Below are 56,872 nucleotides of genomic sequence, written 5' to 3' on the forward strand. Positions count from 1 at the left end.
TGCCGATCGATAACTTCCAATATCCCAACCAGAGTGGCAGTTCACGGATCAGCATCTATCCGATAAACACTACTGGACAAGCCCCTTCAGTGGGGCAGTTCAATGCAACGGCGACCATTCAGGCAGAAATTCAATAAACGGATATTTCAACGGTAGCGGGCCGTGCCCGGCGTTTAACGAGAAGGAATAAAGTATGGGGAAAGCTATTAGCGGTATCAGCTGCAAATTGGCGCTGGCTGGCCTGCTGCTCTTGGCCATGCCGACAGCGCAAGCCACATCAAAACTAGTCATTACCGGCAACATCAAAGCGGCGCCCTGCGAAATCGACGGCGCGAACGGCACGATTTCGGTCAATCTGGGGGATGACATTTCCGCCGCCGTCCTGGCGACCTCCGGAGCCTCCAGCCCTTGGGTGGAGTTCCCTTTGACGCTAAAAAACTGCCCGAGCACCACCACGTCGGTTGTCGCGACCTTCAGCGGGACGGCCGCTGAGGAAAGCGCCAGCTTATACAAAAGCACTGGCAGTTCTCGCCGGGTACAAATTGAATTGCAAAACAATCAGGGAGCAAACCTGGGCAATGGCAAGAGCATGACCCAGTCAGTTAACCAAGCGACGCATGAAGCCAAATTCAATTTGCGGGCGCGGGCATACAGCACCAATGGTGGTTCTACACCTGGCTCGATAGACGGCGCTCTGCAGGTCACTTTTGTCTATCAGTAGACAAAAAGATCGTCCTAATTGGAATGCTAACGACAGATTTAAGGTGATGATATGAATAGTAATTATCCCTATGGAACGGCTTTGGCGGCCGGTAAGGCAACGACGGGGGCCGTGGCCATCATGGAGCCCTGCCTTATCACTGCGTTGGGGATGAGAAATCGCTTGATTGAGTCCTGCGGCCTGCAGCCCGACAACGTTCGGCAGGTGACGAACCTGGTGGCATTGAGAACCTTATTCACTCAGCATGTGCATCGCTTATTGGTGATGGATTTGTGCGGTAAATCAGAGTCGGTATTGGACGGTTTCCGGTTGATCGCTGAAGTACGCGAAAACTCGCCGGACACCGCGATAATTATTTGTACGGCACTGGATGAACCCAGGCTGCTACGGCAACTGATCGCCTCCGGCATCCGTGGCCTGATGTTGAAGCAGGAACCGGCCATTGCGTTGACTCACTGCGTCCAACAGGTTTTGACGGGCTGCAGCAGTTTCAGCCACCGGGTGCGTCAGCGTCAATTGCATGAGGCGGCGGCCGACAAGCCTCTGACGGCGAAGGAACTGGATGTGCTGACCCAGCTGTTTTCCGGTAAAAGCGTAACCAACGTGGCGTTAACGATGTGCCGTGATATACGCACCGTCAGCACGCATAAGCGCAATGCGATGTTGAAGTTGGGATTTCACAGCGATGGGGAATTGTACCTTCAGGGGAAATGGATGGCTGCGCAAGGTTCATCCTTTGTTCGCTAGGCAAGCGTGCGATGCCTCTCGGGTAAGCAAGCATAGGAGCAGATTATGCATTCATGGCGTCAGCAGCCGCTGAACATAGCGTTAATGGACAGATGTCCATTAACGCTGGAGGGGTTGGCGAGTTTTCTAAAAACGCTGCCAACCCAGGCAAAAGTTGTCGTAAAAGAAACCAGCGTTCGCGCGGTGGCGGATAGTGTGGTCTATCAGCAGGCTGACGTGCTGATTAGCGAGATGGACGGTGAAGATGAAACGGTGGCTCAGGGCAGAGAAACGTTGCTTGCCTTGTGCACGCAGCTACCCGAATTGCGGGTAATCGTCTATACCCGCTGCCAGAATGCAGAAGAGGTGGGGCGTCTGTTGAACCAGCCCAATATCAGCATCGTCGCCAGAGATGACGCTTTGCCGCTGGTGGCGGAGTTTTTTAATCGGGTCTTGCTTGGGGAGCGAGTGTTGAGCCCACAGATAGGGACTTTTCTGGCACCCTCGGTTAGCGGAGATGAGGTGTTCACCCGAAAGCTGACTCGCTGCGAGACTGATGTGTTGGCCTTTTTGTTCAACGGCATGAGCCTGCGGCAAATCGCCGAATTGCAACGCCGCAGCATCAAGACGATCAGCGCGCATAAATGCAGTGCCATGCGCAAACTGCAGGTGAAGAATGACAGTGAACTGTTTTCATTGCACGGCAATATTACGCGACAATTTGGCGGGAAGTGGTCAAAGGGGACTTAATCGTTAATGACAGGGTGTAAACCGGTAGCCTGGGCGTTGAAAAAACAATCAAACAAGTGTTCCCCTGGGCGGGTGGATGAAAGCAGCTCGGCGTTGGAATAGTGCTGAATTAGAGCGTTGTTGGCGTGCCGGGCTGCATTTTCCCATCCGATATTTTTTACCGTACTCGATGTGCACGTTAAAAGAAGATGAGTGCCTGCATCGTTATTTTCATCGTAAAATTAAATGCTGATCGTGCGGAATCGCTCTACATTGGTTGCGGTGTAGATCACCGTATTCTGGATATTTTTGTGCCCTAAATAATCCTGAATCAAGCGCGTATCGACCCCGTTATCTGCAAGCGCGTAGCCGCAGGAGTGTCGCAGCATGTGAGGATGAACCTGAACGCTAATACCGGCCATTTCACCGTACATTCTCATTAGGCGATACAGTTGCTGACGTGAAATTTGCCCGCCGTGGCGCGACAGAAATAACCATGGGGAATTGGCGTCAGGATAGTTTGCCCGCTGGGCCAGCCAGTTTAACAGCGCCTGGCGTTCTCGCGGCTGAATGGGGTGCTGCACGGAAAAACCGTTCTTTAGCCGAGATATATGGATCCGATGGGAGGTAAGATCAATATCTTGCAGGCGTAATGATCGCAGTTCGCTCACCCGCAAGCCGTGAATGAAGCACATTAATAGTAAACAACGATCTCGAATGCTATTTTTACCCTCATGCACGGCGGCAATCAGTTGTTCAATTTCAATCTGGCTAAGGAATTTCCTTTTTTTCATTTTCCTTTCCTGCGTATCTGGTACTGGCGATTTCCATTATGAAGTTTTATTAAAACATTGGAACATAATAGGCGGCAAAGGAAATAAATAATTTTATTTTCTAATGCATGGGTTTATTTTATCTTTTTCTTTTTGTTATTTTTTTAGTGAATGTATTTTGATTTTATAGATCTATTTTCTTTAGCAGCTTATTTAATTGGCGAATATTTAGCGCCCAGAGCGAACGATGCTGCGAATTGGCCGCCGGCAGGCGGCAACGGCGATAACGCCTTTCCCCGACCTGTGCTAAACTGTGATGAGAATTCGTCTTGATCTCATTCTCACGCCGCTTACAATGCCTGCCAGATCGCGACTTCAGAGGTTTTTCATGGAACTGCTACGGGTGGTTTATCACCAGTATCGTTGGCCATTTCTGGCGGTTATGGCATTGACCATGACCAGCGCCGGCTTAGGCATCGGTATCATTGCGTTTATCAATCAATATCTGATGGACGCCGGCGGCGATGCATTGGCTGTGCTGCCGATGTTTCTCGCCCTGCTGGCATTGCTAATGGCGGTCACGCTGGGATCGCAATTGGCGCTGACGACATTGGGCCATTACTTCGTCTACCGCCTGCGCGGGCAGTTAGTGAAGCGCATCCTGGATACCGATATTGAGCGCCTTGAACAGTTAGGCAGTGCCTCATTGTTGGCCAGTCTCTCCAGCGATGTCCGCAATATCACCGTCGCCTTCGTGCGCTTGCCCGAACTGGTGCAAGGGGTGATTTTAACCCTGGGGTCGGCGGCCTATCTGGGGTGGCTATCACCGAAAATGCTGGCGGTGACGGCGGTGTGGGTCGCGGTCACCGTGGTGGGCAGCGGTTGCCTGGTCTCGCGGGTTTATCGCCATATGGCCAGTTTGCGCGAGTCGGAAGAGCGTCTCTATCATCATTATGAATCGGTGATTGACGGTCGCAAGGAACTGACGTTAAACCGCAAGCGAGCGCAGGCGCTGTACGAACAGACCTATCAACCCGATGCGCAAGCTTACCGCCACCATATCATTCGCGCCGATACCTTCCATTTGAGTGCGCTCAACTGGTCAAATATCATGATGTTGGGGGCGATCGGACTGGTGTTCTTTATGGCTAACAGCCTGGGATGGGCGAACTCGGCGGTGGCCGCCACGTATTCCCTGACGCTGCTGTTCTTGCGCACGCCATTACTGCAGGCGGTCGGGGCGTTTCCGACGCTGGTCAGCGCCGAAGTTGCTTTCAACAAGCTGAAGACGCTACGCCTGGCCGAGTACCAACCGGCGTTCCCTGCCGCCGCCGGCCGTTCCTGGCAGACGCTGGAGCTGCGCGACGTGGTTTTTCACTATGCCGATACGGAGCAACAACCCGGTTTTGCCGTCGGGCCGCTTAATCTGATGCTGCGGCGTGGCGAGCTGATCTTTTTGATCGGCGGCAACGGCAGCGGCAAGTCAACGCTGGCGATGCTGTTGACCGGGTTGTACCGGCCGGTGAGCGGGCACATCGTTCTGGATGGCGTCGCGCAGACCGCGGCGGATATGCCGGACTATCGTCGGCTGTTTTCGGCGATTTTCACCGATTTTCATCCGTTCGATCGTTTGCAAGGGCCGGAAGGCGGCGAACCCGATGCGGAACTGGTCGCCGGCTGGCTCGAGCGGTTGAATATGAAAAGCAAGCTGCAGTTCGACGGCGCCAGGGTGACTAACCCGCAACTGTCGCAGGGGCAGCGCAAGCGCCTGGCTTTGCTGCTGGCCGTGGCGGAACAGCGCGATATCTTGCTGTTGGATGAATGGGCCGCGGATCAGGATCCGCAATTCCGGCGCATTTTCTATCGCGAGCTGTTGCCAGAACTGCGCGCGCTGGGCAAAACGGTGTTTGCCATCAGCCATGACGATCACTATTTCGAACATGCCGATCGGCTGCTTGAGATGCGCTCGGGTCATTTACGTGAGCTGACCGGCAGCGAGCGTGAACACGCCAGCCGGGATTCCGTCAGCAGAATTGGTTAACTCACGCCGGCCCGAGCGAGACCAAAGCGGGCCGGTGCTTCTCTCCGTATGATCCCAGTACGTCGCTTCATTTTATCCCCCGCCTTCAGCGCTGTCTGTTGCCGATTTGGCTTATGGCCAGTCAAATAATTGATAGTTGAATCATTTACCAGTGGTTTAATTTTGACCACTCAAGGTATGGCACACTGCACGTTCGGTCGCCTATCAATTCAAGTTATCGCCTGCCGATAACAGTGATATCCACGGTGCCGTTCTTACTGAGGCGGTGATGCAGGTCTATGGCTAGCAGCTGTTTTTTAAATTTCCATAGGAAAAAACGACTTTATCGATCGTTAAAACAGATCAATAATTATTATTTGAATGGTTTAATCTATTGGTTGAGGGCGCTGTGGTGAGCAAGGATGGATCGGATATCAAACGTAGAGCATGGCTGTGTGTGTTTATCGGTAGCGGGCTGTTCTGGCTGTTAACCGCCGCCGTGATTTACTGGTTACTGAGTTAGCAGGTTAAGCAGGAAGGCGATTCGTGAACAAAAAGCAGGCTAAAAACCGTGAGGGCGCTGAGCGTCGCGCACAGTCCAAAATTCCGCCGTCATGGGTGCTGAGCGATGAGCAGCGCGCCTTTATTGATGATTTATGGCAGGACACCGACTCTGAGCCCGTGCGGCCCCCATTGCGCCGCAGCGTTAGCTGATCACGCGGCTGCGGCCGGCCAGCGCGCCGAACAGCATTTGCAAGACGGTCAGGCCCAGCAGGGCGATCAACGGCAAGCGCCAGCCTTCCGTCAGATCGTGCAGCAGGCCGAACAGGGTGGGCCCCAGCGCCGCCAACAGATAACCGACGGATTGCGCCATACCCGACAGCAGCGTCGCCTGATGATGATGCTGACTGCGCAATCCAAAGAACGACAGCGCCAGCACCAGTGAACTCCCCGCCCCCAACCCGGCAAACGTCAGCCACACCAGTGAACTGGCGGGTTGCACCAATAATCCCCCGACGCCGATGAAGATCAGCAGCGAGCTGCCCAACGCTATCGCCCGCTGATCGCGCGCCCGCGGCAAAATCACCACCATGACAAAGTTGGCGACGATCGCTACCACCTGGTAAACGAACAGTTCGAAACCCGCCTGCTGAGCGGAGGTGCCGTGGCTGGCGGCAAAAGCGCTGAACCAGCCGATGATGGTGTAGAAGGCGATCGATTGCAGCCCCATGAACATCGCCACTTGCCAACCCAGCGCGCTGCCCCAGGGGGAGCGATAGCGTTGCGGCTCCGTCGGCTGCGGCTCTTTAGCGGCGGGTGTGGTGGAGCGCCGCAGCTGCGGCAACCACACCAGCAGCGCCAACAGCGCAGGCAAGCCCCAGCATAACAAGGAGAACCGCCAGCCAAGGTCGGCCAGCGAAGCCAGTGGCACGGCCAAACCGGAAGCGATGGCGGCAACCAGCGACATCACCGCCGCATAGGCGGCGATCATCGCGGCGGCGCGATGCGGGAAATCTCTTTTCACCAGCGTCGGCAGCACCACGTTGGCGAAGGCGATGGCGGCGCCGATCAGGATGCTGCCCGGCCATAGCATGGCGTCTTGCGGCAGGGAGCGCAGGGTGATGCCGCAGATCAGCAGCGCGAGGGCGAGGCCCAAGGTGCGCTCGATACCGATGCGTTTCGCCAGCGCCGGGGTCAATGGCGAGAGGATGGCGAACAGGATCAGCGGCAGCGAATTGATCAGGCCGGCGGCGGTGGCGGACAACGCCAGCTGTTGCTGGATCTGCTCCAGCAGCGGGCCGACGCTGGTCAGGGCGGCGCGCAAATTGGCCGCGATCAGCATAATGCCGACGATCAGCAGAATAGGGCGGTGTAACCGGCGACGCGGGGTCGCGGTGGACGCTGGGGGTGAAGCGGGTTGCGGCATGGGTTCCTCGCACCAGGGCATGCAGTCAATCAGTGCTGCATGGCGTGATGCGTTGATTGACGTTAACGCTTACGTACCGAAAATCGACGGTATCCGTTCGCCAGTGTAGGGAAGATGGCTCGTGCTGACAAGGGGACGGCCCGGCGGGATGGCGGCGGTTAATCCCCGCTGGCCGACGGATAATTGCCATTATGTGATCCTGGTCACTGAGTGAACTAAAAGTCATGGCGCGGGGCGCACCATGCGTCGCTTTCGCTTTCCGTGCAGCCCACGCCTCAGCGCTCCGGGGGGTATCGCCCGTCATGGCATTTCACTTTTCCCCCCTTCCGCTTTTAGGCTTTTCGATCCGTTTCGATTCGAAAGGTTTTTTGGCGGTTTTTTTGCTAAAACGGGGCTGTAAGCCCGATCACAATTTCATTGCTTTCGCTTTGCTGTAATGCCAGCGCAGTAGAGCGAAAGCCATCTTCTCCCCGGCGATGCCGGAAACCTGAGGACCGCAGCTCATGCCAGTGAATACCGCAAAGCGACGTGAACACATTATCGATCTGTTATGCGAACACGGCAGCGTGCGCGTGGAGCAGCTCAGCAAACAGTTTGCGGTATCCACGGTGACGATCCGCAACGATCTGCGCTTTCTGGAACGAAAAGGGTGTGCGCTGCGCGCTTACGGCGGCGCGATGCTCAATCAGCAATTCGCTTTCGATCGGCCGCTGCGGGACAAAGGGCGGTTGAATCGCGACGTCAAAACGCTGATCGCCAACGCGGCGGCCGGCTATGTGCGCGACGGCGATGCGCTGATCCTCGATTCCGGTTCAACCACCGCGCAGATCGTGCCGTTCCTGAAGGGGCGGCGCGATCTGGTGGTGATGACCAATGCGCTGAACATTGCCTACGAGCTTTCGGGAAACGACGGGGTGGAAGTCATGGTGCTGGGGGGCAGCGTGCGCCGCAACTCTTACTCGCTCTACGGTCCGGCTGCCGAGCAGCAATTGCGTCAGTACCGCTTCGACAAACTGTTTTTGGGCGTCGACGGGTTCGATCTGAGCGCCGGCATCACCACGCCTCACCCCGGTGAAGCGCACCTCAATCGCGTGATGTGCGAGGTGGCGCGCGAGATTATCGCGGTGGCGGATGCCAGCAAATTCGGTCGCAAAAGCTTTTGCATGATTCGCGAAGCCGGACAAATCCATCGGCTGATCACCGACAGCCGTCTTCCGGACGATTACGAGCGGGCGTTAACCGAGCTGGGCGTTGAGGTCATCATCGCCGATCGGTAGCACGGCGCCTGCATGGGGGCTTCATGCAGCAGTTGTTACAGCTTGTCGAGCAGCACAAGGCCGGTATGCCGGTCGGGATCTTTTCCGTCTGTTCCGCCCATCCCTGGGTTCTGAAGGCCGCGCTGCGGCAGGCCAAAGCGCGTGGCACGCCGGTGTTGGTGGAGGCGACGTCCAATCAGGTCAATCAGTTCGGCGGCTATACCGGCCAAACGGCGACCCAGTTCCGCGATGCGCTGTGGCGTCTGGCGGATGAGGTGGGCCTGGCGCGCGAGCGCGTGTGGCTGGGCGGCGATCATCTGGGGCCCAATGCTTGGCAAGATCGCCCGGCTCAGGAAGCGATGGCGCTGGCGGAAACCTTGATAGACGATTACGTTCGCGCCGGATTTCGCAAAATTCACCTCGATTGTTCCATGTCGTGCGCCGATGATCCCTCGCCTCTGGGGGATGCCACGGTTGCCGAGCGGGCGGCGCGTTTGTGCGCGGTAGCGGAACGCGCCTGGGCGCAGAGCGGCGGTGAAGCGCCGGTCTATGTGATCGGCACCGAAGTGCCGGTGCCGGGCGGCGCGCAGGAGGCGCTGGCGGGTCTGCAGGTCACCACGCCGCAGGCGGTGGCGCAAACGCTGGAAACACATCGTATCGCCTGGCAAAAGGCCGAGCTGAACGATGCCTGGCAGCGAACTATCGCGCTGGTGGTGCAGCCGGGCGTCGAGTTCGATCACCACAGCGTTGAGCACTACCAGCCACAGCGCGCCGACGCATTGAGCCATTTCATTGAACGGCAGCCGGGCATGATCTATGAAGCGCACTCCACGGACTATCAGCCGCCGCAGGCCTACCGCCAACTGGTGCGCGATCATTTCGCCATCCTGAAGGTGGGGCCGGCGCTGACCTTTGCGCTGCGCGAAGCGCTGTTCGCCCTCGATCGCATCGAACGCGAATGGCTGGGGGAACGCCAGTCGGCGCAGCTGTGCGCCACGCTGGAGCAGGTGATGCGCGAGCAGCCGCAGCAGTGGAGCCGCTATTACCACGGCACGCCGCACCAACAGTACCTCGATCGCCACTACAGCCTGAGCGATCGGGTGCGTTACTACTGGCCGCAGCCGCAGGTGCAGCAGGCGGTCGACGGTTTGCTGGACAACCTGCGCCGCAGCCCGGCGCCGCTGGCGCTGCTCAGCCAGTACCTGCCGGATCAGGCGCGGGCGCTGAACGCCGGCGAATTGAGCGCCGATCCGCAGGAGTGGGTGCTGCATAAAGTGACGCAGGTGCTCGACGATTACCACGCCGCCTGTTACCCGGAGGGCCGCTGATATGCCGAACATTTTAATGACCCGCATCGACAATCGCCTGGTGCACGGCCAGGTAGGCGTGACCTGGACCAATACCCTCGGCGCCAACCTGGTGGTGGTGGCCAACGACGAGGCCGCCGCCGATCCGGTGCAGCAGAACCTGATGGACATGGTGGTGGCGGAAGGGGTGCAGACCCGTTATTTCACGCTGCAGAAAACCATTGACGTGATCCACAAGGCGGCGGATCGGCAGAAGATCTTTCTGGTGTGCAAAACGCCGCAGGATGTGTTGACGCTGGTGCGCGGCGGGGTGCCTATCCGTTTCGTCAACGTCGGCAATATGCACTTCGCCGAGGGGAAGCGGCAGGTGCACAAAACGGTGTCGCTGGACGACGGCGACGTGGCCGCGTTCCGCGCGCTGGCGGAGCTGGGCGTGGAGTGCGAAGTGCGCCGGGTGCCGGATGAAGCGGGTGAGGCGATCGGCAAACTGCTCTTTTGAGCCTGGGGGAAAGCATGTTGACGGATGCGTTATTGATTGCGCTGTTGGCCGGGCTGGCGGGGGTTGACCTGTTCGACGGTCTGACCCACTTCCACCGGCCGGTGGTGATGGGGCCGCTGGTGGGGCTGATTTTGGGCGATGTCTACACCGGGTTGCTGGTGGGCGGCACGCTGGAGCTGGTGTGGATGGGGATGGTGCCGCTGGCGGGCGCCCAACCGCCGAACGTGGTGATCGGCGGGGTGATCGGCACCGCATTCGCCATTCTGACCAAGGCCGATCCTAAAGTGGCGATCGGCGTGGCGGTGCCGTTCTCGATTGCGGTGCAGGGCTGCATCACGCTGCTGTTTACGTTGTTCTCACCGATGATGCACCGCTGCGATCGCATGGTGAAAGCGCTGAACTGGCGCGGTATCGAACGGGTGAACTATCTCGGCATCAGCATTCTGTTCATCTTCTATTTCGTGGTGGCGTTCCTGCCGATTTACTTCGGCGCCGATGCGGCCAGCGCCATGGTGCAGAAAGCGCCGGGCTGGCTGCTGGACGGGCTGGCGGTGGCGGGCGGCATGATGCCGGCGATCGGTTTCTCGCTGCTGATGAAAGTGATGATGAAAAAAACCTACGTGGCCTATTTTATCCTCGGTTTCATCTCGGTCACGTTTCTCAAGCTGCCGATCCTGGCGGTGGCGCTGGGGGCTCTGGCGATCGCTCTGATCGACTTCTTCAACACGCAACGCGGCGCGGCAGAGGCAACCGCCCGGCCCGCTCCGCAGGAGGACGCCGAAGATGGCATTTAACGATTCCGACGATCTGCTGGCGCAAAAAGCCGAGCAGCGCATGGCTCAGGCGCTGGCCACCAGCCAGGTGGAACAGGACGATTATCTGGACAGCCAGCCCGCCGAAGCGCTGACGCGCGGCGACATCAACCGCATGGCCTGGCGTTCGCTGCTGTTGCAGGCGTCGTTCAACTACGAGCGCATGCAGGCGGGCGGCTGGCTGTATCAGCTGATCCCCGGGCTGCGCAAGATCCACCGCAACCCGCAGGATCTGGCCAACTCGATGAAGATGCACATGGAATTTATCAACGTGCACCCGTTCGACGTCACCTTCCTGTCCGGTTTGGTGCTGGCGATGGAGCAGAACAAGGAGAAGATCTCCACCATTCGCGCAGTGAAAGTGGCGCTGATGGGGCCGCTCGGCGGTATCGGCGACGCGCTGTTTTGGCTGACGCTGCTGCCGATCTGCGCCGGCATAGGCGCTTCGCTGGCATTGGAGGGCAGCCTGTTCGGGCCGATCGTTTTCCTGCTGCTGTTCAACCTGTTCCACTTCGGCCTGCGTTTTGGGCTGGCGCACTACGGCTACCAGGCCGGCACCAGCGCGCTGGCGCTGCTGAAGACCCACACCCGGCGCATTTCGCACGCTGCCTCCATTGTCGGCATGACGGTGATCGGCGCGCTGGTGGCCTCGTATGTGCATCTGTCCACGCCGCTGGTGATGCATGCCGGCAAGGCCAGCGTGGCGCTGCAGACCGACGTGCTGGACAAGCTGATGCCCAACTTGTTGCCGCTGTGTTTCACGCTGCTCATTTTCTTCCTGATGAAGCGCGGATTCTCGCCGGTGAAGCTGATTGGCGTCACCGTAGCGATCGGCGTGGTGGGCAAATTTATCGGTATTTTGTGAGGAGCGGGCTATGCCAGGCATTGTGATTACCGGCCACGGCGGCTTTGCCACCGGGCTGTTGCAGGCGATGGAACAGGTGGTGGGGCCGCAGCGGCACTGTGCGGCGGTCGATTTCCCCGAACAGATGAGTACCGCGCAGCTCAACGACGCCTTACGCTCGGCGCTGGCGGCGGTGGCGCAGCCGGACGGTGTGGTGTTCCTGACCGATATGCTCGGCGGTTCGCCGTTTCGCAGCGCCTGCGAGCTGGCGGATGCGCAGGGGGATTGTGAAGTGCTCACCGGCGTCAACATGCAGTTGGCGGCGGAAATGATGCTGGAGCGCGATGGGCTGAGCCTGGATGAATTTCGCGAGATGGCTTTGGCGTGCGGTAAACGCGGGCTGACCAGTCTGTGGCATGAACGCCGCCGGGTGAAGTGCGAAGACGCGCAGGCCGACGGCATCTGAACGAAAACCGGGCGCGCTTGCGCCCGGCTTCGTGAGTTATGCCGGCAACGGGCTCAGCGCCAGGCGCGCCGGTTGGTCTTCGCCGCGGCTGAAGCGCCAGCAGGTCTGGTGGTACTTCGCCACGCTGTTGCGGTGCGCTACGCTGATCAGCGTCATGTCCGGCAGTTCATCCACCAGCAGGCAGTACATCAGTTGCTCGGTTTCGTCGTCCAGCGCGCTGGTGGCTTCGTCGAGGAACAGGAGGCTCGGGCGAATCAACAGGGCGCGGGCGAACGCCAGCCGCTGTTGCTCACCCGGCGACAGGCGATGGCTCCAGTTGGCGGAGGTATCCAGCCAGCGCTGCAGGTGTTTCAGACGGCAGTTTTCCAGCACCCGCATCAACTGTTCGTCGCTGTATTCTGACGCCAGGCTCGGGTAGCTCAGCGCCTCGCGCAGCGTGCCGATCGGAATGTAGCTGCGCTGGGGCAGGAACAGCGCGTTGGCGTTGGCCGCCACCCCGATGGCGCCCGCGCCGTAAGGCCAGATACCGGCGATGGCCCGCAGCAGCGTCGACTTGCCGCAGCCGGAAGGGCCGACGATCAGCAGGCGATCGCCGCGTTGCAGCGTCATCTCGGCGCCGGCCAGCAGCGGTTGGCCGTCGGGCAAGTTCAGGCTGAGGTTATCCAGCGTCAACGGATGGGCGCTCTCTTCCCGCAACTGAATGCCGCGCGGCTGATGGTGAACCTGATCGACAGCGGCGTTGAAGCCGGCCAAACGGTTAACGCAGGCTTTCCAGGTCGCCAAGTCGTTAAACGCGTCGATAAACCACGACAGCGCACCCTGCACCTGGCCGAAGGCCGAGGCGATCTGCATCAGGCCGCCCATCTGAATGGCGCCGGAGAAGTAGCGCGGCGCCGCCACCAGCAGGGGAAACACGATGGCGAACTGGCCGTAGAAGTTGGTGGCGATGTTCAGCCGCCGGGTGATGCGCATGATCGCCCACCAGTTGCTGCGAATGGTGTCGAAACGGTCACCCAACTGTTGCGCCTCGCGCGGTTCGCCGTGGTATAGCGCAATGGCGTCGTTATTTTCGCGGATGCGGATCAGGCCGAAACGGAAGTTCGCTTCATACCGCTCCTGGTTAAAGCCCAGCATGACCAGCGGTTTGCCGACCCACCAGATCAGCAGCGATCCCAGCACCGCATACAGCAGCGCGAACCACACCATATAGCCGGGCAAGGTGATGGCGTGTTGACCGAGCGCGAAGGTCATCGGCCCGCTGACGTGCCATAAAATGTCGATAAAGGAAAACAGCGTCACCAGGCTGGAGAGCAGCCCGAGCGACAGTGACAGGGTATATTGGGTCAATACGTTGAGATCTTCGGCGATACGCTGATCGGGGTTATCGACGATCTGCTGCTGCTCGGTATGGTAATACGCCTGGTGCGCCAGCCATTTTCCCATGAACTTTTCCGTCATCCAGCGCCGCCAGCGCATCTGCAGCCCCTGAGTCAGGTAGATCTTGTAGACCGCCAGCACGATGAAGATCAGCGCCAGGTAGGTGAAGCGCCACAGCTGCGCCTTGAACACCGGGTAGTTTTTGTTCTGCAACGCATCGTAGAACACCTGGTTCCACTGGTTGATCTGCACGCTGATATAGACCAGACCGAGCGACAGGATGACGATGGCGATCAGCATCGCCCAGGCGCGCCATCGCTCCTCAGACACCCAAAAGGGTTTGATCAGCTGCCACACGGCGTGTTTCTGCAAGGGGGTTGCGTTCATAACGGCTCGATAATTGCGGTATTTTCTTCAGCATGGGCTGCGGGCCGGTAACAAACAAACCGCGACTGTAAGCAGTTTTGACTCGGCTAACCGTTTGAAATAAGGCGGCTGAATCGTCAGCGGCGCGCTGGCAGGCGCAATTGCGGCATACACTCCGGCGTAGGGCGGTTATACTGGCGCCGAATTTTTGCAGAAAGGATAAACGATGAAGGCTTGGTTTCCCCTGTTGCTGACCTGCGGCGTCTTCGCCAGCGCCCGGGCCTGGGCGCACATTGACGAGCCGGACATCGCCGCCGACTGCCAAAAGGTGGCGAGCTACGCCGAACTGGGAAAAAAGGCCTATCAGCGGCAGGATTACGCCAAAGCCGCCGACATCTTTCGCGATCAGGCGGCCTGGAGCGAGTTTTGCGGCTTGAGCGAGCAGGCTGTCGCCACGGCTTACAACAACGTGGCGTTGTCGCTGATGCACGCCGGCGAATTGCTCAAGGCGCAGGCCTATCTGGCGCTGGCGCCGCACGACGACAAATCGCAGCACAACCTGAGCCTGTTGCGTCAACGGTTGGCGCAGCGGCCGCAGCCGCAGGGGCCGGGCGGCGTGTACTGGCAATACGCCGGGCGAGGCGTGTGGAGCGAAGTGGTGGTGAAGCCGCAGGGCGAGCGCTGGTTGATCGATTTTTCCGGCTACGCCATGCCGCAGATGGGGCTGTATTACGGGCCGAACATGGGGGACTTCTCCGCCGAGCTGCCGATCGAACACGGCAAGGCTGTCTACCACCAGCATGAAGCGGAAAGCGCGCAGGTCTGCGACGTGACGATGGAGTTTGGCGAGCAAGCGTTGGAAATGCACACGCGGGGCGATTGCGGGTTCGGCCACAACGTGCGGGCGGAAGGGCGGTTCGTGCGGGTAGAATGACCCGCCCCGACGATCGGGGCGAGCAGGGTTATGCCAGCGCGGCGGCGCCCAGCAGGTTCTTCCAGGCTTCCACATTACCCAGATAGTTGCCGGCTGGCAGCAGATGCAGGCGGCCATCACTATCCTGCAGCGCAAAGGTCGGGAAGCCCTGGCCTTGCACTTTGGCCAGCAGCGCCCGGCTTTCCGCGATGTGTTGCGCGGTCGGTGCGCCGCTGTTGAAGCGCATTTCGGCGATAAACGCCGCCGAAGGCAACCCCAGCTCTTTCGCCAACGCCTCCAGCACTGGTGTATCGGCGATGCGCCGGCCTTCCTTATAGTGCGCCTGCTGAATGCGGTGCAACATATCCAGCCCGCGTCCAGACAGCTTTTCCGCCGCCAGGATAGCGGTGATCGGCGGTTCGGAATCCATCACCGCCGTGGTGTCGCGCAGCAGGCCGTTGAAATAGGCTTCGCCGAACGGCTGGCCCGTCATTTCGGCGATGCGTTTGTCGTGCGGAATGACGTAGTTGCGCCACTCGTCTGTGATCTGGCGGCGATTGTTGCCGGTCATCATGCCGCCGGCGTGCGGTACGATCTTCAGCCCGGGGAGGCTCTGAGCCGCTTTCACCAGCGGCGCGGCGCCGTAGCACCAGCCGCACAGCGGATCGAAAATGTAATGCAGAGTGGTTTCGGTCATTTTTACTCCTCGTCTGGCGCGCGGCAGCTCGCCGCGGCGCCAGGGCTGGCTCAATCACGCACGGGCGCTTATTGCGGCCACTTCATCTCGCCTTTCAGCACTTTCGCGCTCAGTTCCAGGCTCGATTCGTCTTTCAGCGTCGGGTAGTGCTTTTTCATCGCTTCAATCAGCGCGGCGGAATCCTTGGCCTTCGGCAGTTCGGCTTCCAGCGTGGTCAGGTATTTTTGGGTAAAGTGCACCGATGCCAGCGTCTGTGCGGCGCCCGGCAGGAAGTGGCCCGGCACGACGACCTGCGGCTTCAGCGCTTCGATGTTTTTCAGCGTCTGCTGCCAGTGCTGGCGCGATTCCACGGTCTGGTTGTCGGCGATCCACGGATGGATATTGTCACCGGCGACCGCGACGCCGCCCACGACCGCTTTCAGCGCCGGGATCCAGACGAAGGTGCGATCGGGGGTCGGGCCGTTCAGGCCTTTCACTTCCACTTTCTGGCCGTCGATGGTGAAGCTGTCGCCCTGCAGCGGCTGCGGCACGATCACGGTTTTCGGCGCGTTGTCTTTCAGGATCGGGCCCCAATAGGCGACTTTGCCGTCTTTGGTGGCGTTGATGTCCTTGATGGTGCCAGGCGAAGCGATGATTTTCGCCTCCGGGAAGGCCGCTTTAATCACGTCCAGACCGAAATAGAAATCCGGGTCTGAGTGGCTGATATAAACGGTGGTCAGCTTCTTGCCGGTCGCCTTGATCTTTTTCACCAGCTCTTCGGCATCGTTACGCTGGAACTGAGCGTCAATCAGCGCCACTTCGTGTTGGCCGCTGACGATTTCGGAAGACACCGGGAACACGCTTTTCTCGCCCGGGTTATACACTTCCATGGTCAGGGTATCGGCAGCGGTGGCGTAGGTGCTCAGGGTGGCGACGCCGGTGAAGGCCAGAGTTAACAGTGATTTCTTAAACATGGGCAGAGGTCCTTAGGTATCGGTTAATGTTGTAACGATGTTAGGTTGCATAAAGCGATAGAAAAACCGGATAATAAGCAATTATTCGTTGCATAAATCGGACTAATCATGGATCGCATTACCGCCGCTGAAGTTTTTGTCACCATCGTCGATCGCGGCAGCATGATCGCCGCCGCGGAAACGCTGGAGATGTCGCGCGCGATGGTGACGCGCTACCTGGCGCAGATGGAGCAATGGGCCGGCGCGCGTTTACTGCACCGCACTACCCGTAAGCTTAGTCTGACCGACGCCGGTGAGCGTACTCTGGAACGTTGCCGACAAATGCTGGCGCTGGCGGGAGAGATCGACCTGGTGGAGGAAGGGCAGAGCGACGAACTGCGCGGCCTGCTGCGCATTACCTGTTCGCAGTCGCTCGGGCAAACGGCGCTGGTGGGGGCGGTCGCTCAGTATCTGAAGCGTCACCCGCAGGTGGCGGTCGATCTGCAGATGAACAACCGGGCGGTGAACCTGGTGGAAGAGCGCATCGATCTGGCGCTGCGCATCACCAACGAGCTGGATCCCAACCTGATCGCCCGTCCGCTGTCCACCTGCGCATCGGTGGTGTGCGCCGCGCCGGCGTATCTGGCGGCACACGGCACCCCGCGCCAACCGCAGGATCTGGCGTTGCACAACTGCCTGACCTACTCCTATTTCGGCAAAAGCCTGTGGCACTTCGATGCTCAGGGGGTGAAATCGGCGGTGGCGGTCAGCGGCAACCTGAGCGCCAACGAGTCGGTGGTGTTGATGGCCGGCACGGTGCAGGGCGCGGGCATTTCCATGCAGCCCTATTATTCGGCGGCCCCGCTGCTGGCCAGCGGCGAACTGGTCGAATTGTTGCCGGATTACCGGCCGCAGTCGATGGGCATCTACGGCATCTACACCTCGCGTCGCCAGATGCCCGCCACCTTGCGCACCATGCTGGACTTTCTGGTGGAGTGGTTCGCCACCGATCCGCAGTGGCAGGCGACGCTGCGCTAAGGTCTCGGCAATATTCCCTGGCCGCTTTCAGCGCCTGACAGCGGCGGCCAGGCGGGCGGAGAAGCGTGCCGCCTGCTGATGCAGATGGTCGATAAAGGCCGTGACCAGCGCCGATGAAGGGCGGTGCAGCGGCCGGATCAGGCTGACGGTGAACGGCACGTCGATGCTGAACGGCCGCACGTGCACGCCGCTGCCGGCATAGTCGAGCGCCGTCAGCGGGTTAACGATCGACACCCCCACGCCGGCTCTCACCATGGCGCACACCGACGCCGCACTGTGCGTTTCCATCACCATGCGGCGCTCGACGCCCTGTTCGCCGAACAGCGCATCCAGCAAGTGACGATAGCTGTCGGTGCTCGACAGACTGATAAAGTTCTGCCCGGTGAAGTCCTGCGGCGTCAGCTGGTCTTTTACCAGCAGCGGGTGGCCCGTCGGCAGCACGCACACTTCGTTCAACGTCATCAGCGTCACCCGTTCGGTGCCCGCCGGCGTGAGGGTGGTTTCCGTCAGCCCGAGATCGTGGCGCTGGGCAGACAGCCACTCTTCCAGCAGCGGCGACTCTTGCGGGATCACGCTGAAGCTGACTTCCGGATAACGTTCGATAAAGGGCTGGCACACCGCCGGCAGCAGCGATTGGGAGAATACCGGCAGGCACACGATCGACAGCTGCGCCTGCTGAAACTGGCGGATGCCGGCGGCGGCGTTGACGATGCGATCGAGGCCGTAATAGGAGCGCTGTACCTCTTCGAACAACCGTAACCCTTGCACGGTGGGGGACAAACGCCCGCGCACCCGGTCGAACAGCTGCAGCCGAATCAGCTTTTCAAAGCGCGCCAGCTCGCGGCTGACGGTCGGTTGCGAGGTTTGCAGCAGGGCTGCCGCCTCGGTCAGGTTGCCGGTGGTCATCACCGCCCGAAAGATTTCGATCTGCCGCAAAGAGATACTGTGCATGGCGAGGCCGCTCGACTGTAGAGAAAGCCATATCATAAATGAATAGACTACGGCTAAATAGATATTTTCCACTCGATTCAGCGTGCGGCACTATGGCTTTATCTGCCGTCATTTTCGAATTGGGAATATCGCCATGCCACGCCCGTTGCACGACACCTCCACCGCGTTGAACGCCGCTAACCTGCTGGCCTTGCCGCAGCGTTTCGGTTGCCCGGTCTGGGCCTATGATGCTGACATCATCAGCCAGCGCATCGCTCAGCTGCGCCACTTCGACACCATTCGTTTCGCGCAGAAGGCCTGTTCGAACATTCATATTTTGCGCTTGATGCGCGAGCAGGGCGTGAAGGTGGATTCGGTGTCGCTGGGCGAGCTCGAACGGGCGCTGCAGGCCGGTTTTCAACCGGGCGGCGAACCGAGCGAGATCGTGTTTACCGCGGACGTGTTGGATCACGCCACGCTGGCGCGCGTCAGCGAATTGAAGATCCCGGTTAACGCAGGTTCCATCGACATGCTGGATCAGCTCGGCAAGGTTTCCGCAGGGCACCCGGTGTGGCTGCGCGTTAACCCGGGATTTGGCCACGGCCACAGCCAGAAAACCAACACCGGCGGCGAGAACAGCAAGCACGGCATCTGGTATGCCGACCTGCCGCAGGCGGTGGAGAAGATCCGCCGCTACGGCCTGCAACTGATCGGCGTGCACATGCACATCGGTTCCGGCGTCGATTACCAGCATCTGGAGCGCGTCTGCGATGCGATGGTGCAGCAGGTGATCGATCTCGGTCATGACATCAGCGCCATTTCCGCCGGCGGCGGCCTGTCTATCCCGTATCAGTACGGTGAAGAGGCGATCGATACCGAACACTATTTCGGTTTGTGGAACCGGGCGCGTGAACGCATCGCCGCGCATCTGGGGCATCCGGTACAGCTGGAGATCGAACCCGGGCGTTTCCTGATGGCGGAAGCGGGCGTATTGGTGGCCGAGGTGCGGGCGGTAAAAGACATGGGCAGCCGCCACTTCGTGCTGGTGGACGCCGGTTTTAACGATCTGATGCGCCCGGCAATGTACGGCAGCTATCATCATATTTCGCTGTTGCCGGCCGATGGGCGCGATACCTCGGGGCAAGCGCTGCGCGAAACGGTGATCGCCGGGCCGCTGTGCGAATCCGGCGACGTGTTCACCCAGCAGGCGGGCGGTGGCGTGGAAACCCGCGAGCTGCCGCCGGTGCAGATCGGCGATTATCTGGTGTTCCACGACACCGGCGCCTACGGCGCATCGATGTCCTCCAACTACAACAGCCGTCCGCTGTTGCCTGAAGTGCTGTTCGAAAACGGCGAGCCGCGTTTGATCCGCCGCCGCCAAACCATCGAAGAGCTGATCGCGCTGGAGCTTATCTGATCAGCGGGCGGGCGCTTTGCGCCCGCTTCACAGCGTCATGCGGCGGTGCTGGCCATTGGGCAATTGCACATCCAGCGACAGCGTGCCGCCCATCGCCTCGATATAGCGTTTGAGCGACGACAGTTTGATTTCGCTGCCGCGCTTTTCCAAATTGGCGACGGAGGGTTGGCTGATGCCGAGCCGCTTCGCCAATTCAACCTGAGAAACCGCCAACTCTTCCCTCAGCATCGCCAGCCGCAGCTCGAAAATCTCCTGGTCCGCTTTTTGCCTGGCGGCGGCAACGACGGCGGGATCGAGTTTATCGATCAGTTGGGATAAAGGTTTGGCCATCTGCACTACCTCCGGGTTGCCAGATAATGTGAAAACTCCATGGCCGCGATGGGCACATGCGCTGGTAAAAGCGTTTGTCGCCGGTTTTATCGCCGCCGCACAGCAATACCGCTTGCCGCTGTGGATCAAAGGCGAAAAACACCCTGAAAGGGCGCCCGCGATGTTGAATGCGCAGCTCCTTCAACTGCCGGACCGCGTCGGAAAAATGCAGCGTATCGGCATGCGGCCGCGCCAATTGCGGGCCGAACGTCTGCAATTTGTAGATCGCCGCCAGGATGCTTGTTTGCTGGGCGTTGTTCAGCGCTAAAAACCAGTCGTCAAACCGTTCGACGGTCACCACTTGCCACATGATGCGCTCAGAATATAGCTTTTATGCTATATAGTGTAAAGGTTATTATGCCAACAATATGCACGAACGCTGGGAGCGGAAAAAATCCAAAAGCGGGAAATGCGGCGGGCTGCGCAATCTGAGCGCATGGGTGACGGCTCACCCATGCGGCGGCGGGAATTACGGCTGTTCGTGCGCGTTGTTGAGGGTGGCGACCGAGTGGCGGCGCACCAGCGTTGGGCTGAACATGTTGGTGATTTCCGGCAGCGGTTGCCGGTTGGCCAGCGCCAGCGCCAGCTCCGCCGCCTGGGTCGCCATCGCCACGATCGGGTAGCGAATGGTGGTCAGGCGCGGCCGAAGATAGCGCGAAATCAGCACGTCGTCGAAACCGATCAGCGAAATTTCCCCCGGTACGTCGACGCTGTTATCGCTCAGCACCGAAAGCGCGCCGGCGGCCATCGGATCGTTGTAGCAGGTAATGGCGGAGAACGAACGGCCGCGGCCGAGCAATTCGGTCATCGCCTGTTCGCCGCCGATTTCGTCCGGTTCGCCATAGGCGATCAGCTTTTCATCCACCGCAATATCGTGTTCCCGCAGCGCGTCGAGATAGCCCTGCAGCCGGTCGGTGGCGTCGGAAATCTGGTGGGTGGAGCAGATGATGGCGATGCGCTGATGCCCTTGCTGGATCAGATGACGGGTTGCCAGCCAGGCGCCGTAGCGATCGTCGAGCGCCACGCAGCGCGTTTCGAAGCCCGGCAGCGTGCGGTTGATCAGCACCATGCCCGGGATCTGTTGCATCCAGCCGCAAAGTTCCTGATCGCTCAGCCTTTTGGCGTGCACCACCAGCGCTTCGCAGCGGTGCCGCACCAGCTGTTCAATCGCCTGACGCTCTTTTTCGGCGTCGTGGTAACCGTTGCCAATCAGCAGAAAATTGTGGGTGGCGTAGGCCACCTGCTCGACCGCCTTGACCATCGCGCCGAAGAAGGGATCGGAAACGTCGGAGACGATCAGCCCCAGCGTCTCGGTGGATTGCTGCGCCAGCGCCCGAGCGTTGGCGTTAGGGTGATACTGCAGCTGTTCCATCGCGGCCTGCACCGCGGTGCGCGACCCTTCGCTGGCCTTGGGGGAATTGTTTATCACGCGGGATACCGTGGCCACGGAAACCCCCGCCAGCCTGGCAACATCCTTTATCGTAGCCATATCAGTCAACACATCCTGGGTAATCGCTTACATCCCCCAGTTTTGCGGAAAAAAACCGGGGCTGCAAGCGGTCTCGTGCGCAACTTGTGGCGGCGGTTGCAGAATCTCTTCGAGTCTGTACGCATAACCAACTGCTACCGAACGATAGCGCAATTTGTACGTTGGCACCGGCGGCGGGCTGAGGTAACGTCTGTGCATTCCGATTTGCGCCGAGAACGCCATGTCCATTAAACGCTATCCGCAGCTCGCCCATTGGGGGGCTTATACCGCCGTGGTTGAAGACGGCCGGCTTATCCGTTGTGAACCCTTCGTCGACGATCCCGACCCTTCGCCGCTGCTCGATTCCATCGCGCCGATGGTTTACTCCGACAAGCGCATTCGCAAGCCGGCGGTGCGCCGCTCGTGGCTGCAAAAGCGCGAGGGCAGCGACCGTACGCTGCGCGGCAGGGAAGATTTCGTCGAGGTGGACTGGGAATTGGCGCTCGATTTGGTGGCGCAGGAGAATCGCCGGGTGCGCGAGCGCTACGGCGCCTCCGGGTTGTTTACCGGCTCTTATGGCTGGTCGTCGGCCGGGCGGCTGCACCATGCCCGCTCGCTGGTGCGGCGGTTCTATTTCAGCGGCGGCGGCGGGGTCGATCAGCAGGGCAACTACAGCTGGGGCGCGGCGCAGTTCTTTCTGCCGTATGTGATCGGCACTTTCTCGCCGTTGACCGGGCGCGTCACCAGTTGGCCGAGCGTGGTGGAGCATTGCGAGCTGTTTGTGGCGTTTGGTGGGTTGGCGCTGAAAAACGCTCAGGTCTCTTCCGGCGGTGCGGCGGAACATGCGCTCAAGCCCTGGCTGCAAAAGCTGGCGCGCAAGGGCACGCCGGTGGTCAACATCAGCCCGATGCGCGATGATTGCCCCGAGTTCGTCAATGCGGAATGGATCCCGATCCGGCCGAATACCGACGTGGCGCTGATGCTGGCGCTGGCTTACGAAATCCAGCGGCTGGGCGCGCAGGATGAAGCCTTCCTGCACAGCCACTGCGTGGGTTATCAACAGTTGGCGGAATACCTGAACGGCGTGAGCGACGGCGTGGCGAAAACGCCGGCCTGGGCCAGCGCCATCACCGGCATTCCGACGGCGCGCATAGCGCTGCTGGCGCGGCAGCTGATCGGCGTGCGCAGTTTTATCACCTGTTCCTACTCCGTGCAGCGCGCGCATCGTGGCGAGCAACCGTACTGGATGATGATCGCGCTGTCGGCGATGCTGGGTCAGGTGGGGCTGCCGGGTGGCGGTTTTTCGTTCGGCCACGGCTCAATGAACGGCGTCGGCAACCCGCGCGTGGATACCCCCGCGCCGACCATGCCGGTAGGGGATAACCCGGCCGGGCTGGCGATCCCGGTGGCGCGCATCTGCGACATGCTGTTGCACCCCGGCGAAGCCTATCAATTTTGCGGCGAGACGCGGCATTATCCGGATATCCATCTGGTGCATTGGGCCGGCGGCAACCCGTTCCATCACCATCAGCAGTTGAATCGGCTGGTGGAAGGTTGGCAGAAGCCGGATACGGTGATCGTCCAAGATATCTGGTGGACGGCGGCAGCCAAAATGGCGGATATCGTGTTGCCGGTCACCAGTTCGCTGGAGCGCAACGACATCGGCGGCTCGTCGCGCGATCGTTACGTGCTGGCGATGCATCAGGCCATTGCGCCGCAGCATCAGGCGCGCAACGATTTCGATATCTTCGCCGATCTGGCCGAGCGTCTCGGTTATCGCGAGCGCTTTACCGAAAACCGCGATGAGCGCGCCTGGATCGAAGCTATCTATCGGCAATGCGGCGTGTCGCAGCAGCGCGCCGGCGTCGCCTGGCCCGAGTTTGAGGCGTTCTGGCAACGGGGCTATGTCGAGCTGCCCGCGCCGGCTAAAGAGTTTGTATTTTTTGACGCGTTTCGCGCCGATCCCCAGGTTAACCCGCTGCAAACGCCCAGCGGCAAGATCGAATTGTTCAGCGAGCGGATCGCCGGCTACCGCTACGAAGATTTCGCTCCGCATCCGCAGTGGCGGCCGCCGGTGGAGTGGCTGGGTGCGCCGCAGGCCAAAAACTGGCCGCTGCACCTGATCTCCATTCAACCGAGCGATCGCCTACATAGCCAGATGGATCCGGCGCCGCTGGCGCAGGGCAACAAGACCGCCGGGCGCGAAACCCTGTATATGCATCCGGACGATGCGGCGCCGCGCGGCGTGGCGGACGGCGCCGAAGTGCTGGTCAGCAATGCGCGCGGCAGCTGTCTGGCGGGGGTATCGCTCACCGATGGTGTGACGCGCGGCGTGGTGTTGATGGCGACCGGTGCCTGGTTCGAGCCGGGTTTCGACGCGCAGCGCCGGCCGCTCGAGCAGGCGGGCAACCCGAACGTGCTGACGCTGGATATCGGCACCTCGCCGCTGACGCAGGGGCCGAACGCCATGAGCTGTCTGGTCGAGGTCAGCGCGCGATGAGGGAAGATTTCACGTCTGGGTCACTGGCTCGTCGTTGTTATATTTATTTTTTCGTCGCTGCGGGAAGGTTTAAGTTTCATTGAGTTATTACAGCAGATCGCGGGAAATTTACAGCTGGTTGCATTTGGAGCAGAACTCTTGCGATTCGACGGTAGTTTCCTGCACGCCATCTCTCTAGAGTAGGTGATCCCAGAGGTATTGATTGGTGAGAAATCAGCATACTCTGTATGTTGAAGCCATTTTCAATTGCACCAACCTACGCGGATGCGTAGGTTTTTTTTTGCCTGCCATATAGTATTCTTTTCCCTACAACGATTTACGCCTCCATGGCCAAGGGAGAAGGGCATGATCTTTTCACTGCTGCGCGCGCTGTTTCGCCTGTTGTTTCGGGTACGGGTCGAAGGGGACGTCCAGCACTTCGAACGGCAAAAATTACTGATTACGCCGAACCACGTCTCTTTCCTTGATGGCGTACTGCTGGCGCTGTTCCTGCCGATAAAACCGGTGTTTGCGGTCTATGCCAGCATCGGCGAGAGCTGGTTTATGCGCTGGCTGCGGCCTTACATCGATTTCGTCTCGCTCGATCCCACCAAGCCGATGGCCATCAAGCAGCTGGTGCGCATGGTCGAACAGGGACGGCCGATCGTGGTGTTCCCTGAAGGGCGCATCACCGTGACCGGCGCGCTGATGAAAATCTACGACGGCGCGGCGTTTATCGCCGCCAAATCGGGCGCGACCGTGGTGCCGGTGCGGATCGACGGCCCCGAATTCAGCCCGTTCGGCCGCATGGCCGGGGTGTTCAAGATCCGCTGGTTTCCGCAAATCAGCATCCGCATCTTGCCGCCGACCACGCTGCCGATGCCGGAGGCGCCGCGTGCGCGCGAGCGGCGGGCGCTGGCGGGCGATCGGCTGATGCAGATCATGATGCGGGCGCGCATGGAGACGCGCGAACCGCAGACGCTGTTCCATGCCTTGCTGGCGGCGCAGCAGCGCTATGGGCGCCGCAAGCCCTGTATCGAAGACATCGCTTTCAAAGAGGACAGCTACCAAACGCTGATCAAGAAATCGCTGGGCGTCAGCCGCATTCTGCAGCGCTTTACCGCCGAAGGGGAGCACGTCGGGCTGCTGTTGCCCAACGCCACCATCACCGCGGCGGCGATCTTCGGCGCTTCGCTGCGCAACCGTATTCCGGCGATGCTCAACTACACCGCCGGCGCCAACGGCCTGAACAGCGCGATGACCGCCGCCGGCATCAAGACCATCGTCACCTCGCGCCAGTTCCTGGAGAAGGGCAAGCTGACCCATCTGCCGGAGCAGGTGACGCAGGCCAACTGGGTGTATCTGGAGGATCTGAAAGACACCGTTACGCTGGCGGACAAGCTGTGGATCCTGCGGCACTTGCTGCAACCGCAGCGCGCGGCGTTGCCGCAACGCCCGGAGGACGCGGCGCTGATCTTGTTCACTTCCGGCTCCGAAGGCCACCCCAAGGGCGTGGTGCATTCGCATGCCAGCCTGCTGGCCAACGTAGAACAAATTCGCACCATCGCCGATTTCACGCCGCGCGACCGTTTCATGTCATCGCTGCCATTGTTCCACTCGTTCGGCCTGACGGTGGGGCTGCTGACGCCGCTTCTCACCGGCAGCCGCATTTTCCTCTACCCCAGCCCGCTGCACTATCGCGTGGTGCCGGAGTTGGTGTATGACCGTAACTGCACGGTGCTGTTCGGCACGGCGACCTTCCTCAACAACTATGCGCGTTTCGCGCATCCGTATGATTTTGCTCGCCTGCGCTATGTGGTGGCCGGCGCGGAGAAACTGGCGGACAGCACCAAACAGATCTATCAGGATAAATACGGCATCCGCATTCTGGAAGGCTATGGCGTGACCGAGTGCGCGCCGGTGGTGTCGATCAACGTGCCGCTGGCGACCAAGGTGGGCACCGTTGGCCGCATCATGCCGCAGATGGAGGCGCGTTTGATCGCGGTGCCGGGCATCGATAACGGCGGCCGCCTGCAGCTGAAGGGGCCGAATATCATGAAAGGCTATCTGCGGGTTGAACGTCCCGGTGAGCTGGAACCGCCGGCGGCGGAAGATGCGAACGGTGTGCTGCAGCCGGGTTGGTATGATACCGGCGATATCGTCAGCCTGGATGAGCAGGGTTACTGCACCATTCGCGGACGCGTGAAGCGCTTCGCCAAGCTGGCGGGCGAGATGGTGTCGCTGGAGAGCGTCGAATTGCTGGCGCAACGGCTGTCGCCGGAAAAACTGCATGCCGCCACGGTCAAAAGCGACAGCAGCAAAGGCGAGGCGCTGGTGCTGTTCACCACCGATCCCGCCATTACCCGCGAGGCATTGCTGCGGGTGGCGCGCGAGCTGGGCAGCCCGGAGCTGGCGGTGCCGCGCGATATTCGCCTGTTGAAAACGCTGCCGGTGCTCGGCAGCGGCAAACCTGATTTCGTCACCCTACGTCATATGGCTGAACAGCCGGAGAGTGCCTGATGAATCCTTCGACCGAATCCCCTTTGTTGTCACGCGGCATGATCGCCGTGATCAGCGCGCAGTTCCTCTCGGCGTTCGGCGACAATGCGTTGCTGTTCGCCACGCTGGCGCTGATCAAGCAGCAGCTGTATCCGGACTGGAGCCAGCCGATCCTGCAGATGGCCTTCGTCGCCACCTATATCATCCTGGCGCCGTTTGTCGGCCAGGTGGCCGACAGCTTCGCCAAAGGGCGGGTGATGATGTTCGCCAACGCGCTGAAGCTGGCGGGGGCATTGGTGATCTGTTTTGGGGGGAACCCGTTTCTGGGTTACAGCCTGGTCGGCGTGGGGGCCGCCGCGTATTCTCCGGCCAAATACGGCATTCTGGGCGAGATCACCAGCGGCGAGAAGCTGGTCAAGGCCAACGGCCTGATGGAGGCCTCGACCATCGCCGCCATTCTGACCGGTTCGGTGGCCGGCGGTATTCTGGCGGACTGGCACGTGGTCGCGGCGCTGGCGGCCTGCGCGTTGGTTTACGCGGGGGCGGTGGTCGCCAACCTGTATATTCCACGTCTGGCGGCGGCGCGCCCAGGGGCTTCATGGCGGCCGCGGGCCATGACGAACAGTTTCTTTACCGCCTGCGTCACATTATGGCGCGATGGGCAGACGCGTTTCTCATTGATTGGCACCAGCCTGTTTTGGGGGGCCGGCGTGACGCTGCGTTTTCTGTTGGTGCTGTGGGTGCCGGTGGCGCTTGGCATCGCCGATAACGCCACGCCGACGCTGCTGAACGCCATGGTGGCCGTCGGCATCGTGGTGGGCGCCGGCGCCGCCGCACGCTTCGTCACGCTGAAGACGGTGAAGCGCTGCATGCCGGCCGGGATCCTTATCGGCGTCGCGGTCGCGGTGTTTGCGTTGCAAACGACCATGCTCAATGCCTACGTCTTGCTGGCGATCATCGGCATGCTGGGGGGCTTCTTCGTGGTGCCGCTCAATGCGTTGCTGCAGGAGCGGGGCAAACATTCGGTCGGCGCCGGCAATGCGATCGCGGTGCAAAACCTGGGTGAAAACGCCGCCATGTTACTGATGCTGAGCCTGTATTCTTTGGTCGTGAAGCTGGGCGTGCCGGTGGTGGGCGTCGGCGTAGGGTTTGGCGTAGTGTTTGCGCTGGCGATTAGCGCGTTGTGGTGGTCGCAGCGGCGGTGAAACGGGGCGCAGCCAGGCTGCGCCCTCAGGCTATCAAGGCGCCGGAATGGTAAACCGGGTGTGGATTTCTTCGAGCGCCTGCAGCACGTCCTCATCCAGAATCACGTCGAGGCTGTCGAGGTTGATTTTCAACTGCTCCACCGAGGTGGCGCCCAGCAGAGTGCTGGCGACGAACGGCTGCTGACGCACGAAGGCCAAGGCCATCTGTGAAGGATCCAGCCCATGTTTTTTGGCCAGCGCCACGTATTCGGCGATCGCCAACTGGGTTTGCTGCCCTGAATAACGGTTGAAGCGGGTGAACAGCGTATTGCGCGCGCCGGCCGGTTTTGCGCCGTTGAGGTATTTACCGCTCAGGGTGCCGAACGCCAGGCTGGAATAGGCCAGCAGTTCCACCCCTTCGTGCTGGCTGATCTCGGCCAGGCCAATCTCAAAGCTGCGGTTCAGCAGACTGTACGGGTTTTGAATCGACACGATGCGTGGCAGCTCATGTTTCTCCGCCAGCTGCAGGTAGCGCATCACGCCCCAAGGCGTTTCATTGGAAACCCCGATATAGCGAATTTTACCGGCGCGCACCTGCTCGGTCAGCGCCTCCAGGGTTTCCAGCAGCGTGACCGTAGCTTTGTCATCGGTATATTGATAGTTGAGTTTGCCAAAGCAGTTGGTGGCGCGCTGCGGCCAGTGCAATTGATAAAGATCGAGATAATCGGTGTTCAGCCGTTTGAGGCTGGCGTCCAGCGCGGCGCGGATGTTTTTGCGATCGAGCGCCTGCTGCGGGCGGATGCTGCTGTCGGTGCCGCGCACCGGGCCCGAAACTTTGCTGGCCAGGACGATTTTTTCGCGATTACCGCGCGCCTTGATCCAACTGCCGATATAGCTCTCGGTCAGGCCCTGGGTTTCCGGGCGAGGCGGCACCGGGTACAGTTCGGCGGTGTCTATCAGGTTCACGCCTGCGGCCAATGCATAGTCCAGTTGCGCATGGGCGTCGGCTTCGCTGTTCTGTTCGCCAAAGGTCATGGTGCCCAGTCCCAGCACGCTCACTTCTAAAGAACTGTGGGGAATACGGTGGTATTGCATTAACGGCCTTCCTTTCTTGTTAGCGCTGACGGGCCGCGCGGCCCGGTGAAACAGGAGCCCAATTCAGAAGACGGCGCAAAGTCCGTCGGGCGGCGATGTCGCCTTTCCTGACTATAACCAAGCGGTGAAGATGGGGGAAGCGGATTCAGTGCGGAGACGAATGAGGGCTACCGCGCTTGAACGGGCGATAGCCGGCGAGCGGTGATTAGCGTTCGATAACCTGGGAAACCTGATCGCCGTTGATCTGGCGGTGGTTGCCTTTCTCGTCTTTATAACTGATGAGTCCGGTGTCTTCGTCGATCTCTGGTTTGCCTTGCGTCAGGATCATGTTGCCGTCTTTGGTCGCCATGACGTAGTCGCTGGAACATCCCGCCAAACCGGCCGCCATCACCAGCGCAGACACTGCCATTACCCACTTTTTCATCCTGCGGATCCTCGATTATGCAGAAAACAATGTTCTTTCAAGATTAGCAAACTCTTGGCTGAGAGCGTCTCAGATAAGTCTTTATCTGATAAGAAAAACTGAAATGAGGGGGGGCAACGAAATGGCGGAAGCCGCCGATGGCGGCCTCCGCGTAGGGTTATTCCGGCGAACGGTTTTTCTTGCTGCGCATCAGATTGAGCGCTTCTACCGACATGGAGAAGAACATGGCGAAGTAGATGTAGCCTTTCGGCACGTGCACCTGGAAGCTTTCCAGCATCAGCGTGAAGCCCACCAGGATCAGGAACGCCAGCGCCAGCATTTTTACCGACGGATGGCGGTTGACGAATTCGCCGATCGGCCGGGCGGCGAACATCATCACGCCGACGGCGATCACCACCGCCGCCATCATGATGAACAGATGGTCGGAAAGGCCCACGGCGGTAATCACCGAATCCAGACTGAAGATGATATCCAACAGCATGATTTGCACGATCGCGCCGAAGAAGCTGTGCACCTTGGTGTGGTGCTCTTCTTCCGACCCTTCGATGGTTTCGTGGATCTCTTTGCTGGCTTTCCAGATCAGGAACAGTCCCCCCAGCAGCAGGATCAGATCGCGGGCGGAAATGGCGTGATCCAGCACGGTGAACAGCGGGTGCGTCAAGCGGATCACCCAGGCGATGGAGGCCAGCAGCGCCAGGCGCATCAGCATGGCAGCGGCCAGCCCGAGCCGGCGAGCTTTGTTCTGTTGCGCTTTGGGCAACTTGGCTACCACCAGCGACAGAAAAATGATGTTATCAATACCCAGTACGATCTCAAGAATGGTTAGCGTACCTAACGCTAACCAGGCATTGGGATCCATAATCCATTCGAACATTGTCCGACACACCTTAATAAATGCAAAGCGTGAATTATACGCGTTTATCGCGGCGCTGACAGGGCTAGCTAAACCAGAGTTAAACGAAATCGCCTAGATTGAGAAATGTCTTGCCAGCAGCGCGCTGGTAAAACCCTTTTTCAGATAGAAACCGCGCGGCAGCGTCATGATAGGTTGCCCCTGTTCGCCGATGGCTTCGGTGAGCGCCTTGTTGTTGGCCGCTTTGGGGCGCAGTTGCAGCACTTCGCCGTGGCGTGCGGTGATGCGTTCTACGTGACCGAGCACAATCAGATCCATCAGCTCTTCCCAATCGCGGCGCAACCTCTCTTCTTCTGCAGCGCTCGGGCTCCACAGCAGCGGCGAACCGACGCGGCGCTGCGCCAGCGGGATTTGCCGTTCGCCCTCTACCGGTATCCACAACACGCGCGCCAGCTTGTGGCGAACGTGGCTGCTGGCCCAGGTGACACCGCTGTTGCCGGTGAGCGGGGCCACGCAGACGAAAGTGGTCTCCAGCGGTTTGCCGGCGGCGTCGACAGGAATGGTTTTCAGCTCAATGCCCAGCTCGGGAAAGTCCTGTTCCGGTTTGCTGCCGGCCATGGCGCCGAGGTACAGCTCCAGCAGCATGCCCACCCAGCCTTTATCGCGTTTCAGATCCTTGGGGATCGGCAACTGCGCGCGGGCGGCCAGTTCGCCAAAGCTGAAGCCGGCCAGCGCCTGAGCGCGCTCGAACAGCTGCCGTTCATTTTCCGGCGGGGGCGGCAGAGGGGATAAAAACGCCATAAATCAAGCCTGTCGAATTTGGTTGAAAAACGTACTGCAAAGATACACGGGAAACGGTAACCCCAGTCGCCTGGGGAAAAGAATAATAGTAGCATGATTTTACATGATTTTTTTTCTTTCCCTGCGCGGGCGGCAATGCACCCACGAGGCTTGTTCACCTGAAGCCACCGACAATAAACAGGATCTTACACCTATTTATCCACAGATTTATGGGATAACCCAAATTTTTACCGATCACTGGTTCAATTTACAGCCTTGACTCGGGCGTTTTTTTACGAACTTGTCCGTTTTGTGCGTAACTTGCCCGGATAATCTGTGGATAAAAACGGCGTTGGTGGATCTTTCGCCAGGGTAAGATCCTTACCGTGCATAGATCACATTTTTGCCCTGTATATAACTGTGGAATATTGGTTAATTATATGTTTTTATGAAAAATATTGTTTTTTCGGTGTGAGGAGGGATTTTCGGGGACGAGAGTTTTACCGGCTTATCCCTCGAGTTCTACACACACCTATCCACAGAAAAAGTGAATAAAACCGGTCTGAAATGCCGATGCATGTTTATAACTTTGCCTATATCTGTGAGTTATCCCAATGTTATCCGGCCCGCAGCGCCGTAAAGCAGTGGTTTACCGCCTGTAGCTTGTGTGAAACAATCAGGACATCTATGCGAATTTAAGCTTATCGAGGTAGTCCGGTGATCGATGATGATGGCTACCGCCCGAATGTTGGTATCGTAATCTGTAATCGTCAGGGGCAGGTCCTATGGGCCCGCCGTTACGGTCAGCACTCCTGGCAGTTTCCCCAAGGTGGGATTAACCCTGGCGAAACTGCGGAGCAGGCGATGTACCGTGAGCTGTTCGAAGAAGTGGGGCTGAGTAAAAAGGATGTGCGCATCCTGGCTTCGACCCGCAACTGGTTGCGCTATAAATTGCCGAAACGTTTGGTGCGTTGGGACACAAAGCCGGTTTGTATCGGCCAAAAGCAAAAATGGTTTTTGTTGCAGCTACTGTGCAATGACGCTGATATCAACATGCAGCGCAGCAGCACGCCGGAGTTCGACGGTTGGCGCTGGGTGAGCTTCTGGTATCCGGTGCGCCAGGTGGTGTCGTTCAAACGCGACGTCTACCGCCGGGTGATGAAAGAATTCGCCGTGACCGTGATGCCGATGCAAGAGCAGGCGGCGCCGCGGCAGGCCCCCGCTTATCGCCGAAAGAGAGGTTAAGTTAAGCCGACTATGCTCACGCGCTTGCGAGAAATTGTAGAGAAGGTGGCCGCGGCGGCCAGTCTGACGGATGCGCTGGATCTGCTGGTCAATGAAACCTGTCTGGCGATGGACACCGAAGTGTGCTCCATTTACCTGGCGGACAACGATCGCCGCTGTTACTACCTGATGGCCACGCGCGGGCTGAAAAAGCCGCGTGGGCGCACTATCGCATTGGCGTTTGACGAGGGCGTCGTCGGGTTGGTCGGCCGCCGAGCCGAGCCTATCAACCTGGCCGATGCCCAAAGCCATCCCAGCTTCAAGTACGTTCCGCAGGTCAAAGAGGATCGCTTCCGATCCTTCCTTGGGGTGCCGATCATTCACCGGCGCCAGCTGTTGGGGGTGTTGGTGGTGCAGCAGCGCGAGCTGCGCCAGTTCGACGAAAGCGAAGAGTCGTTCATGGTCACCCTGGCCACGCAGATGGCCGGGATCCTTTCACAGTCGCAGCTTAATGCCATTTTCGGCCAGTATCGCCAAACGCGCGTGCGCGCGCTGGCGGCCTCGCCCGGCGTGGCGGTGGCGGAAGGGTGGCAGGACAGTAGCCAGCCTTCGCTCGATCAGGTTTACCGCGCGTCGACGCTGGACACCGCCAGCGAGCGCGAGCGCCTGACGTTGGCGCTGGAAGAGGCCGGCGCGGAATTTCGCCGCTTCAGCAAGCGTTTTGCCGCCAGCTCGCAAAAAGAGAGCGCGGCGATCTTCGATCTTTATTCTCACCTGCTAAACGACGCCCGCCTCAAGCGCGAATTGTTCGCCGAAATTGACAACGGCTCGGTGGCGGAATGGGCGGTGAAGCAGGTGATAGAAGCCTTTGCTGAACAGTTCGCCAAACTGCAGGACACCTATATGCGCGAGCGCGGCAGTGACCTGCGCGCGCTGGGCCAGCGCCTGCTGTTCCACCTCGACGACACCACCCAGGGCGCCACCCAGTGGCCGGCGCGTTTTGTGCTGGTGGCGGATGAACTGACCGCGACATTGCTGGCCGAAGTGCCGCAGGATCGCCTGGTCGGCGTGGTCGTGCGCGACGGTGCCGCCAACTCGCATGCGGCGATTTTGGTGCGGGCGATGGGGGTGCCGACGGTGATGGGCGCCGACATCCAGCCTTCTCTGCTCAGCCAGCGGCTGCTGATCGTTGATGGGTATCGCGGCGAACTGCTGGTCGATCCTGAGCCGGTGCTGGTGCAGGAATACCAACGGCTGATCAGCGAAGAACAGGAACTGAGCAAGCTGGCGGAAGACGACGTCGAACAGCCGGCGCAGTTGAAAAGCGGCGAACGCGTTCAGGTGATGCTGAACGCCGGCCTCAGCCCGGAACATGAACAGCTGTTGGGCGGCCGGGTGGACGGCGTGGGGTTGTACCGCACTGAAATTCCGTTCATGTTGCAAAGCGGTTTCCCTTCCGAAGAAGAACAGGTCGCGCAGTATCAAGGCATGCTGCAGCTTTACCCCAACAAACCGGTCACGTTGCGCACGCTGGACATCGGCGCCGACAAGCAACTGCCCTACATGCCGATCAGCGAAGAAAATCCCTGCCTGGGCTGGCGTGGCATTCGCATCACTCTGGACCAGCCGGAGATCTTTTTGATACAGGTGCGCGCCATGCTGCGCGCCAATGCTGGCACCGGCAACCTGGGCATTTTGCTGCCGATGGTCACCAGCCTGGAAGAGGTCGATGAGGCCAAGCGCCTGATTGACCGAGCCGGGCGCGAGGTGGAAGAGGTGCTCGGCTACGCGATCCCGAAACCGAAAATCGGCGTGATGCTGGAAGTGCCGTCGATGATTTTCCTGATCCCGCATTTGGCCGGGCGTGTCGACTTCATCTCGGTAGGCACCAACGATTTGACCCAGTACCTGCTGGCGGTGGATCGCAACAACACGCGGGTAGCCTCGCTGTACGACAGCCTGCATCCCGCGATGTTGCAGGTGCTGAAGCTGATCGCCGAACAGGGGAACGCGGCCGGGCTGCAGCTTAGCCTGTGCGGTGAGTTGGCCGGCGATCCTATGGGCGCGCTGTTGTTGGTGGGCATGGGCTATCGCAATCTGAGCATGAACGGACGCAGCGTGGCGCGCATCAAATACCTGCTGCGGCATATCGACCTGGCCGACGCCGAAATGCTGGCTCACCGGGTGTTGAACACCCAGATGACCACCGAAGTGCGCCATCTGGTGGCGGCGTTTATGGAGCGGCGCGGCATGGGCGGGCTGATCCGCGGGGGCCGATAACCGCCGCGCGGTGTGATTTTTTTACAGAACTTTTCCCGCGCTGCCGGCCCGGACCGCGCTAAGCCTATGTTATGATGCGCAACCTCAGCGCGGCGCATGTTCGTCGTCTTGCAGATTGCAGCGGCCAATGCTGCCGCTTGCAAGGCGCGGGATAATCTCCGTCGCCGCTTGGCACCTGCCGCCCCCGCATGGGGAAAAATAACAGACATGTTGTGGTGATAGATGAGCAATAGCTATCTGGCGTTTCCTAAATTTGATCCGGTCATTTTCTCCATTGGCCCGGTTTCTCTGCATTGGTACGGCCTGATGTACCTGGTCGGCTTCGTTTTTGCCATGTGGCTGGCGGTGCGCCGCGCCAACAAGCCGGGCAGCGGCTGGACCAAAGACGAAGTGGAAAACCTGCTCTACGCCGGCTTCCTGGGCGTATTCGTCGGCGGCCGCGTAGGCTATGTGCTGTTCTACAACCTGCCGCTGTTCCTGGATAATCCGCTCTATCTGTTTAAAGTCTGGGATGGCGGCATGTCGTTCCACGGCGGATTGATGGGGGTGATACTGGTGATGTTCTGGTTCGCTCGCCGCACCAAACGCACCTTCTTCCAGGTTTCCGATTTTATCGCGCCATTGATCCCATTCGGCCTGGGCGCCGGCCGCCTCGGCAATTTTATCAACGGCGAGCTATGGGGCCGCGTGACCACCGACACCCCTTGGGCGATGTTGTTCCCAAGTTCGCGCAGCGAAGACGTGGCTCTCGCCGCCGCCGATCCTTCCCTGCTGCCGCTGCTGAATCAGTATGGCGTGCTGCCGCGCCATCCGTCGCAGCTGTATGAGCTGCTGCTGGAAGGCGTAGTGCTGTTTATCATTCTGAACCTGTTCATCCGCAAGCCGCGGCCGATGGGCGCCGTATCAGGCCTGTTCCTGATCGGTTATGGCGCATTCCGCATCATCGTCGAAGCGTTCCGCCAGCCGGATGCTCAGCTCGGCCTGTTCGACGGCGTGATCAGCATGGGGCAGATCCTGTCCATCCCAATGGTGGTGGCCGGTGTTATTATGATGATTTGGGCGTACCGTCGTCGCCCACAGCAACAAGTGTCGTGAGGGACAAATGAAACAGTATCTGGATTTGATGAACAAGGTGCTCGCCGAGGGCACCCCTAAAGCCGACCGTACCGGCACTGGCACATTGTCGATTTTCGGCCACCAGATGCGTTTCAACTTGCAGGAAGGTTTCCCGTTGGTGACCACCAAGAAATGTCATCTGCGTTCGATCATTCATGAGCTGTTATGGTTCCTGAACGGCGATACCAACATCGCCTACCTGGGTGACAACAAGGTCACCATTTGGGACGAGTGGGCCGATGAAAACGGCGATCTCGGCCCGGTGTACGGCAAACAGTGGCGCGCCTGGGGCGCAGCGGACGGCCGTCAGATCGATCAGCTGAGCAACGTGCTCCAGCAGCTGAAACAAGATCCGGATTCGCGCCGCATCATCGTTTCTGCCTGGAACGTCGGCGAGCTGGATCAGATGGCGTTGGCGCCGTGCCACGCGTTCTTCCAGTTCTACGTGGCGGACGGCAAGCTCTCTTGCCAGCTGTACCAGCGTTCCTGCGACGTGTTCCTCGGCCTGCCGTTCAACATCGCCAGCTACGCGCTGTTGGTGCATATGATGGCGCAGCAGTGCGATTTGGATGTGGGCGATTTCGTCTGGACCGGCGGCGATACCCACCTGTACAGCAACCACATGGAACAGACTCAGCTGCAACTGACGCGTGAACCCCGTCCGTTGCCGAAGCTGGTGATCAAACGCAAACCGGCTTCACTGTTCGATTACCGTTTCGAAGACTTCGAGATCGAAGGTTACGATCCGCATCCGGCCATCAAGGCGCCGGTAGCGATCTGACCTTAACCGCATCACACCAGGGGCGCAGCGATTGCGCCCCTTTTTTTATCCGCATTGCGTACCGCGCCGCATTTTTTTGTCGCGGTCTGCCGTCGTAGAGAAAACATTGCGCAGCTTGCCGCAAGGCTTGCGCATGCGGCTTTACCGCGTTGTTACGGCCCTTACACTGGCGGCATGAACGACAATACGCTCTCGAACATCGATGATCGCCAACGGGGCATGACGCTAATTGAGCTATTGGCGGCGATCCTGATCGCCGGCATGCTCACCGGCTGGGGCGTCGGGCAATGGCGCTATCATCAGCAAGCGCTGCGGCTGGAACATACGGCCCAGCAGCTGCTGGCGTTTTTGCTGCGACTGCAGGCGGACGCCAACTGGCGCAACCGCACGACGCTGCTGTGGTTCAAAAATGGCACGCCCTGGTGCCTGGGCGGCGGTGTGCCGCCGCCGGATTGCGCTTCCGCCGAGGGTTCCGTTTTCTCACCGTCTTACCGCGACGTCGTTTTGAGCGGCTACACCGACAAAGAGATCGGGTTTTACGGCTTGCGCAATACCGCGCAGGCGGGGCACATCCTGCTCAGCAACGAGGCAGGCGGCCTGCGGCTGGTGCTGTCCGCCCGAGGGCGGCTGCGTTTGTGCAGCGAAGGGCTCCGGATAAGGGGGATCGCGCCATGCTGACTGTCGAACGCGGTTTTACCTTGCCGGAGGTGATGTTGGCGCTGGTGTTCGGCAGCGTGATCGCGCTCGGCGCCGCGAAAACCTACCCGCTGTTGCGTCAGCAAAACGTGGCCGTCGGCCAGCATTTTCGACTGGAGTCAACGCTGCGGCAACTGGCGTTCGGCATCGAGAAAGACCTGCGCCGTGCCGGTTTCTGTGCCGGGCAGTGCGCCGGCCACCCGCTGCTGATCGGCCAGGCGGCGGGAGAAGCGGCGGGCAGCTGCGTTATCGTTGCCTACGACATCACCCGCAGCGGGCAATGGCTCACCTCGGGCGAGGATGCAGGTTATTTCGGTTATCGGCTGCGCAATGGCGGCCTGGAAGGGCAGCGCGGCGTAAGCCAATGCGACGGCGGCGGTTGGGAGCGGCTGCTCGATCAGGACGAAGTGCGCATTGAGCGGTTTCATGTGGCGATAGAGCGCGGGGAGCATGGCGGTGCGCTGGCCCGTTTGACTCTGGCGGGGCGCTCTGTCGGCGATGCGCGTATCAGGCGCAGCCTGAGCGGGAGCGTCGAAATGGCGGCGTTGCCATGAACCGGCGGAGCCAGCGAGGCGGCAGCTCTTTGGCGGCGGTAATGTTGCTGCTGGCGTTGGGGTTGATGTTGCTCAATGCCCAGCACCGGCAATTGGATAACGCGCTGTTACTGGCCGCCGATCAGCAGCGCTACCTCCAGGCTTACAATCAGGCCGCTTCGGCGCTGAGTTGGGGCATGAGCCAGCGTTGGCCGCGCGCCGAGCTGAGTGCGGCGGCCTGGTTATGCAGGCAGCGCGTGGAACTGACGGCTTGCGCTCGGCTGTCAGCCAGAGCGGGCATGGTGACGATACGCGGCCTTGGTGAGATGCGCGGCGGTGAGCCGCTTTGGCTGTATCAATGGGGCGCGTTTGACGGTGCGGAATCGGTCGGCAGGGTGCAAGCGCAGCCGGGCGATCGGCTGGATTTTTGCCCCGAGAAAAGGTTGGCCGACTGTGACGGCTAACGCTCGGGCAGCGCGGATATCCCGCAACGGCTTCAGCCTGCCGGAAGTGTTGGTGGCGGCATTATTGTTCTCGGTGTCGCTGCTGGGCTTGTTACAGTATCATCAGGTGCTGTTGCAGTCGTTCCAGCGCCAGTGGCACTACCGGCAAGCCTGGGTGATGGCGCATCAGCAGTTGGAGGCGTTCGCCGTCACCGGTCGGCTCGATGCCGAACCGCTGCCGGAAGGCTGGCGACGCGAGACGGCGTTCGACGGCGCGGATGCGGATTGCCGCCGATTGACGGTCAGAGCACAAACTCCGCAACGGCAGTGGGCGACGCTGAGCCGCTGGTATTGCACCCGTTTTTGAGCCGGTACGTATCTTGTTTTAAAGGAGCCATCATGTTCACGGTTTATCATTCCAATCAGCTGGATTTATTGAAAACGCTGACCAGCGCGCTGATAGCCAGAGATCCGTTGGCCGATCCTTTTCAACAGGAAGTGGTGCTGGTTCAGAGCCCCGGTATGGCGCAATGGCTGCAGATGCAGCTGGCGGAACAGTTCGGTATCGCCGCCAATGTCGCGTTTCCGCTGCCGGCGACCTTCATTTGGGACATGTTCACCCGCGTATTGCCGGATATCCCGAAAGAGAGCGCCTTTAGCAAGGACGCCATGACCTGGAAGCTGATGTGGCTGCTGCCGGAGATGCTGACCCAGCCGGCGTTTGCGCCACTGCAGCACTATCTCACCGATGACGGCGACAAGCGAAAAATCCATCAATTGGCCGGCCGGGTCGCCGACCTGTTCGACCAGTATTTGGTTTATCGCCCGCAGTGGCTGGAGAGCTGGCAGCGCGGCGAACGCATCGACGGTCTGCCCGAGGCTCAGCAGTGGCAGGCGCCGCTCTGGGCGCGGCTGGTGGAGTACACGCGCGAATTGGGGCAGCCGGAATGGCACCGCGCCAATCTGTACAGCCGCTTTATCCACGCGCTGGAGCAGGCAACAACGTGCCCGCCCGGTTTGCCGCCGCGGGTGTTTATCTGCGGCATCTCGGCGTTGCCGCCGGTCTATCTGGAAGCGTTGCAGGCGCTGGGGCGGCATATCGACATCCACCTGATGTTCACCAACCCTTGTCGTTATTACTGGGGCGACATTCAGGATTACGCTTTCCTGGCCCGCTTGCAGAGCCGCAAGCGCCGTCACTATCATCAGGCGTGCGAGCAAGGGCTGTTTCGCGAGCCGGCTGACGCGGCGCGTCTGTTTGACGCTGAAGGGCAGCAGCAGCTCAGTAACCCGCTGCTGGCCTCCTGGGGCAAGCTCGGGCGCGATCACCTTTACCTGCTGTCGCAGATGGAAGGGGCGCAAGAGGTCGACGCCTTTGTCGATATCCCGGCGGATACCATGCTGCACGCCGTTCAACGCGATATGCTGGAGCTGGAAGATCACGCGGTGATCGGCATCACGGCGGAAACGCTGGAAAGCAGCTTCAGCAAACGTCCGCTTGATGAGAACGACCGCTCCCTCAGCCTGCACGCCTGTCACAGCCCACAGCGGGAAGTGGAGGTGCTGCACGATCAACTGCTGACCATGCTCGCGCAGGATCCCGCGTTGACGCCGCGCGACATCATCGTGATGGTGGCGGATATCGACAGCTATACGCCTTATATTCAGGCTGTGTTCGGCAATGCTCCCGCCGAGCGCTACCTGCCGTTCGCCATTTCTGACCGTAAAGCGCGACAGGCGCATCCGGCTTTGCAGGCGTTCATCTCACTGCTCGATTTGCCGCAAAGCCGCTTTACCTCGGAACAGGTGCTGGCGTTGCTGGAGGTGCCGGCCCTGGCCGCCCGTTTCGCCATTGGCGAAGAGGGGCTGCGCCTGCTGCGTCACTGGGTCGGTGAATCCGGCGTGCGCTGGGGCCTGGACGATGATAACGTGCGCGAACTGGATCTGCCCGCCACCGGCCAGCACACCTGGCGATTCGGCATTACGCGCATGCTGCTCGGTTACGCGATGGACAGCAACGCCGGCGATTGGCAGGGCATTTTGCCTTACGACGAGTCGAGCGGGTTGGTCGCCGAACTGGCGGGGCAGTTGGCGGATCTGCTGGCCCAATTGAGCCATTGGCGGCAAGTCTTGAGCGAAGCGCGCTCGCTCGAGGCGTGGTTACCGCTGTGTCGGCAACTGCTGGATGCCTTCTTCGCAGCGGACAGCGACACCGAAGTGGTGTTGGCGCTGATCGAACAGCAGTGGCAGCAGGCCATCAATTTTGGCCTGGCGGCGCGCTATCCCGATGAGGTGCCGTTGACCATTCTGCGCGACGACCTGGCGGCGCGCCTCGATCAGGAGCGCATCAGCCAGCGCTTCCTCGCCGGGCAAATCAACTTCTGTACGCTGATGCCGATGCGTTCCATTCCGTTCAAGGTGGTGTGTCTGCTGGGCATGAACGACGGCGTGTATCCGCGCACGCTGCCGCCGCTGGGCTTTGATCTGATGGCGCAGCAGGTCAAACGCGGCGACCGCAGCCGCCGCGATGACGACCGCTATCTGTTCCTGGAAGCGATTTTGTCCGCTCAGCAGCGGCTATATATCAGCTTCATCGGCCGTTCCATTCAGGACAACAGCCCGCGCTACCCTTCGGTGCTGGTCACTGAGCTGCTTGAGTACCTGGAGCAAAGCTATTGCCTGCCGGGAGATGAGGAACTCAGCGCAGACGATAGCGCCCGGCGGGTTGGTGAGCACTTGCTGAAGTGGCATGCGCGCATGCCGTTCGCCGCCGAGAATTTTTTGCCGGGCTCGGAAGCGCAAAGCTATGCCGCCGAGTGGCTGCCCGCCGCCGACGGGCGCGGTGCGGCGCACCCGGCCTTCAACCAGCCGCTGCCCGCCGAAACGCTGCAGCAAATAGCGTTGGAGGAGCTGCTGCGGTTTTACCGCCATCCGATTCGCGCGTTTTTCCAGCTGCGTTTGGGCGTCAGTTTTATTCTGGAAGAGACCGAGCTGCCGGACGAAGAGCCCTTCACGCTGGATAACCTCAGCCGCTACCAGTTCAACAGCCAACTGCTGAATACCCTGATCGACGGTGACGATCCCGAACGGTTGTTCCAGCGGGTACGTGCCGCCGGCGGCTTGCCCTATGGCGCCTTCGGCGAGATCTATTGGCAAAAGCAGCAGGAAGAGATTAGCGAACTGGCCGAACAGGTGCGTGCGGAACGCGCAGAGAGCCATAGCCTGGAGCTGGATATCGATATTGCCGGCGTACGTCTCAGCGGCTGGCTGCATCAGGTGCAGGATGACGGCCTGTTGCGCTGGCGGCCCGCCACGTTGTCGGCGGTGGACGGCATATTGCTGTGGCTGGAGCACCTGGTGTACTGCCGCGCCGGCGGCACCGGCGAGAGCCGCATCTACGGCCGCAAGAACTCCGCCTGGCGCTTTGCCGCGCTGGCGCCTGAAGAGGCACAGGCGCAGCTGGCGGAACTGCTGGCGGGCTATCAGCGCGGTCTGAGCCAGCCGCTGTTGTTGCTGAACAAGAGCGGCTGGGCATGGTTGAGCCAGTGTTATCTGCCGGAAACGCAGCAAATCGACTGGGAGGAAGAAGCGCAAATTAAGGCACGCGCCAAATTGCTGCAGGCCTGGCAGGGCGATCAGCGCATTCCCGGAGAAGGGGAAGATCCCTACGTGCAGCGAGTATTCCGCCAATTGGATAATGAATACTTAGCACAAATACTGGCCGAAACAGAGCGTTATCTGCTGCCGGTGGCGCGACATAATCTGGGGTAACAATCCCCCGGTGGTGCTGTACGGCGGGAGGTGGTAAAAATAACGAAGGTTATATTCAACCATTGGGGTGATTCCCGGTCTTACATAACGTACAGGCATATACACGCCGTGTTTCGGGCCGCCACATTGGCGAAGAACCCGGCGAGTACAGATTTGGTTATGTGGTTTTGATGCACGTCGCCAACGTCAGGGAGTGGGCGTAGCGACGTCAGAATAGGGGTTTATTTTGGACATGCGCAGACAGTTGGCCCGTATCACCGGGCTGGTATTATTGGCTATGTGTTGGGCACCGTTGAGTTGGGCCGCGCAAGGATGGCAACCGCTGACGGAGAAGATCAACAAGAGCGAACACGATCCGCGTCAGTATGAAGCAATCAAGTTGGCTAACGGCATGACGGTGTTGCTGGTGTCCGATGCCCAGGCGCCGAAATCGCTGGCGGCGCTGGCATTGCCGGTTGGGTCGCTCGAAGATCCGAACAGCCAACTGGGATTGGCGCACTATCTGGAACATATGGTGCTGATGGGCTCCAAACGCTATCCAGAGCCGGAAAACCTGTCCGAATTCCTGAAAAAGCACGGCGGCAGCCACAACGCCAGCACGGCCTCTTATCGCACCGCCTTCTATCTGGAAGTGGAAAATGACGCGCTGGAGCCGGCGGTCGACCGCATGGCCGACGCCATTGCCGAGCCGCTGCTGGATCCGGGCAATGCCGATCGCGAGCGCAACGCGGTGAACGCCGAGTTGACGATGGCGCGTTCGCGCGACGGCATGCGCATGGCGCAGGTCGGCGCGGAAACCCTTAACCCGGCGCACCCGAGCGCGCGCTTCTCCGGCGGCAATCTCGATACGTTGAAAGACAAGCCGGACAGCAAGTTGCACGATGAACTGACCGGCTTCTATAAGCGTTACTATTCCGCCAATCTGATGATGGGCGTTTTGTACGGTAATCAGTCGCTGCCGCAGTTGGCTGACATTGCGGCGAAAACCTTTGGCCGCGTGCCGAATCATGACGCCAGCGTGCCGCCGATCACCGTGCCGGCCGTCACGCCGGAACAGCAGGGCATCATCATTCACTATGTGCCGGCGCAGCCGCGCAAGCAGCTGAAGGTCGAGTTCCGCATCGATAACAACAGCGCCGCGTTTCGCAGCAAAACCGATACCTACATCAGCTACCTGATCGGCAACCGCAGCAAAAACACCCTGTCTGACTGGCTGCAGAAGCAGGGGTTGGCGGACGCCATCAATGCCGGCGCCGATCCGATGGTGGATCGCAACGGCGGCGTCTTCGCCATCAGCGTTTCACTCACTGACAAAGGCCTGGCCCAGCGCGATGAGGTCGTCGCCGCCATTTTCAACTACCTGAAAATGCTGCGCAGCGAGGGCATCAAGCAGAGCTACTTCGATGAAATCTCGCATGTTCTGAACCTGGACTTCCGTTATCCCTCGATCACGCGCGACATGGACTATATCGAATGGCTGGTGGACACCATGCTGCGCGTGCCGGTTGAGCATGCGCTGGACGCGCCTTATCTGGCCGACCGTTATGATCCTAAGGAGATCGCCGAACGCCTGGACGCCATGACGCCGCAAAACGCGCGCATCTGGTTCGTCAGCCCGGATGAACCGCACAACAAGATGGCCTATTTCGTCAACGCGCCTTACCAGGTCGACAAAATCACGCCGCAGCGCTTTACGCAGTGGCAGCAGTTGGAGAGCGGCATTTCCCTGTCGCTGCCGGCGCTCAACCCGTACATCCCGGATGACTTTACCCTGACCAAGCCATCGCACGAGTTCAAAAAACCGGAAATGGTGGTGGATAAACCCGGCCTGCGTGTGTTGTACATGCCGAGTCGTTACTTCGCCGACGAGCCGAAGGCCGACGTCACCGTCGCTTTCCGCAACGCCAAAACCATGGATTCCGCGCGCAATCAGGTGCTGTTCTCGCTGACGGATTATCTGGCCGGCCTCGCGTTGGATCAGTTGAGCTATCAGGCATCGGTTGGTGGGCTGAGCTTCTCGACCTCGCCGAACAACGGTCTGATGTTTAACGCCAACGGTTTCACCCAGCGTTTGCCGCAGTTGCTGACGGCGCTGATCGAGGGCTATTCCAGCTTCACGCCGACGGAAGATCAGTTGGCGCAAGCCAAATCCTGGTATCTGGAGCAGCTGGACGCCGCCGAGAAGGGCAAGGCGTTTGAGCTGGCCATTCAGCCGGTGCAGATGGTTTCCCGCGTGCCGTATTCCGAACGCAGCGAGCGCCGCGAAGTGCTGAAGACGTTAACGCTGAAAGACGTGCTGGCCTATCGCGACAGCCTGCTGGCCGAGGCCACGCCGGAGCTGCTGGTGGTGGGCAACATGAGCAAGCAGCAAGTCGACACGTTGGCGTCGACGCTGAAACATCGTCTGGGCTGTACCGGGAGCGAATGGTGGCACGGCGAAGACGTGGTGGTGGACAAGGATCATCTGGCCAACCTGCAACAGGTGGGCAGCAGCACTGACTCGGCGCTGGCGGCGGTTTATGTGCCGACCGGCTACGACGAAGTGACCGGCATGGCCTACAGTTCGCTGCTGGGGCAGATTATTCAGCCGTGGTTTTACAGCCAGCTGCGCACGCAGGAGCAATTGGGGTACGCGGTCTTCGCCTTCCCGATGTCGGTGGGGCGCCAATGGGGCGTAGGCTTCCTGTTGCAGAGCAACAGCAAACAGCCGGCCTACCTGTACCAGCGCTATCAGGATTTCTACCCGAAAACCGAGAAACGCCTGCGCGACATGAGCGAGGCGGACTTTGAACAGTACAAACAGGCGCTCATCAATGAGCTGAAACAGCGGCCGCAAACCCTGAGCGAAGAGGCCAGCCGGTTCGCCAACGATTTCGATCGCGGCAACTTCGCCTTCGATACTCGTCAGAAACTGATCGCGCAGGTGCAACAGCTGACGCCGGCCAAACTGGCGGATTATTTCCACCAGGCGGTGATCCAGCCACAGGGGCTGGCGGTGCTGTCGCAGGTTAGCGGCAGCGGGCAAGACAAGGCGGATTACGCGGCGCCTAAGGATTGGGTCACCTATCCGAACGCGTCTGCATTGCAGCAGATCTTGCCGCGTAAAGTGGCAACACCATGATGGAAATTGCCCCGCAGAGGCTGGAGCCGCTGTCGTTGCCGCTGTTTGGCGAACGCCTGATCGAGGCGTCGGCGGGCACCGGCAAAACTTTTACCATTGGCGCGCTGTATCTGCGCTTGCTGCTGGGGTTGGGCGGTGACGCGGCGTTTCCCCGCCCGCTGACGGTCGAAGAAATCCTGGTGGTGACCTTTACCGAGGCCGCCACCGAGGAGCTGCGCGGGCGCATTCGCGACAATATCCACGGGCTGCGCATCGCCTGCGTGCGCGGTAAAGACGCGGAATGCAAAAATCTGCTGTTTTCGGCGCTGATGGAAGAAATTGACGATTTGAGCGACGCCGCCTCACAGTTGCTGGCGGCGGAGCGGCAAATGGACGAAGCGGCGATCTACACCATTCACGGCTTTTGCCAACGGATGCTGACGCACAACGCCTTCGAGTCCGGCATGTTGTTTGAACAAACGCTGGTGCAGGACGAGCTGCCGCTGCGGCGGCAGGCCTGTGCCGATTTCTGGCGCCGCCACTGCTATCCGTTGCCGCTGGGCGTGGCGCGTGCGGTCAGCCAGGAGTGGAGCGGCCCGGAAGCGTTGCTGGCCGATCTTTCCGGTTACCTGCACGGCGAAGCACCGGCGCTGCGTCGGCCGCCGAAGGACGAAGAAACCGTCCTGATGCGCCACGAGCAGATCGTCGCGCGCATCGACGCCATCAAGGCGCAATGGCGGGCGGAGGCGGGCGATCTGGAGGCGTTGATCGCCCAGTCCGGCGTCGATAAGCGCAGCTACAGCAGTAAACACCTGCCGAACTGGCTGAACAAGGTCGGCGAATGGAGCGGGCAGGAGACTCAGGATTACCAACTGCCGAAGGAACTGGATAAATTTCGCCAGTCGGTGCTGCTGGAGAAGACCAAGAAAGGCGAGCCGCCGCGGCATGCGCTGTTCACGGCGATAGATGAGCTGTTCGATGAACCCTTGACGCTGCGCGACCTGATCATGGCGCGTGCGCTCAGCGAGATCCGCACCTCCATTCAGCAGGAAAAACGCCAGCGCGCCGAACTGGGATTTGATGACCTGCTCAGCCGGCTGGACGGCGCCCTGCAAAGCGGCGGCGGCGAACAGCTGGCGCAGGCGATCCGCCAGCGATACCCGGTGGCGATGATTGATGAATTCCAGGATACCGATCCGCAGCAATACCGTATTTTCCAAAAACTTTACGTCGGCCGGCCTGATTGCGGCCTGCTGCTGATCGGCGATCCCAAGCAGGCGATTTACGCCTTTCGCGGCGCCGACATCTTTACCTACATGCGCGCGCGTTCAGAGGTGAGCGCCCACTATACGCTGGAGACCAACTGGCGCTCGTCGCCGTCGATGGTTGCCAGCGTCAATCACCTGTTTTCTCAGGTAGAAAAGCCTTTCCTGTTTGGCCAGATCCCCTTTATTAAGGTTAATGCGGCGGAAAAGAACCAAGGGCTGGCGTTTGAATTGCACGGCACGCCGCAGCCGGCGATGCAGTTCTGGCTGCAGCAGGGGGAAGGCGTGGGTGTAAGTGATTACCAACAGCTGATGGCGCGCCTGTGCGCCACGCAAATTCGCGACTGGCTCAGCGCCGGGCAGCAGGGCCTGGCACGGCTGCAGAGCGGCAAGGCGTCACGGCCGGTACAAGCCTCCGATATCACGGTGCTGGTGCGCAGCCGCAATGAGGCGGCGTTGGTGCGCGATGCGCTGAGCGCGCTGTCTATCCCGTCGGTCTACCTGTCCAACCGCGACAGCGTGTTTGACACCCCGGAGGCCAAAGACCTGCTGTGGTTGTTGCAGGCGGTGTTGGCGCCGGAGCAGGAGCGTACGCTGCGCAGCGCCATGGCCACCGGGCTGATGGGGCTGGACGCGCCGACGCTGGACGGCCTGAGCCGCGATGAGCGCGCCTGGGACGCGCTGGTTAACGAATTCGACAATTACCGCACGCTCTGGCTGCGCCGCGGCGTGTTGCCGATGCTGAGCGAGCTGATGAAAGCGCGTCAGCTGGCGGAGAACCTGTTGGCCAGCGCCGGCGGCGAGCGTCGCTTGACCGACGTGCTGCATCTGGGGGAGCTGTTGCAAGAGGCGGCGGCGCAGCTCGACAGCGAGCATGCGCTGGTGCGCTGGCTGGCGCAGCAGATCGCCCAGCCCAATCGCCAGTCCGACAATCAGCAGCTGCGGCTGGAGAGCGACCGGCATCTGGTGCAGGTGATCACGATTCACAAGTCCAAGGGGCTGGAGTTCGATCTGGTGTGGCTGCCGTTCGTCGGCAACTTCCGCCAGCAGCAACAGGCGCTGTATCACGATCGCCACAGTTTCCAGGCGTTGCTGGATCTCGACGCCAATGAAGAGAGCCAGGCTTGGGCGGAGGAGGAGCGCTTGGCGGAAGATCTGCGTCTGCTGTACGTGGCGCTGACCCGCTCGGTGTACCACTGCAGCATCGGCATCGCGCCGCTGTTCCAGGGCACGCGCAAGAAACAGGGCGATACCGATCTGCACCGCAGCGCATTGGGTTATCTGGTGCAGGGCGGGCAGGCCGGCGACGCCGTGTACCTGCAGGAGCGGCTGCAGCAATTGGCAGGCGGGGGTATCGCGGTGTCGCTGGTTGAACCGCCGGACGAAGAACCCTGGCACCCTCAGGCGGCACTGGCCGAAGCGCTGGCGGCGAAAAGCTTTACCCGGCGGATCCAGGATTTTTGGCGGGTGACCAGCTATACCGGTTTGCAACAGCACGGCGCGAGCCTGATGCAGGATCTGTTGCCGCGTCTGGATGTCGACGCTGCGGGGGAGCGGAGTGAGGAGAGTGAGCCAGCGCTCACACCGCATACCTTCCCGCGCGGCGCAACGCCCGGCACCTTCCTGCACAGCCTGTTCGAAACGCTGGACTTCACCCAGCCGTTGGATGAACAGTGGTTGCTGGCACAGCTGCAACAGCAAGGATTTGCTGAACACTGGCAGCCGATTTTGCTGGCGTGGATGCAGGTATTGCTCAACACGCCGCTCGATGGCAGCGGCGTGACGCTGGCGGCGCTAACGCCGCAGCACAAGCAGGCCGAGCTGCAGTTCTATTTGCCGATCAACCGGCTGTTGCAGGCGAAGGAGCTCGATGCCCTGGTGAAGCGTTACGATCCGCTTTCCGCCCGCTGTCCGGCGCTGGATTTCCATCAGGTGCAGGGCATGCTGAAAGGCTTTATCGACCTGGTGTTCTGTTGGCAGGGCAAATACTACCTGCTGGACTACAAGTCCAACTGGTTGGGGGAAGACAGCAGCGCCTATACCCGGCCGGCGATGGAGCAGGCGATGGCGGAGCATCGTTACGATCTGCAATATCAGCTGTATACGCTGGCGCTGCACCGTTATCTGCGTCATCGGCTGCCGGATTACGATTACCGGCGCCATTTCGGCGGGGTGATTTATCTGTTCCTGCGCGGCGTGGATGCGGCGCACCCGGGCAACGGCATTTTCACCTGTCTTCCCGAGTTTGAGCTGGTGGCGGGGATGGATCGCTTGTTCAGCGGCGAGGCTGCTGCGACGGAGGATGGATCATGATCGCACTGCTGGAGCAGGCGGTGGCGCTTGGCGTGTTGCGCCCGCTGGACGTGCAGTTCGCCCGCGTGGTGGCGAACGAAGACGAACCCGATATTTTGCTGGCCGCCGCCTGCCTGAGCGCAGAGGCGGGGGCCGGTCACGTCTGTCTGATGCTGGAGCAGCTGCAGGCGGATACGCTGTTTGAAGGGCGCCAACCGGCGCTGGCGCTGGCGGTGTGGGAGGCGGCCGGGCGACCGGATAGCGAGCGTTGGCAGCAGCGCCTGGCGGCCAGCGCTGCGGTCGGGGACGGCAGCGATGCTACGCCGCTGGTGCTGCGCGGGCCGCGCTTGTATCTGCAGCGCATGTGGCAAAACGAAGGTGAAGTGGCGGCGTTTATCGGCGGCGAAGGCGAGTCGCTGGCGGTGCCGGAGGCTGAACTGCGCACTATTCTCGACCGCTTGTTCGGTTCGGCGAGCGACGAACCCGATTGGCAGAAGATCGCCGCCGCGGTAGCCGCCACGCGGCGCATTGCTGTCATTTCCGGCGGGCCGGGCACCGGTAAAACCACCACCGTCGCCAAGCTGTTGGCGGCGCTGGTGCAGTTGGATGAAAGCGCGCGCTTGCGCATTCAGCTGGCGGCGCCGACTGGCAAGGCGGCGGCGCGTCTGACGGAGTCGCTTGGCAGCGCCAGCCGTCAGCTGGCGTTGACCCCGGCGCAGCAGGCGCTGTTCCCGACGGAGGCGGCGACGTTACACCGCCTGTTGGGGGCGCAGCCGAACAGTCAACGCATGCGCTATCACCGCGGCAACCGGCTGCATTTGGATGTGCTGGTGGTGGATGAGGCCTCGATGGTCGATCTGCCGATGATGGCGCGCCTGATTGCCGCGCTGCCCGATCGGGCGCGGGTGATTTTCCTTGGCGATCGCGATCAGCTGGCCTCGGTGGAGGCCGGCGCGGTGCTGGGGGACATTTGCCGTTTTGCCGAGCAGGGATACAGCGATGCGCGTGCCGCAGAGCTGAGCCGCCTGACCGGCTGTTCGCTCGCAGGGCAGCAGGCCGACGCGGAAGCGGCGGTGCGCGACAGCCTGTGTTTGCTGCGCAAGAGCTACCGTTTTGACGCTCGATCCGGCATCGGTCAATTGGCGTTGGCGGTCAATGCCGGTGCTGGGGATCGCGCGCTGGCGGCATTAAACGGCCGTTTCGGCGATGTCGCGGGTTATGCGCTGGCGACGAGCGAAGAGTATCAGGCGCTGTTGGACGCGTGCGTGGCGGGCTACCGCGACTATTTGCGGTTGGCCGCCGAGGGCGCGGATGCGGCGGCGGTGCTGGCGGCCTTTAGCCGCTTCCAGGTGCTGTGCGCGCTGCGTGAAGGGCCGTTTGGCGTTGCCGGCCTGAATGAACGTATTGAACTCGGGCTGCAGCGCGCCGGTCTGATCGACCGCAAACCGGGCGTTCTCGGCCGCTGGTATCGGGGGCGGCCGGTGATGATCGGCCGCAACGACAGCGCGCTGGGGTTATTCAATGGGGATATCGGCATTACGCTGCCGGATGAGCGCGGCGAGCTGCGCGTGCATTTCCAACTGCCTGATGGAAGCATCAAGTCGGTGCAGCCGAGCCGTTTGCCGGCGCATGAAACCGCCTATGCCATGACGGTACACAAGTCCCAGGGATCGGAATTTGAGCATACGGTTCTGGTGTTGCCGAACCATTTCTTGCCGGTGCTGACGCGTGAGCTGGTCTATACCGCGATCACCCGTGCGCGTCAGCAGCTCTCACTGTACGCCACGGACGCGGTACTGCTGCGGGCCATTCGTATGCCGACCCAGCGCCGCAGCGGATTGGCTGAACGGCTGCAGGCAACGGAATAAGCGTTGAAGGGGCGCGGCAATGGCCGCGCCGCGGAGATTACAGATCCGCCAGCAGGATTTTGGAACGGCGCTGATAGTTGTACAACGCCTGTTTCTGCATCGGCAGCACGTCGACCTCCGCCGGGGTGAATCCACGCTCCTGGAACCAGTGGATGCTGCGGGTGGTCAGCACGAACAGCTTCTTCAATCCCATCTGCCGCGCCTGGTTTTCCACCCGCTGCAGCAGCATCTCGCCGCGCGAAGAGCTGCGGTAATCGGGATGCACCGCCACGCAGGCCATCTCGCCGATTTTTTCCTCCGGGAACGGGTACAGCGCCGCGCAGGCGATGGTCAGGTTGTCGCGTTCGATAATGGTGAACTTGTCGATCTCCATCTCCAGCTGTTCACGCGAACGGCGCACCAGAATACCCTGCTGTTCGAGCGGCCGAATGAGTTCCAGAATACCGCCGATGTCGTTGATCGTCGCCCGGCGCACCTGTTCGGCGCTCTCCATCACGATTTGGGTGCCGATGCCGTCGCGTGAGAACAGTTCTTGCACCAGCGCGCCGTCCTCCTGATAGCTGATCAGGTGGCTGCGGCGCACGCCGCTGCGGCAGCCTTTCACCGCGCCGCGCAGGAAGCGCACTGTGCCGGAATGGTAGTCACCGCCTTCCTCCAGCTCTTCAAGGCGTTTCTGCGCGTCGTTGGGGAACAGCTCGGAAAGGATGTTGCCTTCTGCGTCGGTCACGCCTTGCGAGGAGCAGAAACCGATCATTTTTTCCGCTTTCAGTTTGATCGCCAGCTGAGTCGCGACTTCTTCCGAAGTCAGGTTGAAGCTCTCGCCGGTGACCGAAACCGCGACCGGGCCGATCAGCACGATGGCGTTGCTGTCGAGCTGACGATGGATCGCTTCTTCATCGATGCGGCGAATGCGGCCACTGTGGCAATAGTCGATGCCGTCATCGACGCCCAGCGGCTGCGCGATGATGAAGTTGCCGCTGACCACGTTAATGTGCGCGCCCTGCAGCGGCGTGTTGTTGAGGCTCATCGACAGCCGGGCGGTAATGTCCAGCTGCAATAAACCGGCCGCCTGCTTGACCAACTCAAGCGTATGGGCGTCGGTCACGCGCGTATGCTTGTGGTAGATCGGCTCATAGTTATGCTGCGCCAGATTGGCGTCGATCTGCGGCCGCGCGCCGTAAACCACCACCAGGCGAATGCCCAGGCTATGCAGCAACCCGATATCGTTGACGATGTTGGAGAAATTCTCGTGTTCGATGGCTTCCCCGCCGAGCATGATGACAAACGTCTTGCCGCGGTGGGCGTTGATATAGGGGACTGAGTGACGGAATCCTTGCACCAGCTCTGTACTACGTTCCTTCACGGCCAAACCTCTTTGCATATTTATACGATATTTTTGTATTTTTATTCTTTTATTGCGCCGATGGCAAGTGGGAAATCGTCATGAAGCGTGCGCTAAGGGCGCTAAATCGTTAATAAATTGAAAAACCATAAAAAGATTTTCTGATGACAGGGCTGGAATGATTGGTTAAAGTTTTCGGCATCCCCATTTCATTGGTGTTTTTTTCATCTGTTGTAAACAGCTATTACTGCCGGAGCCGCATGCCAAACGCTAATCACAATCTGGGCCGCCGTCGTTTATTACAGGGCGTTGCCGCCAGCTGGTTGCTGAGTGTGAGTCGTACGGGCTTCGCCGCATCATCGCACGTGATCGCCGTGCGCGTCTGGCCATCCTCCACCTATACCCGCGTCACGCTGGAATCCAACGTCGAGCTGAAATACAAGCAGTTCGCTCTGACCAATCCCGATCGCGTGGTGGTGGATATCGAAGGCGTGCATCTCAACAGCGTGCTGAAAGGCATCGCCGGGCAGGTGCGCGCCGACGATCCTTATCTCAAGCAGGCGCGCGTCGGCCAGTTCGATCAGAATACCGTGCGGCTGGTGCTGGAGCTCAAACAAAGCGTCAGCCCGCATATTTTCACGCTGGCGCCGGTGCCGGAGTATCGCAACCGTCTGGTGATGGATCTCTACCCGACCAAGGGTGGCAGCGGCGGCGAGGAGTATGATCCGCTACTGGCGTTACTGGAAGATTACAACAAGGGCGATCTGGAGCGCACGCTGCCGCCGGAAGCGCCGCAGGCCGGTAAAGCGGGGCGCGATCGGCCGATCGTCATCATGCTGGATCCCGGCCACGGCGGCGAAGATCCCGGTGCGATCGGCAAGTATAAGACGCGCGAGAAAGACATCGTGCTGCAGATTGCCCGCAAGCTGAGCGCCATGATCAAGCGCGAGCCGAACATGAAAGTGTTCATGACGCGTAATGAAGACGTGTTTATTCCGCTCAAGGTGCGCGTCGCCAAGGCGCGCAAGCAGCGTGCCGATCTGTTCGTTTCGATTCACGCCGACGCCTTCACCAGCCGCTCGGCGCGCGGGTCATCGGTGTTCGCATTGTCCACCAAAGGCGCCACCAGTTCGGCGGCCAAGTTCCTGGCGCAGACGCAGAATGCCTCGGACCAAATCGGCGGCGTCAGCAAGAGCGGCGACCGCTATCTCGACCACACCATGTTCGATCTGATCCAGACCGCGACCATCAACGACAGCCTGAAATTCGGCAAGGAAGTGTTGAACCGGATGGGCAAAATCAACCGGTTGCACAAGAATCGCGTCGATCAGGCCGGTTTTGCGGTGTTGAAGGCGCCGGATATCCCGTCGATCCTGGTGGAAACGGCGTTTATCAGCAACATCGAAGAGGAGCGCAAGCTGCGCACCAGCCATTTCCAGCAGCAGGTGGCGGAGTCGATTCTGGCGGGCATCAAGGCTTATTTCGCCAACGGCGGCGCGCTGGCGAGTCGATAACGGCAGGGCCGGGCGCGAGTCCGGCTGTTTTCGCGGATTGCAGATACAAAAAAACACCCGTCAGGGTGCTTATCTGTTGTCATCAAGAGTTGGTTGCGGGGGCCGGATTTGAACCGACGACCTTCGGGTTATGAGCCCGACGAGCTACCAGGCTGCTCCACCCCGCGTCCGTCTTGATGCGGTATTACGACGAAACCACCGTTCATGTTATGCCGCTGGTACGACATTCGGTTGGTTGCGGGGGCCGGATTTGAACCGACGACCTTCGGGTTATGAGCCCGACGAGCTACCAGGCTGCTCCACCCCGCGTCCGTGTAATACTTTGTTATCGAAACCAAACGAAAAATACCGCCAATGCGGCATCGGTTGGTTGCGGGGGCCGGATTTGAACCGACGACCTTCGGGTTATGAGCCCGACGAGCTACCAGGCTGCTCCACCCCGCGTCCGATGGATGCGCACTATACTCTCCATGCGTTTTGTTGCAAACCCTTTTTGCATTTTATTGCCCTAAACCCGTTTTTCTGCTGAATTTGCCCGCAATTTGCCTTCTTTTTCATCACCATCCTCCGTGCGGCTTTTTTTATTTGCAGCGATTCCTTTATCAATGAGCGTTTGTTATCGTTCAGCCGGTAGATCATATCAGTTTGAGAGTGTGCGCGATGAAAGGACGTTGGGGCAAATACCTGCTGGGCGGGTTGATGGTGGCGGTGTTGGCGGGCTGTTCGTCCAAGCCGACCGATCGGGGTCAGCAATATAAGGACGGCCGTCTGGATCAATCGCTGGAGCTGGTCAATCAGCCCAACGCCAAAGGTTCGCCGGTCAACGCCAAGGATTACTCGGATCAGCTGATGGAGATCAAGTACGCGTCGCCTTCGCTGTTTAACCGCAACAACAGCACCTATCAGGCGGTGCAAAGCTGGATGGCGTCCGGTGCCGACACGCGCATGCTGAGCCAGTACGGCCTCAGCGCTTACCAGATGGAAGGCGTCGACAATTACGGCAACGTGCAGTTTACCGGCTACTATACGCCGGTGGTGCAGGCGCGCTATACCCAACAGGGCGAGTTCCGCTATCCGCTGTACCGCATGCCGCCGAAGGGCAAGGGCCGCTTGCCGGATCGCGCGGGCATCTACTCCGGCGCGCTCGACGATCGCTATATCATCGCTTACACCAACTCGCTGATGGACAACTTCATGATGGAAGTCCAGGGCAGCGGTTATGTCGACTACGGCAACGGCCAGCCGCTGGTGTTCTTCGGCTACGGCGGCAAGAACGGCCACGCCTATCGCAGCATCGGCAAGGTGCTGATCGATCGCGGCGAAGTGGCCAAGGCGGACATGTCGATGCAGGCGATCCGTCAGTGGGCGGATACCCACAGCGCCGCAGAGGTGCGTGAGCTGCTGGAGCAGAACCCGTCGTTCGTGTTCTTCCGCCCGGAAGCTTTTGCGCCGGTGAAAGGCGCCAGTGCGGTGCCGCTGATCGCCAAAGCCTCGGTGGCTTCCGACCGTTCGCTGATCCCGGCGGGCACCACGCTGCTGGCCGAAGTGCCGCTGCTGGACAACAAGGGTAAATTCACGGGAAAATACGAGATGCGTCTGATGGTCGCGCTCGACGTGGGCGGCGCCATCAAGGGCCAGCATTTTGACATGTATCAGGGCATCGGGCCGGAAGCCGGCCACTCGGCGGGGTACTACAACCACTACGGCCGCGTCTGGGTGCTGAAGAACAATGGCGGCGGCCAGCTGTTCAGCGCCAATCAGTCAAACGGCGGCGGTTCGTTGTTGGCCACCCGGTAAACGCGCGCGGTGTGAAAAGATTGACCCGCAAGGGCCGGATTTTCCGGCCCTTATCATTTGCATTACGAAGGTAATTAAAGCGTTATGAGCACAGCTTATTCGGAAGCCTATCTGCAGCGTTTCGGCGGCACGGCGCGGTTGTACGGCCAGCAGGCGCTGGCGGTGTTCGCGCAGGCACACGTCTGCGTGATCGGCATCGGCGGCGTGGGTTCCTGGGCGGCTGAGGCGCTGGCGCGCACCGGCATCGGCGCCATCACCCTGATCGACATGGATGATGTCTGCGTCACCAATACCAATCGTCAAATCCACGCATTGCGTCAGCATGTCGGGCAATCCAAAACCGAGGTGATGGCGGAGCGCATCCTGGCGATTAATCCGGAATGCCGGGTGACCTGCATCGATGATTTCATTACCCCGGACAACGTCGCCGAGCTGCTGGACCATAACTTCAGCTACGTCATCGACGCGATCGACAGCGTGCGGCCGAAGGCGGCGCTGCTGTCCTACTGCCGCCGTTTCAAGATCCCGGTGGTGACTACCGGCGGCGCCGGCGGGCAAATAGACCCGACTAAAATCGAAGTGGCCGATCTGGCGAAGACCATTCAGGATCCGCTGGCCGCCAAACTGCGCGAGCGGCTGAAGCACGATTTCAACGTGGTGAAAAACGGCAAGGGCAAGTTGGGCATCGACTGCGTCTTCTCCAGCGAGCCGCTGGTTTATCCGCAGCCGGACGGCTCGGTATGCGCTTCGCGCAGCACGGCGGAAGGGCCGAAAAGAATGGATTGCAGCGCAGGTTTCGGCGCGGCGACCATGGTTACCGCCACCTTCGGCTTCGTCGCCGTGTCGCACGCGCTGAAAAAGATGGTGGCGAAGGCGGCGCGTCAGGCGTAACGGGCGGCGATCGCCTTTACGGCGGCGGCCAACGCCGCCAGGCCGCTGGCGCGGGTGGCGCTCAGCTGCGCGCGCAATGCCAGGCGGTCGAATAACGCCAGCGGATCCAATGCGGCGATCTGCGGCGGCGTTTTCCCTTCCACTTCGGTCAGCAGCACCGCCAGCAGGCCGCGCACGATGCGGCCTTCGCTGTCGCCATAGAAATGCAGCGTGCCGTCTTCCAGCAACTGGTGCCCCAGCCAGACGCGGTTTTCACAACCGCTCAATGCCATTTCTTCACTGCGCAAGGCTTCCGGCAGCGGCGGTAGCCGTTTTGCGAGCATAATCAGCTGGCGGTAGCGGTCTTCCCACTGTTTCAGCGTGCTGAAGGTGGCGATCAACGCGTCGGCGGTGATCTCTCGGCCAAAAGGATGAGGGGCGAGCATAGCGTCTCCGGGAGTCAAGTCAGTCGGCCAGCAGATCGAGGGCGTGAGTCAACGCGCTGACCAGCGTATCGACGTCCTGTTGAGTATTGTAGGGAGCGAACGACGCGCGCAGCGTGCCGCTGACGCCTAACGCCGCCATCAGCGGCTGCGCGCAGTGCTGGCCGGCGCGCAGCGCAATGCCTTGCTCCGCCAGCAGCGTGACGATGTCGCTGTGGTGTACGCCGGCGATGTCGAACGCCAGCAGGCTGGAACCGGAACTGCGGAAGCTGCGAAACCCCGGCAGCTGCGCCAACCGCTGTTCCGCCCGGTCCGCCAGCTCGCGGCTGTAGCGCTCTGCCGCCGCCATGTCCTGTTCGCTGAGCCAGGTGAGCGCGGCGGCCAACCCCAACACGCCGGCGATGTTCGGCGTGCCGGCTTCGAAGCAGTGCGGCGGCTTTTGCGGGGTAAAGCCGTCGAACGACGCCTGGGTTAGCATCTTTCCCCCTCCTTGCCACGGCGCCATCTGTGCCAGCAGCTCGGCTTTGCCGTACAGTGCGCCAATACCGGTCGGGCCATACAATTTGTGGCCGGAGAAGGCGTAGAAATCGATGTCGAGCCGCTGCACGTCGGCCGGGCCGTGTACCACGCCCTGGG

The 56,872-nt window shown here is 60.5% G+C and carries 50 protein-coding genes and 3 tRNA genes (2 of these 53 only partly in view); 34 read left to right on the forward strand and 19 right to left on the reverse strand.

Annotated features, from left to right (window positions below):
* The 4 genes in view from ACJ8PN_RS21415 to ACJ8PN_RS21430 are tightly spaced (at most 56 nt apart) and all read left to right on the forward strand, a layout consistent with a single transcriptional unit that may run on beyond the window.
* Window positions 1-137, forward strand: the 3' portion of a protein-coding gene (locus ACJ8PN_RS21415; protein WP_351109325.1) for a fimbrial protein. Its footprint begins 925 nt before the window's first position; only the last 137 of its 1,062 coding nucleotides appear in the window; the start codon falls outside the window, past its left edge; it ends in the stop codon at window positions 135-137.
* 56 nt (window positions 138-193) lie between these two features.
* Window positions 194-721, forward strand: a complete 528-nt coding sequence (locus ACJ8PN_RS21420) for a fimbrial protein (RefSeq protein WP_171454672.1) — start codon at window positions 194-196, stop codon at window positions 719-721.
* Between the two features lie 51 nt (window positions 722-772).
* Window positions 773-1,468: a response regulator transcription factor gene (locus ACJ8PN_RS21425; RefSeq protein WP_171454671.1), complete on the forward strand. Its 696-nt coding sequence runs from the start codon at window positions 773-775 to the stop codon at window positions 1,466-1,468.
* A gap of 45 nt (window positions 1,469-1,513) precedes the next feature.
* Complete coding sequence (locus ACJ8PN_RS21430) at window positions 1,514-2,197, forward strand: response regulator transcription factor (protein ID WP_171454670.1); 684 nt, start codon at window positions 1,514-1,516, stop codon at window positions 2,195-2,197.
* A 221-nt stretch (window positions 2,198-2,418) separates the two neighbouring features.
* Here ACJ8PN_RS21430 and ACJ8PN_RS21435 read toward each other — a convergent pair whose 3' ends face one another.
* Window positions 2,419-2,970 carry a tyrosine-type DNA invertase gene (locus ACJ8PN_RS21435; protein WP_033644817.1) on the reverse strand — a complete coding sequence of 184 codons (552 nt, stop codon included), beginning with the start codon at window positions 2,968-2,970 and terminating at the stop codon, window positions 2,419-2,421.
* Window positions 2,971-3,337: 367 nt separating this feature from the next.
* Between ACJ8PN_RS21435 and ACJ8PN_RS21440 the strand changes: the two genes are divergently transcribed.
* From ACJ8PN_RS21440 to ACJ8PN_RS21450, 3 genes are all read left to right on the forward strand, one after another.
* Complete coding sequence (locus tag ACJ8PN_RS21440) at window positions 3,338-4,990, forward strand: multidrug ABC transporter permease/ATP-binding protein (protein WP_171454668.1); 1,653 nt, start codon at window positions 3,338-3,340, stop codon at window positions 4,988-4,990.
* A gap of 388 nt (window positions 4,991-5,378) precedes the next feature.
* A complete protein-coding gene (locus tag ACJ8PN_RS21445) occupies window positions 5,379-5,492 on the forward strand; it encodes a YmiA family putative membrane protein (RefSeq protein WP_049232362.1) in 114 nt (37 codons plus the stop codon).
* A 23-nt stretch (window positions 5,493-5,515) separates the two neighbouring features.
* Window positions 5,516-5,683: a hypothetical protein gene (locus ACJ8PN_RS21450; RefSeq protein ID WP_021505683.1), complete on the forward strand. Its 168-nt coding sequence runs from the start codon at window positions 5,516-5,518 to the stop codon at window positions 5,681-5,683.
* Here the strand turns inward: ACJ8PN_RS21450 and ACJ8PN_RS21455 are convergent.
* Window positions 5,676-6,896 (reverse strand): CynX/NimT family MFS transporter, encoded by a 1,221-nt coding sequence (locus ACJ8PN_RS21455; protein ID WP_442535207.1) that lies wholly within the window; start codon window positions 6,894-6,896, stop codon window positions 5,676-5,678. The two genes, ACJ8PN_RS21450 and ACJ8PN_RS21455, sit on opposite strands and share 8 nt — an antisense overlap.
* Before the next feature lie 503 nt (window positions 6,897-7,399).
* Here ACJ8PN_RS21455 and agaR point away from each other — a divergent pair.
* From agaR to agaF, 6 genes are read left to right on the forward strand one after another with little or no spacing between them, the layout of a single operon-like run.
* Complete coding sequence (gene agaR, locus ACJ8PN_RS21460; protein WP_004931804.1) at window positions 7,400-8,173, forward strand: transcriptional repressor AgaR; 774 nt, start codon at window positions 7,400-7,402, stop codon at window positions 8,171-8,173.
* Between the two features lie 23 nt (window positions 8,174-8,196).
* Window positions 8,197-9,480: a D-tagatose-bisphosphate aldolase, class II, non-catalytic subunit gene (locus ACJ8PN_RS21465; RefSeq protein WP_342579286.1), complete on the forward strand. Its 1,284-nt coding sequence runs from the start codon at window positions 8,197-8,199 to the stop codon at window positions 9,478-9,480.
* A gap of 1 nt (window position 9,481) precedes the next feature.
* Complete coding sequence (agaV, locus tag ACJ8PN_RS21470; RefSeq protein ID WP_004931808.1) at window positions 9,482-9,958, forward strand: PTS N-acetylgalactosamine transporter subunit IIB; 477 nt, start codon at window positions 9,482-9,484, stop codon at window positions 9,956-9,958.
* Window positions 9,959-9,972: 14 nt separating this feature from the next.
* Entirely contained in the window at window positions 9,973-10,752 is a 780-nt protein-coding gene (gene agaW, locus ACJ8PN_RS21475) for a PTS N-acetylgalactosamine transporter subunit IIC (protein ID WP_004931810.1), read from the forward strand.
* Entirely contained in the window at window positions 10,742-11,635 is an 894-nt protein-coding gene (locus ACJ8PN_RS21480) for a PTS system mannose/fructose/sorbose family transporter subunit IID (RefSeq protein ID WP_025304087.1), read from the forward strand. Before agaW ends, ACJ8PN_RS21480 begins: the two co-directional genes overlap by 11 nt.
* Window positions 11,636-11,645: 10 nt before the next feature.
* Complete coding sequence (gene agaF, locus ACJ8PN_RS21485; protein WP_437189699.1) at window positions 11,646-12,080, forward strand: PTS galactosamine/N-acetylgalactosamine transporter subunit IIA; 435 nt, start codon at window positions 11,646-11,648, stop codon at window positions 12,078-12,080.
* 36 nt (window positions 12,081-12,116) lie between these two features.
* Here agaF and ACJ8PN_RS21490 read toward each other — a convergent pair whose 3' ends face one another.
* Window positions 12,117-13,844 carry an ABC transporter ATP-binding protein/permease gene (locus ACJ8PN_RS21490; RefSeq protein WP_442535208.1) on the reverse strand — a complete coding sequence of 576 codons (1,728 nt, stop codon included), beginning with the start codon at window positions 13,842-13,844 and terminating at the stop codon, window positions 12,117-12,119.
* Window positions 13,845-14,049: 205 nt separating this feature from the next.
* Between ACJ8PN_RS21490 and ACJ8PN_RS21495 the strand changes: the two genes are divergently transcribed.
* Window positions 14,050-14,757 carry a tetratricopeptide repeat protein gene (locus tag ACJ8PN_RS21495; RefSeq protein ID WP_437189701.1) on the forward strand — a complete coding sequence of 236 codons (708 nt, stop codon included), beginning with the start codon at window positions 14,050-14,052 and terminating at the stop codon, window positions 14,755-14,757.
* Window positions 14,758-14,785: 28 nt separating this feature from the next.
* Here ACJ8PN_RS21495 and ACJ8PN_RS21500 read toward each other — a convergent pair whose 3' ends face one another.
* Together ACJ8PN_RS21500 and ACJ8PN_RS21505 are read right to left on the reverse strand one after the other, a co-directional pair.
* Window positions 14,786-15,433, reverse strand: coding sequence for a DsbA family protein (locus ACJ8PN_RS21500; protein ID WP_004931818.1), 648 nt, complete (start codon window positions 15,431-15,433; stop codon window positions 14,786-14,788).
* 68 nt (window positions 15,434-15,501) lie between these two features.
* Window positions 15,502-16,386, reverse strand: coding sequence for an MBL fold metallo-hydrolase (locus tag ACJ8PN_RS21505; protein ID WP_004931820.1), 885 nt, complete (start codon window positions 16,384-16,386; stop codon window positions 15,502-15,504).
* 108 nt (window positions 16,387-16,494) lie between these two features.
* Between ACJ8PN_RS21505 and ACJ8PN_RS21510 the strand changes: the two genes are divergently transcribed.
* Window positions 16,495-17,403 carry a LysR family transcriptional regulator gene (locus tag ACJ8PN_RS21510; protein ID WP_015378928.1) on the forward strand — a complete coding sequence of 303 codons (909 nt, stop codon included), beginning with the start codon at window positions 16,495-16,497 and terminating at the stop codon, window positions 17,401-17,403.
* 27 nt (window positions 17,404-17,430) lie between these two features.
* Here the strand turns inward: ACJ8PN_RS21510 and ACJ8PN_RS21515 are convergent, their stop codons facing one another.
* Window positions 17,431-18,354 (reverse strand): LysR family transcriptional regulator, encoded by a 924-nt coding sequence (locus ACJ8PN_RS21515; RefSeq protein ID WP_442535209.1) that lies wholly within the window; start codon window positions 18,352-18,354, stop codon window positions 17,431-17,433.
* A gap of 133 nt (window positions 18,355-18,487) precedes the next feature.
* On the opposite strand from ACJ8PN_RS21515, the gene lysA reads away from it, so the two are divergent.
* Complete coding sequence (gene lysA, locus ACJ8PN_RS21520) at window positions 18,488-19,750, forward strand: diaminopimelate decarboxylase (protein WP_351109310.1); 1,263 nt, start codon at window positions 18,488-18,490, stop codon at window positions 19,748-19,750.
* Between the two features lie 27 nt (window positions 19,751-19,777).
* On the opposite strand, the gene ACJ8PN_RS21525 is transcribed toward lysA, so the two are convergent.
* The 3 genes from ACJ8PN_RS21525 to galR form a co-directional block, all read right to left on the reverse strand.
* Window positions 19,778-20,080 (reverse strand): helix-turn-helix domain-containing protein, encoded by a 303-nt coding sequence (locus ACJ8PN_RS21525; RefSeq protein ID WP_004931828.1) that lies wholly within the window; start codon window positions 20,078-20,080, stop codon window positions 19,778-19,780.
* Window positions 20,049-20,429: a type II toxin-antitoxin system RelE/ParE family toxin gene (locus ACJ8PN_RS21530; RefSeq protein WP_436411453.1), complete on the reverse strand. Its 381-nt coding sequence runs from the start codon at window positions 20,427-20,429 to the stop codon at window positions 20,049-20,051. The genes ACJ8PN_RS21525 and ACJ8PN_RS21530 overlap by 32 nt, the downstream gene beginning before the upstream one ends.
* 159 nt (window positions 20,430-20,588) lie before the next feature.
* On the reverse strand, window positions 20,589-21,608 hold the full coding sequence (gene galR, locus ACJ8PN_RS21535; protein WP_135638588.1) for an HTH-type transcriptional regulator GalR: 1,020 nt from the start codon (window positions 21,606-21,608) through the stop codon (window positions 20,589-20,591).
* 220 nt (window positions 21,609-21,828) lie between these two features.
* On the opposite strand from galR, the gene ACJ8PN_RS21540 reads away from it, so the two are divergent.
* The 3 genes from ACJ8PN_RS21540 to lplT all read left to right on the forward strand — a co-directional run bounded on the left by ACJ8PN_RS21540 (window position 21,829) and on the right by lplT (window position 27,770).
* Window positions 21,829-24,087: a molybdopterin guanine dinucleotide-containing S/N-oxide reductase gene (locus tag ACJ8PN_RS21540; protein WP_437189702.1), complete on the forward strand. Its 2,259-nt coding sequence runs from the start codon at window positions 21,829-21,831 to the stop codon at window positions 24,085-24,087.
* Between the two features lie 345 nt (window positions 24,088-24,432).
* A complete protein-coding gene (gene aas, locus ACJ8PN_RS21545) occupies window positions 24,433-26,586 on the forward strand; it encodes a bifunctional acyl-ACP--phospholipid O-acyltransferase/long-chain-fatty-acid--ACP ligase (protein WP_197753860.1) in 2,154 nt (717 codons plus the stop codon).
* Complete coding sequence (lplT, locus tag ACJ8PN_RS21550) at window positions 26,586-27,770, forward strand: lysophospholipid transporter LplT (protein WP_442535210.1); 1,185 nt, start codon at window positions 26,586-26,588, stop codon at window positions 27,768-27,770. The genes aas and lplT overlap by 1 nt, the downstream gene beginning before the upstream one ends.
* A gap of 33 nt (window positions 27,771-27,803) precedes the next feature.
* On the opposite strand, the gene ACJ8PN_RS21555 is transcribed toward lplT, so the two are convergent.
* The 4 genes from ACJ8PN_RS21555 to mutH all read right to left on the reverse strand — a co-directional run bounded on the left by ACJ8PN_RS21555 (window position 27,804) and on the right by mutH (window position 30,922).
* Window positions 27,804-28,844, reverse strand: coding sequence for an NADP(H)-dependent aldo-keto reductase (locus tag ACJ8PN_RS21555; protein WP_060435062.1), 1,041 nt, complete (start codon window positions 28,842-28,844; stop codon window positions 27,804-27,806).
* A gap of 205 nt (window positions 28,845-29,049) precedes the next feature.
* Complete coding sequence (locus tag ACJ8PN_RS21560) at window positions 29,050-29,268, reverse strand: YgdI/YgdR family lipoprotein (protein ID WP_004931843.1); 219 nt, start codon at window positions 29,266-29,268, stop codon at window positions 29,050-29,052.
* Between the two features lie 157 nt (window positions 29,269-29,425).
* The gene (locus tag ACJ8PN_RS21565) at window positions 29,426-30,142 is read right to left on the reverse strand and encodes a TerC family protein (protein WP_033632225.1); all 717 of its coding nucleotides are present in this window, start codon (window positions 30,140-30,142) and stop codon (window positions 29,426-29,428) included.
* A 93-nt stretch (window positions 30,143-30,235) separates the two neighbouring features.
* A complete protein-coding gene (gene mutH, locus ACJ8PN_RS21570; RefSeq protein ID WP_437189703.1) occupies window positions 30,236-30,922 on the reverse strand; it encodes a DNA mismatch repair endonuclease MutH in 687 nt (228 codons plus the stop codon).
* A 696-nt stretch (window positions 30,923-31,618) separates the two neighbouring features.
* Between mutH and rppH the strand changes: the two genes are divergently transcribed.
* The 12 genes from rppH to recD all read left to right on the forward strand — a co-directional run bounded on the left by rppH (window position 31,619) and on the right by recD (window position 50,270).
* Window positions 31,619-32,146, forward strand: coding sequence for an RNA pyrophosphohydrolase (gene rppH, locus ACJ8PN_RS21575; RefSeq protein ID WP_004931849.1), 528 nt, complete (start codon window positions 31,619-31,621; stop codon window positions 32,144-32,146).
* 12 nt (window positions 32,147-32,158) lie between these two features.
* Window positions 32,159-34,405: a phosphoenolpyruvate--protein phosphotransferase gene (ptsP, locus tag ACJ8PN_RS21580; RefSeq protein WP_351109302.1), complete on the forward strand. Its 2,247-nt coding sequence runs from the start codon at window positions 32,159-32,161 to the stop codon at window positions 34,403-34,405.
* A 222-nt stretch (window positions 34,406-34,627) separates the two neighbouring features.
* Window positions 34,628-35,500, forward strand: coding sequence for a prolipoprotein diacylglyceryl transferase (gene lgt, locus ACJ8PN_RS21585; protein WP_019455719.1), 873 nt, complete (start codon window positions 34,628-34,630; stop codon window positions 35,498-35,500).
* A gap of 7 nt (window positions 35,501-35,507) precedes the next feature.
* Window positions 35,508-36,302, forward strand: a complete 795-nt coding sequence (gene thyA / locus ACJ8PN_RS21590) for a thymidylate synthase (RefSeq protein ID WP_442535211.1) — start codon at window positions 35,508-35,510, stop codon at window positions 36,300-36,302.
* A gap of 174 nt (window positions 36,303-36,476) precedes the next feature.
* Window positions 36,477-36,980 (forward strand): prepilin peptidase-dependent protein, encoded by a 504-nt coding sequence (locus ACJ8PN_RS21595; RefSeq protein ID WP_171454655.1) that lies wholly within the window; start codon window positions 36,477-36,479, stop codon window positions 36,978-36,980.
* Window positions 36,974-37,552, forward strand: coding sequence for a prepilin peptidase-dependent protein (locus ACJ8PN_RS21600; RefSeq protein WP_351109299.1), 579 nt, complete (start codon window positions 36,974-36,976; stop codon window positions 37,550-37,552). Before ACJ8PN_RS21595 ends, ACJ8PN_RS21600 begins: the two co-directional genes overlap by 7 nt.
* A complete protein-coding gene (locus tag ACJ8PN_RS21605; RefSeq protein WP_351109297.1) occupies window positions 37,549-37,995 on the forward strand; it encodes a YgdB family protein in 447 nt (148 codons plus the stop codon). Before ACJ8PN_RS21600 ends, ACJ8PN_RS21605 begins: the two co-directional genes overlap by 4 nt.
* The gene (locus tag ACJ8PN_RS21610) at window positions 37,985-38,341 is read left to right on the forward strand and encodes a prepilin-type N-terminal cleavage/methylation domain-containing protein (protein WP_216625077.1); all 357 of its coding nucleotides are present in this window, start codon (window positions 37,985-37,987) and stop codon (window positions 38,339-38,341) included. The genes ACJ8PN_RS21605 and ACJ8PN_RS21610 overlap by 11 nt, the downstream gene beginning before the upstream one ends.
* Before the next feature lie 32 nt (window positions 38,342-38,373).
* Window positions 38,374-41,745: an exodeoxyribonuclease V subunit gamma gene (gene recC / locus ACJ8PN_RS21615; RefSeq protein WP_351109295.1), complete on the forward strand. Its 3,372-nt coding sequence runs from the start codon at window positions 38,374-38,376 to the stop codon at window positions 41,743-41,745.
* Between the two features lie 232 nt (window positions 41,746-41,977).
* Window positions 41,978-44,866 carry a pitrilysin gene (gene ptrA / locus ACJ8PN_RS21620; protein WP_442535212.1) on the forward strand — a complete coding sequence of 963 codons (2,889 nt, stop codon included), beginning with the start codon at window positions 41,978-41,980 and terminating at the stop codon, window positions 44,864-44,866.
* Window positions 44,863-48,423 carry an exodeoxyribonuclease V subunit beta gene (recB, locus tag ACJ8PN_RS21625; RefSeq protein WP_351109291.1) on the forward strand — a complete coding sequence of 1,187 codons (3,561 nt, stop codon included), beginning with the start codon at window positions 44,863-44,865 and terminating at the stop codon, window positions 48,421-48,423. Before ptrA ends, recB begins: the two co-directional genes overlap by 4 nt.
* Window positions 48,420-50,270 carry an exodeoxyribonuclease V subunit alpha gene (recD, locus tag ACJ8PN_RS21630; RefSeq protein ID WP_351109289.1) on the forward strand — a complete coding sequence of 617 codons (1,851 nt, stop codon included), beginning with the start codon at window positions 48,420-48,422 and terminating at the stop codon, window positions 50,268-50,270. The genes recB and recD overlap by 4 nt, the downstream gene beginning before the upstream one ends.
* Before the next feature lie 37 nt (window positions 50,271-50,307).
* Here the strand turns inward: recD and argA are convergent, their stop codons facing one another.
* Window positions 50,308-51,633, reverse strand: coding sequence for an amino-acid N-acetyltransferase (gene argA / locus ACJ8PN_RS21635; protein WP_015378910.1), 1,326 nt, complete (start codon window positions 51,631-51,633; stop codon window positions 50,308-50,310).
* Window positions 51,634-51,872: 239 nt separating this feature from the next.
* Here argA and amiC point away from each other — a divergent pair, with 239 nt between their 5' ends.
* Complete coding sequence (amiC, locus tag ACJ8PN_RS21640) at window positions 51,873-53,126, forward strand: N-acetylmuramoyl-L-alanine amidase AmiC (protein ID WP_442535213.1); 1,254 nt, start codon at window positions 51,873-51,875, stop codon at window positions 53,124-53,126.
* Window positions 53,127-53,216: 90 nt separating this feature from the next.
* Here amiC and ACJ8PN_RS21645 read toward each other — a convergent pair.
* The 3 genes from ACJ8PN_RS21645 to ACJ8PN_RS21655 form a co-directional block, all read right to left on the reverse strand.
* Window positions 53,217-53,293, reverse strand: a tRNA-Met gene (locus ACJ8PN_RS21645).
* Between the two features lie 65 nt (window positions 53,294-53,358).
* A tRNA-Met gene (locus ACJ8PN_RS21650) sits at window positions 53,359-53,435 on the reverse strand.
* Between the two features lie 58 nt (window positions 53,436-53,493).
* Window positions 53,494-53,570: transfer RNA gene (locus ACJ8PN_RS21655), tRNA-Met, on the reverse strand.
* 216 nt (window positions 53,571-53,786) lie between these two features.
* Between ACJ8PN_RS21655 and mltA the strand changes: the two genes are divergently transcribed.
* Window positions 53,787-54,923, forward strand: coding sequence for a murein transglycosylase A (gene mltA / locus ACJ8PN_RS21660; protein WP_411261648.1), 1,137 nt, complete (start codon window positions 53,787-53,789; stop codon window positions 54,921-54,923).
* Window positions 54,924-55,007: 84 nt separating this feature from the next.
* On the forward strand, window positions 55,008-55,814 hold the full coding sequence (tcdA, locus tag ACJ8PN_RS21665) for a tRNA cyclic N6-threonylcarbamoyladenosine(37) synthase TcdA (RefSeq protein WP_004931886.1): 807 nt from the start codon (window positions 55,008-55,010) through the stop codon (window positions 55,812-55,814).
* Here tcdA and csdE read toward each other — a convergent pair.
* Both csdE and csdA read right to left on the reverse strand, forming a co-directional pair.
* Window positions 55,805-56,239 (reverse strand): cysteine desulfurase sulfur acceptor subunit CsdE, encoded by a 435-nt coding sequence (csdE, locus tag ACJ8PN_RS21670; protein WP_171454647.1) that lies wholly within the window; start codon window positions 56,237-56,239, stop codon window positions 55,805-55,807. The two genes, tcdA and csdE, sit on opposite strands and share 10 nt — an antisense overlap.
* A gap of 19 nt (window positions 56,240-56,258) precedes the next feature.
* Window positions 56,259-56,872, reverse strand: the 3' portion of a protein-coding gene (gene csdA / locus ACJ8PN_RS21675) for a cysteine desulfurase CsdA (RefSeq protein WP_004931890.1). The gene runs 592 nt beyond the window's last position; the window shows 614 of its 1,206 coding nt (coding positions 593-1,206); its start codon lies off the right edge, out of view; the stop codon is at window positions 56,259-56,261.

It is taken from the genome of Serratia sp. CY76391 (assembly GCF_052166695.1).
Classification (GTDB): Bacteria; Pseudomonadota; Gammaproteobacteria; order Enterobacterales; family Enterobacteriaceae; genus Serratia; species Serratia nematodiphila.

Bases quoted from the DNA above. Each gene is read 5' to 3' on its own strand.
- ACJ8PN_RS21420 (WP_171454672.1), top strand. From the start codon at position 194: ATGGGGAAAGCTATTAGCGGTATCAGCTGCAAATTGGCGCTGGCTGGC.
- ACJ8PN_RS21425 (WP_171454671.1), top strand. From the start codon at position 773: ATGAATAGTAATTATCCCTATGGAACGGCTTTGGCGGCCGGTAAGGCA.
- ACJ8PN_RS21430 (WP_171454670.1), top strand. From the start codon at position 1,514: ATGCATTCATGGCGTCAGCAGCCGCTGAACATAGCGTTAATGGACAGA.
- ACJ8PN_RS21435 (WP_033644817.1), bottom strand. From the start codon at position 2,970: ATGAAAAAAAGGAAATTCCTTAGCCAGATTGAAATTGAACAACTGATT.
- ACJ8PN_RS21440 (WP_171454668.1), top strand. From the start codon at position 3,338: ATGGAACTGCTACGGGTGGTTTATCACCAGTATCGTTGGCCATTTCTG.
- ACJ8PN_RS21455 (WP_442535207.1), bottom strand. From the start codon at position 6,896: ATGCCGCAACCCGCTTCACCCCCAGCGTCCACCGCGACCCCGCGTCGC.
- agaR (WP_004931804.1), top strand. From the start codon at position 7,400: ATGCCAGTGAATACCGCAAAGCGACGTGAACACATTATCGATCTGTTA.
- ACJ8PN_RS21465 (WP_342579286.1), top strand. From the start codon at position 8,197: ATGCAGCAGTTGTTACAGCTTGTCGAGCAGCACAAGGCCGGTATGCCG.
- agaV (WP_004931808.1), top strand. From the start codon at position 9,482: ATGCCGAACATTTTAATGACCCGCATCGACAATCGCCTGGTGCACGGC.
- agaW (WP_004931810.1), top strand. From the start codon at position 9,973: ATGTTGACGGATGCGTTATTGATTGCGCTGTTGGCCGGGCTGGCGGGG.
- ACJ8PN_RS21480 (WP_025304087.1), top strand. From the start codon at position 10,742: ATGGCATTTAACGATTCCGACGATCTGCTGGCGCAAAAAGCCGAGCAG.
- agaF (WP_437189699.1), top strand. From the start codon at position 11,646: ATGCCAGGCATTGTGATTACCGGCCACGGCGGCTTTGCCACCGGGCTG.
- ACJ8PN_RS21490 (WP_442535208.1), bottom strand. From the start codon at position 13,844: ATGAACGCAACCCCCTTGCAGAAACACGCCGTGTGGCAGCTGATCAAA.
- ACJ8PN_RS21495 (WP_437189701.1), top strand. From the start codon at position 14,050: ATGAAGGCTTGGTTTCCCCTGTTGCTGACCTGCGGCGTCTTCGCCAGC.
- ACJ8PN_RS21500 (WP_004931818.1), bottom strand. From the start codon at position 15,433: ATGACCGAAACCACTCTGCATTACATTTTCGATCCGCTGTGCGGCTGG.
- ACJ8PN_RS21505 (WP_004931820.1), bottom strand. From the start codon at position 16,386: ATGTTTAAGAAATCACTGTTAACTCTGGCCTTCACCGGCGTCGCCACC.
- ACJ8PN_RS21510 (WP_015378928.1), top strand. From the start codon at position 16,495: ATGGATCGCATTACCGCCGCTGAAGTTTTTGTCACCATCGTCGATCGC.
- ACJ8PN_RS21515 (WP_442535209.1), bottom strand. From the start codon at position 18,354: ATGCACAGTATCTCTTTGCGGCAGATCGAAATCTTTCGGGCGGTGATG.
- lysA (WP_351109310.1), top strand. From the start codon at position 18,488: ATGCCACGCCCGTTGCACGACACCTCCACCGCGTTGAACGCCGCTAAC.
- ACJ8PN_RS21525 (WP_004931828.1), bottom strand. From the start codon at position 20,080: ATGGCCAAACCTTTATCCCAACTGATCGATAAACTCGATCCCGCCGTC.
- ACJ8PN_RS21530 (WP_436411453.1), bottom strand. From the start codon at position 20,429: ATGTGGCAAGTGGTGACCGTCGAACGGTTTGACGACTGGTTTTTAGCG.
- galR (WP_135638588.1), bottom strand. From the start codon at position 21,608: ATGGCTACGATAAAGGATGTTGCCAGGCTGGCGGGGGTTTCCGTGGCC.
- ACJ8PN_RS21540 (WP_437189702.1), top strand. From the start codon at position 21,829: ATGTCCATTAAACGCTATCCGCAGCTCGCCCATTGGGGGGCTTATACC.
- aas (WP_197753860.1), top strand. From the start codon at position 24,433: ATGATCTTTTCACTGCTGCGCGCGCTGTTTCGCCTGTTGTTTCGGGTA.
- lplT (WP_442535210.1), top strand. From the start codon at position 26,586: ATGAATCCTTCGACCGAATCCCCTTTGTTGTCACGCGGCATGATCGCC.
- ACJ8PN_RS21555 (WP_060435062.1), bottom strand. From the start codon at position 28,844: ATGCAATACCACCGTATTCCCCACAGTTCTTTAGAAGTGAGCGTGCTG.
- ACJ8PN_RS21560 (WP_004931843.1), bottom strand. From the start codon at position 29,268: ATGAAAAAGTGGGTAATGGCAGTGTCTGCGCTGGTGATGGCGGCCGGT.
- ACJ8PN_RS21565 (WP_033632225.1), bottom strand. From the start codon at position 30,142: ATGTTCGAATGGATTATGGATCCCAATGCCTGGTTAGCGTTAGGTACG.
- mutH (WP_437189703.1), bottom strand. From the start codon at position 30,922: ATGGCGTTTTTATCCCCTCTGCCGCCCCCGCCGGAAAATGAACGGCAG.
- ptsP (WP_351109302.1), top strand. From the start codon at position 32,159: ATGCTCACGCGCTTGCGAGAAATTGTAGAGAAGGTGGCCGCGGCGGCC.
- lgt (WP_019455719.1), top strand. From the start codon at position 34,628: ATGAGCAATAGCTATCTGGCGTTTCCTAAATTTGATCCGGTCATTTTC.
- thyA (WP_442535211.1), top strand. From the start codon at position 35,508: ATGAAACAGTATCTGGATTTGATGAACAAGGTGCTCGCCGAGGGCACC.
- ACJ8PN_RS21595 (WP_171454655.1), top strand. From the start codon at position 36,477: ATGAACGACAATACGCTCTCGAACATCGATGATCGCCAACGGGGCATG.
- ACJ8PN_RS21600 (WP_351109299.1), top strand. From the start codon at position 36,974: ATGCTGACTGTCGAACGCGGTTTTACCTTGCCGGAGGTGATGTTGGCG.
- ACJ8PN_RS21605 (WP_351109297.1), top strand. From the start codon at position 37,549: ATGAACCGGCGGAGCCAGCGAGGCGGCAGCTCTTTGGCGGCGGTAATG.
- recC (WP_351109295.1), top strand. From the start codon at position 38,374: ATGTTCACGGTTTATCATTCCAATCAGCTGGATTTATTGAAAACGCTG.
- ptrA (WP_442535212.1), top strand. From the start codon at position 41,978: ATGCGCAGACAGTTGGCCCGTATCACCGGGCTGGTATTATTGGCTATG.
- recB (WP_351109291.1), top strand. From the start codon at position 44,863: ATGATGGAAATTGCCCCGCAGAGGCTGGAGCCGCTGTCGTTGCCGCTG.
- recD (WP_351109289.1), top strand. From the start codon at position 48,420: ATGATCGCACTGCTGGAGCAGGCGGTGGCGCTTGGCGTGTTGCGCCCG.
- amiC (WP_442535213.1), top strand. From the start codon at position 51,873: ATGCCAAACGCTAATCACAATCTGGGCCGCCGTCGTTTATTACAGGGC.
- mltA (WP_411261648.1), top strand. From the start codon at position 53,787: ATGAAAGGACGTTGGGGCAAATACCTGCTGGGCGGGTTGATGGTGGCG.
- tcdA (WP_004931886.1), top strand. From the start codon at position 55,008: ATGAGCACAGCTTATTCGGAAGCCTATCTGCAGCGTTTCGGCGGCACG.
- csdE (WP_171454647.1), bottom strand. From the start codon at position 56,239: ATGCTCGCCCCTCATCCTTTTGGCCGAGAGATCACCGCCGACGCGTTG.